Source organism: Brevundimonas sp. EU05-FHT14B11 (assembly GCF_058790835.1).
Genome location: NZ_JBYTCY010000001.1, coordinates 603,282 through 658,131 on the forward strand (window position 1 = coordinate 603,282; position 54,850 = coordinate 658,131).

Consider the following 54,850-nt stretch of genomic DNA (forward strand, 5'->3'; position numbering starts at 1 on the left):
GCGGCGAGGACGCGCGGGGTCATGAGGCGATCTCCGGATCGTGAATACCCGGCCGGGAAGGGAGTTCCGCGGCCTCAGACTGGTACGATCTCGCGCGGTGGCCGGATGCGGCGGAAGCGGGCCTCGATGAAGGAGAACAGTCCGAAGCCGATGAAGCCCAGCGCGGCCGCGGCCAGCAAAGCCGCGCCGCCCGGCTGACGACCCAGGGCGTCCAGCGCGGCGTCGAAGCTTGTCACGTCCGAGGCCCGCGACCGAACCCCGGCGAGGAAGATCAAGGCCGCCAGCGGCAGCCACGCGATCCCGCGCGCCATGTAGCCGGCGCGCGCCAGCGGAACGACCCGGCGGCAAAGCTCGACCGAACAGGACAGGTAGGCGGCGAAGTCGTCACGCCACGCTCTGACGATGTTGGCGATCCCCACCCCGGCGATGCACAGACCGATTCCCGCCAGAAGCAGATTGCCGAACGGCAGCGATAGCATTCGCGCCGCCTCGCGATGGCCCGCGGCGATCTCGGCCGCGCCCGGATCGGCGGGGGTGTGGAACAGAAGGCTGAACGCGCTGCAGGCCAGCAGGGCGTAGCCGACGCCGCTGAACCCCTGGCTCATGCGGGTGCTCAGGCCCTGCTGGTCATGTCCCTCATTGTCCGCGTCCCAGATCGCCTGCAGCATCCGCCAGACCACAATGGCCAGCAGGCCGAGGCCCAGCAGCAGGACCCAGGCCCGGCCGAGCGGCTGCTGGGCCAGCCAGCCGATGGCGCCGCGGGTTCCGGCCGCGCCATCGACCAGCCCGGGGATGGCCAGCAGGGTCAGCGCTCCACCGGACAGATAGACGAACCCGCGCGCGCCGTAGCCTATGCGGGCGATCAGCTCGAGGCCGTTCAGCACGACCGCGCGCTTCCGTCGGCGGGCAGGGGTCAATCGGCGCAGGCCGGAGCGAAGCGTGGAGGAGAGGCGAGACACCCCTGCCCAACTCATCGCGAAAGATATGGCTCCGCTGGAGCCGCGGCGCCCTTGTCCGGAACGGGGGCGGCGCATATCTGCGGGCCCCAGGGAGAGGGACCCCCATGCCGCCCGCAATCACAATCCAGGGTCTGACCAAGACCTATAAGTCCGGGCTGCAAGCCCTCAAGCCCGTCGATCTGACGATCGCCAAGGGCGAGATCTTCGCCCTTCTGGGGCCGAACGGGGCGGGCAAGACCACCCTGATCTCCATCGTCTGCGGCATCGTCACGCCGAGCAGCGGCACGGTGACGGCCGACGGCCACGATACCCAGAAGGCCTACCGCAAGGCGCGCACCGTCATCGGCCTGGTGCCTCAGGAGCTGACCACGGACGCGTTCGAGACCGTATGGGCGACGGTGACCTTCAGCCGCGGCCTGTTCGGCAAGGCGCCGAACCCGGCCTACGTCGAGCAGATCCTTCGCGACCTCAGCCTGTGGGACAAGAAGGACTCCAAGATCATGACCCTGTCCGGCGGCATGAAGCGCCGGGTCATGATCGCCAAGGCCCTGAGCCACGAGCCCGACATCCTGTTCCTCGACGAGCCCACGGCGGGCGTCGACGTCGAACTGCGCAAGGACATGTGGGAGATGGTCCGCAAGCTGCGCGAGCGCGGCGTGACCATCATCCTGACCACCCACTACATCGAGGAGGCCGAGGAGATGGCCGACCGGGTGGGCGTGATCCTGAAGGGCGAACTGATCCTGGTCGAGGACAAGACGACCCTGATGAAGAAGCTGGGCCGCAAGACCCTGACCCTTCAGCTGCAGGAGCCGCTGGAGGTCCTGCCCGCCGAGCTGTCCGAATGGGTCCTGGAGCTCAAGTCGGACGGGACCGAGCTGGAGTACGTCTTCGACTCCAACGCCGAACGCACCGGCGTGCCGTCCCTGCTGCGGCGGCTCAGCGACATCGGCGTCGGGTTCAAGGACCTGAGCACGCGCCAGAGCTCGCTTGAGGATATTTTCGTGGGCCTGGTCCACCAGTCGAAGTCTGAGGCGGCGTGATGGCGTTCAACGGTTACGGCGTCTGGGCGATCTACCGCTTCGAGATGGCGCGCGCCCTGCGCACCATCTGGCAGTCCATCGTGACGCCGGTCATCACCACGGCCCTGTATTTCGTCGTCTTCGGCTCCGCGATCGGATCGCGGATGACCGAGATCGACGGCGTGCCCTACGGCGCCTTCATCGTGCCCGGGCTGATCATGCTGAGCCTGTTCACTCAGTCGATCTTCAACGCCTCGTTCGGCATCTACTTCCCGAAATTCACGGGCACGATCTACGAGCTGCTCTCGGCGCCCGTCAGCCCTCTGGAGATCGTCCTAGCCTATGTCGGGGCGGCGGCGACCAAGTCGGCGGTGCTGGGGTTGATCATCCTGGCCACTGCGGCCCTCTTCGTGCCCCTGCAGATCCTGCACCCGGTCGAGATGCTGCTGTTCCTGATCCTGATCTCGACGACCTTCAGTCTGTTCGGCTTCATCATCGGCATCTGGGCGCAGAGCTTCGAGCAGCTGCAGTTCATCCCCATGCTGGTGGTGACGCCGCTGACCTTCCTCGGCGGGTCCTTCTACTCGATCCACATGCTGCCCGAGCCGTGGCGGACGATCACCCACTTCAACCCGGTGGTCTACCTGATCTCGGGCTTCCGCTGGACCTTCTACGGGTCGGGGGACGTGGGGATCGGCGTCAGCCTGACGGCGACCCTGGCCTTCCTCTTCGGCTGCCTGGCCGTCATCGGCTGGATGTTCCGCACCGGCTACCGGCTGAAGAACTAGAGCGTCACGAAAGCGGCCAGATCGGCGGCCACCTTCGTCGCCAGTCCGCGTTTGAGAAACGCGCCGTACACGGCGCGGGAGCCTGCATGTCCAATCAGAACGACCCCAAGCTGAACGGTTCGCCCGTCAACGGCCAGGCCCAGCCGGAGCCTTTCCGCCGCCCGGTGACCTGGGGTCGCCCGCCCGCGACGGTGTTCCGCGCCGGGCCGCTGCCGCGCGGCTCGACCCTGCCGCCCCTGCCCGAACCGCCGAAGCCCCGGCCCGCGCCGCCACCGTCGTCCGGCATCCTCAGCGGCTCCATGATCCCGCGCGCCGCCCCGGCCGCGCCGAGGCCCGAGCCCGAACGCGCGGCGCCGGCGCCCGCCGCACCCGCCGTAGCCGCGCCGGATCTCGCCGTGCGGCCTCTGCCTGAACCGGAACCCACCCCCATCCCCGCCGCATCGCCGGTCGCCGCTCCGGTCCCGACGCCCGCCCCCGAAGTCGTGACCCTGGACGACATGGTGGTCGCGGCCCCGCGCCGCGCCGCGCCCGCCGGGACCGTCGCCGCGCGTGGCGGGTCTTCCGGGCGTCTGCCGCTCTACGTCGGCGGCGGCGTGGCCGCCCTCGCGGCCGTGGCCGTCGGCGCCTGGGCCCTGACGCGGTCGCCGGCCGAGACGCCCGCGCCGGCGCCTGTGGCCCCCGCCGCCGTTCCGCCGTCCGTTTCGCCCGAGGCCACGCCTCCGGTGGAGGCGGTCATCGCCCAGCCTGAGCCGGTCGCCGCGGCTCCCGCTCCGGCCGTGGTCGCGCCGCCCGCCGCGCCCGCATCCGCCCGTACGGACCCGGCTCCCGCGCCCGCGCCTGCCGCTGCGACGCCGCGCCCGGCCCGCCCGACGGCGACCCCGGTGCAGTCGACGCCCGCTCCGGCCGCGGTTCCGCCGCCGGTGATCGTGACCCAGCCCCTGCCGGAGCCCGCGCCCGCCACGCCGGCGCCGACCGCGGCCGAGCGCACGACGGCCGACCCCGACGCGCCGATCACGACGCGGCCGCAACGGCTGGATTGACCCGAGAAACCCGGCCTAGCGCAGGGTGATGTAGCCCCGCTCGACCATCCGGCGCAGGCCTTCATAGACCTCGGCCAGCTCTTCATAGGCCATGCGCGCGGCGGTCAGCCGGGCGACCTGGTCGACCGTGGAGGGCGCGCCGGATTCGGATTGGCGCAGGCCCTCCGACACCCATTTGCCGCGCGCCGTGGCGGTCAGCACCGCCAGCCGCTGGAAGGCGGCCGCGTCCAGGCCCGGGACCATCTGGCCGATGACCTCGCGGTTGGCGACGAAGGCCGAATAGTCGATCTGTTCCAGCAGGCCGCGCAGCCGGCGCTGTTCCTGGGGGTCGATGTCCTGCGGCTCGAAATGGTCCCGCTGGCGACGGTAGCTGCCGGTCTGCATGGTCGACATCGCGCCTCTCCCAACAACACACGAGGGACCTGAACCCTGCGCCGCGCCGATTAACGGGGCGTTGCGATGCGAAAAGCCCCTCGCTTGCAATTGCAGGCGCGCCGTAATACTTAAGTGAATGCTTCAGTATCAACAGCCGCTCGATCTCGCCTTCCAGGCCCTGTCGGACCCGACCCGGCGGCGCATGGTCGAACGCCTGTCGGCGGGGCCGGTCTCGGTCAGCGACTTGGCCGAGCCCCTGCCGATGTCGATGTCGGCGGTGATGCAGCATCTGAAGGTTCTGGAGGCGGCGGGGCTGGTCCGGTCGGAGAAGGTGGGCCGCGTGCGCACCTGCCGGGTCGAGCCCGAGGCCCTGAGCGCCGCCGAACGCTGGCTCAATGACCGGCGCCGGTCCGTCGAACGCAGTCTCGACCGGCTGGGCGCCTTCCTGGACGAAACCAAACCAGAGACGGAGACCTGACCATGACGACCCCGGACACGCCGGTCCTCGCCCACGGGACCTTCACGATCAAGCGCCGCTATGACGCCTCGCCCGAACGGGTGTTTCGCGCCTATGCCGATCCGGCCGCCTTCCGCCGATGGTTCGTCGACGGCGAGGGCTGGACCATCCATGACTGGTCCCACGACTTCCGCGTCGGCGGCAGCGCCGGCGGCAGGTTCCGGTTCGGCGACGAGACCAACGACACCTGGTTCAACGACACCGACTACCTCGACATCGTCGAGAACAGCCGGATCATCACCAGCTATGTGATGGGCCGGATGGTGGACGGGGAGAAGGAGCGCGCCTCCGCCTCCCTGGCCACGATCGAACTGGTCGCCGACGGCTCCGGCACGCGCCTGATCTATACCGAGCAGGGCGCCTTCTTCGGTCCGGACGGGGCGGATCACATCCCGCTGCGCGAGCACGGCTGCGGCGAGATGCTGGATGCGCTCGGCCGCGAGTTGAAGGCGCAGGCGTGATGGCCGGCAAGGTTCGCGTCAGCAGCTTCGCGATCTCCGCCGACGGGTTCGGCGCGGGGCCGGACCAGAGCCTGGAGGCGCCTCTGGGCGTCGGCGGCGAGCGGCTGCACGACTGGTTCTTTCCGACCCGGACCTTCCAGGCGATGTACGGCGACGGCAAGGGCGCGGACGGGATCGACAACGGGTTCGCCGAGCGCGGCATGGCCGGCCTCGGGGCCTGGATCCTGGGCCGCAACATGTTCGCGCACTCGCGCGGCCCCTGGGTGGATGACGGCTGGGAGGGCTGGTGGGGCGAGGAGCCGCCCTATCACTGTCCGGTCTATGTCCTGACCCACCACCCGCGCGCGCCGCTCGAGATGAAGGGCGGCACGGTCTTCCATTTCGAGACCGGCGGGATCGAGGCGGCGCTGGAAAAGGCGCGCGCCGCGGCCGGCGACCGGGACATCCGCATCGGCGGCGGAACCGAGACCGTCCGCCAGTACCTGCGGGCCGGGCTGATCGACGTGCTGCACCTCGCCGTCTCGCCGGTGCTGCTGGGCCGGGGCGAGGCGTTCTGGGACGGGCTGGATCTGCCCGCGCTCGGTTACGAGATCGGCAGATCGACCGCGGGCGAGCGGGCGACCCATCTGGAGATCGTGCGCATCGGCCGGCGAGGCGAGGCATGACCGACGACCGCCTCGTCTTCGGCGCCTTCACGATCGAGCGCCGTTATGACGCCCGCCCCGAGCGGGTCTTCCGCGCCTTCACCGACCGCGAAATCAAGCAGCGCTGGATGGGCTGCGAGCACGTCGCCTCGCCGGTGATCGAACAGCTGGACTTCCGCGTCGGCGGCAAGGAGGTCAGCCGGGGCGGCGGCGAGGACGGCGAGCATCTGTTCGAGGGGACCTATCTCGACATCGTCGAGGGCCGCCGCTTCATCTTCGCCTTCGTCATGACGGTAGGCGGCCGCAAGCTGTCGGCCTCCCTCGCCTCGGTCGAGATCCTGGCCGACGGGGACGGGGCGCGGCTGATCTTCAACGAGCAGGGCGTCTATTTCGGCCAGGACGGCTGGGCCGAGCGCGAGGAAGGCACGGCCGTCGGAATGCAACAGGTGGCCGACTGGCTGGCCGCGAACGAGGAGACTGTCTGATGGCCCTGATCCTGTGGTCCCACCCCTATGCCGGATACGGGCAGAAGACCGCGGTCGCCCTGTACGAACTGGGCCTGCCGTTCGAGCTGAAGCTGGTGGACGGTTCGCCGGAGGCCATGGAAGGGTTCATGGCCGTGTCGCCCTTCGCCAAGATGCCCGCGCTGGTGGACACGGCGGCGGGCCGCACGGTGATCGAGTCCAGCATCGTCATCGAATACCTGGACCGGCTGGCGGGCGGCGGGCGGCTGATCCCTGCCGATCCTGACCTGGCCCTTGAGGCGCGCTTCATCGACCGCATCCTGGACACCTATGTCGGGGGCAACATGAACAGGATCGTCTTCAACCGGCTGGGCCGCGCCGGCACGCCGAACGAGACGGCGATGGCGCTGGATGCGAAGGAGCTGGAAAGCGCCTGGGACACGCTGGAGGCGCGGCTGGGCGACGGCCGGACCTGGGGCGCGGGCGAGACCTTCACCCTGGCCGACTGCGGAGCTGCACCGCTGATGACATACGCCCGGCGGCTGGTTCCGTTCGGCGACCGGCCCCGGCTGCGGGCCTGGCACGCGCGGCTGATGGCGCGGCCCAGTTTCGTGCGCGCACTGGAAGACGCCGCGCCGTTCGGAAATCTGATGCCCGCCCCTCTGCCTGAGGACTAGGCCAAGGCGCTCAAGGCCTCGGCTGCAGCACCATCAGGGTCGACAGGCCGTGCGCCAGCAGGCGGCCGGCTTCATCCTTCACCGTCGCCTCGGCGGTGATGATCTGGCGTCCGGCGTTGACCACCCGGCCCTCGCAGCGGACCCGGCCGGCGTCGGCGGTGATCGGCCGGGTGAAATTGGCCTGGGTCGACAGGGTCGAATAACTGACCCCCGCCGGCAGCAGCGAATGGGCCGCGCAGCCCGTGGCGCTGTCGATCAGCGTCAGGGCCCAGCCGCCGTGGACCGTGCCCTGCGGGTTGAGGATGTGCGGCCCGGTCCGCCCTTCAAACGCGGCGAAGCCCTCGCCGACCTCGACCAGGTCGAAGTCCAGGGTGGTGCTGATGGTGGCGGGCGGCAGCTTTCCGTCCAGCACGGCCTGCAGGACCTCGCGGCCGGGCAGGCGTCCGACGGCTTCGGCGGTGGTCTTCGGCGTATCGGTCATGGCGTCACAGTTAGGGGGTCGGCGATCCGACGCAAGCACGCGGCGGATCGCCGCGCGGGGGTGGCCGTTCCACCGTCCCGCACGTAGCTGTGGGGAAACCACCGGAGGAAACCCCGATGCCGCTTCTGATGTGCCCCAACGACAACGCCGCGATGCAGACGCTGGAACGCGGCGGCGTCCAGTTCGACATGTGCCCGAATTGCCGGGGCGTCTGGCTGGACCGCGGCGAGCTGGAAAAGCTGATGGAGTCCGCGACCGCTGAAGGCCGCGCCTCGGCCCCGCAGGCCGCGCCGGCGCCCCAGCCCCAGGCTCCCTATCCGCCGCAACAGGCGCAGCAGCCGTGGGGCGGCCAGCCGCAGGGCTATCGCGACGACCATCGCCGGGACGACCGCTACCGCCACGACGACGACTACAAATACAAAAAGAAGAAGCGCGACAGCATCTTCGACATTTTCGACTGACGCCTAGGCGGCCAGGCCGGCCGCCTTCATCAGGGTCTTCAGCGGGGCCAGAACCTCGGGCTGCGCGGCCAGCGCGGCCCGGGCCTCGGGTGCGCGGAACAGCTTGATCGCCTCGGCCTTGGCCCGATCAGCCGCGGGGCCCAGCGGCGCCGTCTCGCCCGCCGCCAGCCGCAGCAGCACCACCAGCTTTTGCGGCGCGGGGGCCGGCGAGCGGGACAGCATGGCCACGATCCGCGCCTCCGCCTCGACGGCGCCCCCCACCTTGCCGATCGCCTCGGTGATGTCGGCCTCGTCCTTGTCCGACAGGCCGCAGGCGCGCACCGCCCGCTGCAGGACGGCCAGAACGCCCAGCTTCTGCGCCGCCGTCTGCCCGCCCGCCTGCCGCATCTCGGTTTCAAAGCGCAGCGAGCCGACGCAGGCCGACAGCCAGCGCGCGGCGGACCGCTTGTTGGCCACGCCGGTGACGTTCTCGCACAGCCGGGTCAGGGCCTCGGCCTCGCACAGGACCGTGCGGCAGGTCTTGACGTAGGCGGCGACGAAATCGGCGGTGACCAGGGCCTTGGACCGCTCGTTGAAGGCGTTCTGGACCTCTTCCAGCGTCAGCAGCCGCCCGGCGGTGGCGGTCAGACAGGTCGCCAGCGCCCGCAGGATGTCGATCTCGCCGGCGGCGTCGTTGGGCCGCAGGCGGCGCGGGCTCATCAGCTCGCGCAGCACCATCCGGGCCAGGGCGGCCGACAGCAGGGGGAATTCGGCGATCTCGATGCGCGCCCCCAGCCGGGCGGCGGGGCCTTCCACGGCGGGGACGTGCAAGGCCATGCGCGGATCGTGCCGAACCAGAATTCCCACCTCGCGCGGGGCCACCATGCGAACCACGGCCGCCATGGCCGCGCCCTGGTCCAATGACGGGCCCAGAATGTCGGCCAGGCCGGCGCGCGAGCCCAGCATCTCGCACAGGATCTGTTCGATCGGGACCAGCACCATGGCGCGAGCCTGGCCGTCGCCCGGCGCGCGGTCGGCCAGGTCCATCAGCCGGTCCAGACGCGTCCGGCCGTCCTTCAGCCCCGCCAGGGCCGCGGCGACGACGCCGCCCATGATGAAGGCGCGCTCGGCTTGACCTTCCAGTCGGTGGGCCAGGTCCGCGAGCGAATGATGCTCGAGGCTGGGGAACCGGTTCTTGCGGCCCGCCATGACCAGCCGCTCGATCGTCGCGTCCGACAGCTTCTGATAGTGTCGCACCAGGTCGTGCACCGGCTTTCCGTCCGCCTGCGCTTCGGGCACGGCGACCTTCTGGATGGCGTGCTGAAGCTCCACGCCCGAGGCGTCCAGCCGTTCCGCCAGATCGGGCCGGTGCAGAAGCTCGAAGGCGGTCACGCCCTGCCGCTGCAGCCAGTCCTCCAGAACGCGGCCGATCTGTTCGCGGGCCATGGGCGCGTAGAGGTCGTAGGGCGTGCTGCAGCGCGGGCCCGTGGCGTCCTCCACCGTGACCCGCTTGGCCTTCATCTCCGGGACGCCGCGGGTCAGCACCGTCACGCTGTTGAATTCCATGGTGTCGGGGTCGAGGGTTTCCTTGGTCACCCGCACCGCCGCCGCATAGCCGTCGCGCAGCAGATCCTCGGCCGTGTCGATCGCATGGGCGCGATGCTCGGTCGCGATCTGGAGGGTCCAGGACGACGGCGCGGTCTTGCGGATATAGACTTCGTAGTGGATCGGGCCGGCCATGGAACGCTCTGACAGTTCCCCCTGATCATGGGACGGAGACTTTAAGGGCGGGTTTCGTTGCGGAATTGGCCGACGCGGCCCATCTTTTGCGCCGTAAAGTAACCGCGATGACGTAGAACGGTTACGCTTGCCGTGCGTTCATTGCGCGGACGATGAGCCTGCAAGGAGAAGCCGACTTGGCCAATATCACCCTGGTGGACGACGACGAGAACATCGTGGCGTCGGTTTCGCTGGCGCTGGAAAGCCATGGCCACAAGATCACGGCCTACCATGACGGCGCCGCCGGACTGGAAGCCCTGGAGGCGTCGCCGCCGGATCTGGCCATCCTCGATGTGAAGATGCCCCGCATGGACGGCATGGAAGTGCTGCGCCGCCTGCGCCAGACCTCCCAGATCCCGGTCATCATGCTGACGTCGAAGGACGAGGAGATCGACGAGATCCTCGGCTTCAACCTCGGCGCCGACGACTACATCCACAAGCCCTTCAGCCAGCGCCTGCTGATCGAACGGGTGAAGGCCCTGTTGCGCCGCACCGGCGCCGACGGCGGCGAGCCCGAGCCCAGCGCCGAGAACTCGAACAAGGCCATCAAGCGCGGCAAGCTGACGATGGACCCGGCGCGCCACGAAAGCACCTGGGACGGCCGTCCGGTGAAGCTGACGGTCACCGAATTCCTGCTGCTGCAGGCCCTAGCCCAGCGTCCCGGCTTCGTGAAGAGCCGCGACAACCTGATGGACGCCGCCTACGATGATCAGGTCTATGTCGATGACCGCACCATCGACAGCCACGTGAAGCGCATGCGCAAGAAGTTCAGGGTCGTCGATCCCGAGTTCGACGCGATCGAGACCCTGTATGGCGTCGGATACCGTTACCGCGAAAGCTGATCCGGCGCGGGCCGGAGACGGCCGGCCCCGCCGACCCAAGCGGTTCGGCGGGTCGCGTCTCGGCGGCCTGATTCTCGCGCTCAACCTGCTCAGCCTGCTGATCCTGTTCGTCGGGGCCCTGCTCCTGAACGAATGGCAGCGGGGCCTGATCGAGTCCCGGCAGGAGACGCTGGCGGCCCAGGCCGAACTGCTGGTGCGCGTGCTCGGCGAGCCCCAGATCGGCGTCACCCGCGGCGAACCGATCCCGGCGCTGGACCCGATCGAGGCCAGCCGCTGGCTGCGCGACAACTTCATTCCCGCCGGCCAGCGCGCGCGCCTGTTCGATGTGGACGGCATCCTGGTGGCTGACAGCTACTGGGTGACCGAGGCTATTCCGGGCGAACCCCTGCCTGACGCCCGGCCCGCGGGTTCGCCGGTGGCCGCGCCCGATGATGCGGCGGTGGCGGGTGACAGCCAGAAGGCCGAACGCGCCCGCCTCGCCCTCGCCGCCGAGGTCGAAGGGGCGCTGGAAGGTCAGCCCCAGGCCGAGGTGCGCACCTCGGAGAGCGGCGACCGCGTGGTGTCGGTCTCCATTCCCGTCCGTCACGTCCAGATGGTGCTCGGCGTCCTGACGCTGGAGGCCGGCGATGTCGACGAGACCATCGGCGCCCAGCGCCGCGCCCTGATGCCCTTCGCCCTGGTGGCCCTGTTCGTGAACCTGCTGGGGTCGCTGCTGCTGCATCTGTTCGTCGCCCGGCCGGTGATGCGGCTGTCCGCCGCCGCCGACGAGGTCCGTCTGCAGCGGGCGCGAGCCATCTCCCTGCCCGACCTGGAAAGCCGCAAGGACGAGATCGGCGATCTGGCGCGGTCGCTGGAGTCCATGACCGAGACCCTGTCCGCCCGGATGGACGCCATCGAGGCCTTCGCCGCCGACGTCAGTCACGAGATCAAGAATCCCCTGACCTCGATCCGTTCGGCGCTGGAGACCCTGCCGCTGGTCAAGACCGAGGCCCAGCGCGAGAAGCTGACCGCCTTGCTGCAACAGGACGTGCGCCGCCTCGACCGGCTGATCACCGACATCTCCAACGCCTCGCGCCTGGACGCCGAGCTGAACCGCGACCGGCCCCGGACCATCGATCTGACCGCCCTGCTGGTCGATATCGTCGGTGTCTATGAGGCGGGGCGCAAACCCGGAGAGGCGCGTGTGACCTTCACCCCGCCGGCCGGTGACCACGCCCTGATCGTCGGCCGCGATGGGCCGCTGGGGCAGGTGTTCCGCAACCTGATCGACAACGCCCGTTCGTTCAGCCCGCCGGACGGCGAGGTGCGCCTGACCCTGCTGCGCGACGAGATCGACGAACGCGCGGTCCATGTCCGGATCGACGACGACGGCCCCGGCATTCCGGTCGAGAACCTCGAGACCGTGTTCGAGCGCTTCTACACCTCGCGTCCGCGCGGCACGGCCTTCGGGGCCAACTCGGGCCTCGGCCTGTCGATCGTGCGCCAGATCGTCGAGGCTCACGGCGGGACGGTGCGGGCGGGGAACCGGCCCGGCGACGGCGGCCCCGCCGGAGCCCGCTTCGAGGTGGCCCTGCCCGCCGCCCCCGGAGCCCGCCGCCCATGACCCAGCCCGTTCACGCCACCGTCGTCGCGCAATGGGCCCCGGGCCGGGGCTGGCGCGCCGCCGCCCTGTTCGGGCCGCCGGGCGCGGGCAAGAGCGATCTGGCCCTGAGGTTGATCGGCGCCGGTTGGCGGCTGGCGGCCGACGACTACGCCCATTTGTTCGCCGCCTCGGGCAGCCTCTATGCCCGTGCGCCGCGCACCATCGCGGGCAAGATCGAGGTGCGGGGCGTCGGCGTGGTGCCCGCCTGCGCCCTGGATCTGGCCCGGGTCGTGCTGGCCGTGGAACTGGGTCCGGAGCCCGTTGAACGCCTGCCGGAACCGGCGATCCGGCGCGTGGAGGGGGTCGATCTGCCCCTGCTGCGGCTGGATCCGAGGGAGGCCTCGGCGGGTGAAAAGGTCGCGGCGGCCATCGCCCGGCTTTAACCCGACGCGGAGTTGGGCTATTCCGCGCGGCTTGCGGTCAGCTCAGGGAGCGATCGGAACGCGGGGGCGCAAGTCTTGGTGAAGCCTTCATGATCGGGCTGGTGATCGTCACCCACGGGGGTCTGGCCTCCGAATTCCTTTCGGCCATGGAGCACGTCGTGGGCCCCCAGCGCGGGGTCGCGGCCATCTGCATCGGCCCGGAGGACGATATGGAGCGGCGTCGGCGCGACATCGTCGACGCCGCGCGCGCCGTCGATGACGGCGACGGCGTGATCCTGCTGACAGACATGTTCGGCGGCACGCCCTCCAACCTCGCCATCTCGGTGATGGAGGAGACCCACGCCGAGGTCATCGCCGGCCTGAACCTGCCCATGCTGATCAAGCTGGCCAGCGTGCGCGGGCGCGAGCCGCTGGAAGCCTGCGTCGCCCACGCCCAGGACGCCGGCCGCAAATACATCTCCGTGGCCAGCTGGGTGCTGCAGGGCGAGAAATGACCGATCCCGTCGCCGCGACCGTCGGCATCTGCAATCAGCGCGGCCTGCACGCCCGCGCCTCGGCCAAGTTCGTGAAACTGGCCTCGACCTTCGACAGCGAGATCCGCGTCACCCGCGACGGCGTGACGGTGAACGCCCTGTCGATCATGGGCCTGCTGATGCTCGGCGCCGGCAACGGCTGCGACGTCCACATCGAGGCCGAGGGCCAGGACGCCGCAGAGGCCGTCGAGGCCCTCTCCGACCTGGTCAACCGCAAGTTCGACGAGGACCAGTAGCCGCGTCAGGCCTTTGACCGGTCCGGCAGCACCGCGCCGACGTGGTCGATGCCCAGCTGTTCGGCGATCTCCATCTGCCGCGCCCGTTCCGCATAGCGATCCCGCTGCTCGGCCGTGCGCGTGGCATGGCAGCGTTCGCAGCAGACCCCTTCGACGTACAGCGGCGAGGCGCGTCCGGCCTCGCTTACCGGCATGCGGCAGCCGCGGCACAGGGTGTGGCTGCCGTCGGACAGGCCGTGGCCGACGGCGACTCGCTCGTCGAAGACGAAGCACTCGCCCCGCCACAGGCTTTCCGGCTCGGACGCCGTTTCTAGGTAACGCAGGATGCCGCCTTCCAGGTGGAAGACCTCCGGCACGCCCTCGGCCTTCAGGAAGGCCGTCGCCTTCTCGCAGCGAATGCCGCCGGTGCAGTACATGGCCACCTTGGGCGGGGTGGGGCGATCCAGCAGGGCGCGGCCCTCGGTGCGGAACCAGGCCGGAAAATCGCGGAAGCTGCGGGTGTTGGGCTGCACCGCGCCCGCGAAGGCGCCGATGGCGGTCTCGTAGTCGTTGCGGGTGTCGATGACGATGGTATCGGGATCCGCGATCAGGGCGTTCCACTCGGCGGGAGAGACATAGGTCCCGGCCTCCGTCGCCGGATCCAGATCGGGCTCGCCCATGGTGACGATCTCGGCCTTGATCCGCACCTTCATGCGCCGGAAGGGCGCGGTGGCGGCGTCGGCGAATTTCACATCCAGCCCGCTGAAGCCGGGCAGGCCCCGGATGCCGTCCAGCACCCGGTCGATGGCGTCGGCGGGACCGGCGATGGTCCCGTTCAGTCCCTCGTGCGCCACCAGCAGGATGCCCCGCACATCCGGCGCGCACAGCTGTTCGAGCCGCGCCCGCACGGCCTCGCGATCCCCGATCCGTGCGAAACGGTACAGGGCGGCGACGCGAAAGGGAGCGACGGGGGGCGGGGAGGACGTCATGGATTGATCTGGACCTTCGGGTCCTTCTCCTGCTGTTCCATCCTGCGAAGCGCGCTAGCGCGAAGCAGGATGGTGGAGCCGAGGGGAGTCGAACCCCTGACCTCGTCATTGCGAACGACGCGCTCTACCAACTGAGCTACGGCCCCCCAAACCCCACTGAATAGTCGGGTGCAGGCGAGCGGGCGACATACGAGCGGGGGACCGGTGGTGTCAACCGGTCGCAGGTTGCAGTCGGGGCGCGAGTGCGGAAAAGTTGGCGGGAAGGGGCGGCTAAGGTTAGAAGCGGCGCTCAACCCTCTGCAGGAGCACTTCAGGGTATGGCGGCGATTATCGGCTTCTTGTTCTTCCTCATCACGGCGGTGCTGCGCCTGTTCGTGATCGCCCTGATCGTCAACGCCGTCCTGAGCTGGCTGGTGGCGTTCGACGTCATCAACTACCGCAACCGCTTCGTCGCCTCGCTGGCCGCCACGCTGGACCGGATCGTCAGCCCGGTGCTGGAGCCCCTGCGGCGCATCATTCCGCCTCTGGGCGGCATCGACGTCACCCCGATCGTGGCCATCATCGTGATCCAGGGGATCATGATCTACCTGCTGCCCGCGTCGCAGGCCGCCCTGTTGAGCTTCGCCCCCTTCTGACGACAGGGACGGTGCGAACAGGCCACGCCTCCCGGGTCATCGCGCCTCTCGCATCATCCCGCGCTTGCGCCGTCCGGCCACCGTCCTAAGGTGCCCGCCGATGGGGCCGCAGGGCCTGAAAGCCAACCGGATTCCATGACCACGATCAAATCAGTCGCCATCATCGGCGCGGGCCAGATGGGTGCGGGTATCGCCCAGACGGTGGCTGCGGGCGGCTATGACGTGAAACTCTACGACGCCGCCGGCGATCGCGTGCCCCAGGCCATGGGCGCCATCGCGGCCAGCCTGGCGCGCCAGGTGGCCCGCGGGCTGAGCACCCAGGCCGACGCCGACGCCGCCCTGTCGCGCATCACCGCCGCCGCCTCTCTGGCCGACGCCGGCAAGGCCGACCTGGTGATCGAGGCCGCCGTCGAGGACGAAGCGGTCAAGAAGGCCATCCTCGCCGACCTGGCGCCGCACCTGGCCGATCACACCCTGCTGGCGTCCAACACCTCGTCCATCTCGATCACCCGGCTGGCCTCGACCACGGACCGGCCCGAGCGGTTCATCGGCCTGCACTTCATGAAGCCGGCTCCGGTGATGAAGCTGGTGGAGATCATCCGCGGCATCGCCACCTCGGCCGAGACCTATGAGGTCGCCGTCGCCTTCGCCGAGTCGCTGGGCAAGACGACCACCAATTCCGAGGACTTCCCCGCCTTCATCGTCAACCGCATCCTGGTGCCGATGATCAACGAGGCGATCTACACCCTGTACGAAGGGGTCGGGAACGTCGCCTCGATCGACAAGGCGCTGAAGCTGGGCGCCAACCATCCGATGGGTCCGCTGGAGCTGGCCGACTTCATGGGGCTGGACGTCGTTCTGGCCATCATGAACGTGCTGTACGACGGTCTGGCCGACAGCAAATACCGGCCCTGTCCGCTGCTGGTGAAATACGTCGAGGCCGGCTGGCTGGGCCGCAAATCGGGCCGCGGCTTCTACGACTATTCCGGCGACACGCCGGCGCCGACGCGATGATCCCCCGTCTCGAGCGGCCCGAGGACTTCCCGGGCCAGCAGCGCGTCGCCTGGCGGCGCGAGCCGCAGCGGACGGTGCTCGCCGTCGTGCTGGCCGTGCTGTGGCCGCCGCTGTGGGTGACGCTGGCGATCTGGCCGCCCCGCAACTGGGTTCCCGGGCTGGAGATGGACTGGCGCCTTCAGGCGATCACCCTGGGCCTGCTCGCGGTTCCGGCCATCCTGTGGCTGCTGGCGCGCGAGACCCGGCGCTCGGGCCGTCCCGCGACCCGGCTGGGCGTGGTCTGGCGCTTCATGTTCTACGGCGGCCTGCTGGCGGTCATCCTGGCGGCGCTGTTCGCCTTCGGTCAGGTGATCCAGCAGTGGCTGAACGCCGCCAACCTCGGCGAGGGGGTCGGCGGCAGCGAGACCACCCTGCTGATCTACGGCGTCGGCGGCCTGCCGTTCGCGGTCGTCATCGGCGTGGCCTACGCCCTGTGGGCGGGCCTGTGCGTGGCCTTCGTCGCCTTCTCGCCCCAGCCCGAGGTGCGCGACCGGCTCGGCGTCATGGGCCGCGACGGACAGGCCTGAAGCCTTACCGCGAATTGGTTTGACGCCGGACGCCGGCGCGGCAATCTGCCCCCCTGACCTCGGGGGGAGATCACCACATGGCCGCAACCGACGCCCTGACGGGCGAGACGACGGCACCTGCCGCCCGGCTGGCCCCCGTCGCGCCCGCGGATCGCATCTTCACCCTGGACATGCTGCGGGGCTTCGCGATCCTCGGCATCCTGGCGGTCAACGCCGTGGCCTTCGCCTGGCCGATGGAACTGCAGACGGGCGCCGACGTCGCGCCGCCCTGGCCGCACGACCAGGCCAATATTCTCGGCCACTGGGTCACCGAGGTCTTCTTCCACAACAAGGCGCGATCACTGTTCTCCATGCTGTTCGGGGTGTCGATCTTCCTGATCGGCGGCGAACGGCGGGACGAGGCGCGAGGCGCCCTCCTGTGGCGGCGCCTGCTGTGGCTGGCCGTGTTCGGCCTGATCCACGGCGCGGCCTTCTGGTACGGCGATATCCTGCTGCACTACGCCTACACGGGCGTTCTGGTGATGCTGGCGCGGTCGTGGTCGGCCAAGCGGCTGATCTGGACCGGAGCCCTGCTGAACCTGCTGTTCGGCCTGCTGTCGGCGGCCGCCTTCGCCGCCCAGGCCTTCATGCCCGAGGGCGCCGCGGCCGCCGGCGGCGGACCCTTCGCGGTGACGCCCGAAAGTCTGGCGGCGACCATCCAGGCCTATCAATCGGGCTGGCCCGCCGCGCTGATCGAAAACCTGAAGGCCGAGGCGATCCTGCAGGCCATGAGCATCACCCTGATCCCGATCACGGGGGCGCTGATGCTGCTGGGCATGGGGCTGTTCAAGGCCGGCTTCCTCAGCGGCCGGTCGCCGACCTGGGTCTATGTTCTCCTGCTGCTGATCGGCGGCGCCAACCTCGCCGCGCTGGGCTGGTACGAGTGGTTCAAGGCCGCGGCGCCGCACGGCGCGCCGGATCCGACCGGCGGCATGGCCGATATCGCGGCCAGCTTCGCGCCCCTGATCACCCTGGCCTACGTCAGCCTGCTGATCCTGATGACGCGGTTCGGTCTGAGGGTCGTCACGGGGGTGCTGGCGCCGGTGGGGCGGATGGCGTTCACCAACTATCTGACCCAGACCCTGATCATGACGACCCTGTTCTACATGCCGTGGGGGCCGCACTGGTTCGGCGATCCGGCCTGGGGGCCGGGACAGCTGTGGCTCGCGGTCGGAGGCGTCTGGATCGCCCAGTTGATCTGGTCCCCGATCTGGCTGTCGGTGTTCAGCATGGGGCCGCTGGAGTGGCTGTGGCGCTGTCTGATCTACGGACGGCTGGTGCCGATCAGAAGGGGCGAGGGCTGAGGGGCGGGGGGCGAGACAGGACGTTGGGCGGTTGACGGCTCGGCGGTTCACGGTGTTCAGGCAGGAAATCATTCCGACCCTCGACCCTCGACCCTTGACCCTCTAGACCGCCAGCATGACCGAAGACGCCGCTCCCACCCGCCCCGAAGCCCGCGCCCCCCGGGGGTTCGCCGACCGCCGTGGCCGTGACCTGGTGGCCGAGCGCCGCCTCGTTCAGCGCGTGTCCGAGGTCTATGAGCGCTGGGGCTTCGAGCCGCTGGACACCGGGGCGTTCGAATACGCCGACGCCCTGGGCAAATTCCTGCCCGACGCCGACCGTCCGAACGAAGGCGTCTTCGCCCTGCAGGACGACGACGACCAGTGGATGGCCTTGCGCTACGACCTGACGGCGCCGCTGGCCCGGTTCGCGGCGCAGTCGTGGGAGACCCTGCCCAAGCCGTTCCGCCGCTACGCCTTCGGGCCGGTGTGGCGCAACGAGAAGCCGGGGCCGGGCCGTTTCCGCGAGTTCGTGCAGTGCGACGCCGACACGGTGGGCTCCGACCGTCCCGAGGCGGACGCCGAGATCATCGCCATGGCCTGCGAGGGCCTGCAGGCCGCCGGCCTGGCGCCGGGGCAGGCGGTGATCCGCGTCTCGAACCGCAAGCTGTTCGACGGCCTGTTCGAGGCCGGCGGCGTGGTCGATCCGATCCAGAAGCTGACCGCTCTGCGCGCCATCGACAAGTTCGACCGGCTGGGCTGGGAAGGCGTCTCGGCCCTGCTGGGCGAAGGCCGTCTGGACGAGTCCGGCGACTACACCAAGGGCGCTCAACTGCCGCTGGGCGTGGCCGCGACCATCGAGGCCTTCCTCGCTTCGGCGGGCGACGCGGCGTTGAGCCGGGCGGAGACCCTGGAGGCCGTGGCCCGCGCCGGCGGGCTGGGCGCCGTCGGCGAGGCGGCGCTGGAAGAGCTGGCGGCCATCGACCGGGCGCTGAACGCCATGAAGGTGGGGCAGGACGCGGTCCGCTTCGATCCGACCATCGTGCGCGGGCTGGAATACTACACCGGCGCCGTGTTCGAGGCCGAGCTGCTGCTGGAGACCACCGACGAGAAGGGCCGCGCCGTGCGCTTCGGCTCCATCGGCGGCGGCGGGCGCTACGACGACCTGGTCGCCCGCTTCACCGGCGAGCGCCTGCCCGCGACCGGCTTCTCCTTCGGCGTCTCGCGGCTGGCCTCGGCCCTTCGCGCGGCCGGGCGCGGCGACGAGGACGCGGTGCGCGGCCCGGTGGTCGTGATCGTCTTCTCGGAGGCCGACATGCAGCACTATCTCGATGCGGTGTCCGAGCTGCGCAACGCCGGGATCGCCGCCGAACTCTACCTCGGCCGGGCGGGCATGAAGGCGCAGATGAAGTACGCCGACCGGCGCGGCGCGCCCGCCGCCGTCATTCTGGGCGGCGACGAGATCGCGGCCGGTCAGGTGACGATCAAGGACCTCGACGCGGGCCGCGCGGCCGCCGCCGGCGTCACGGACAACGAGGCCTGGAAGGCCGAGCGTCCGGGACAGCAGGTCGTGCCTCGCGCCCAGCTTGTGGCGACGATCCGGGGTATCGTCGATTCCTGACGCACAGCTCCGTGAGTTATCGTTGATAACAAAGGAAAAGCCCCTGTCCGTGTCAGGGTCTTGATTGACTTGAAGCGGGAATTGTCGTCTTTCTGACGTACTCGGGAAGCGCAGCGTTTCGACGCAGCAGCGGCCCGGAGGCGTTTCGGGGAGGAAACGTCCGCTCCATGAGAGCGAAAGAAAGCCCGCCGCGATGTATCCCCCGCGGCGGGCTTTTTTGCGCCCGGAGCTACCGCGCGGCGGCTCGCTGCTGGAGCCTGCGCGAAGCGCCCGGCCGCGTCGGGTCGGGAGGTCCCAAGGGCCGATGGTCCGCGGCCCAACAAAGAAAGGCGGAGCCTTTCGACCGTGGCCCAACAAAAAAGACCGGAGCGTGAGCCCCGGCCTTCTTCGTTCAGTGCGGCGATCCGCTTACCAGATACGGACGCGGTCTTCCGGCGCGAGGTAGTATTTCGTGCCCGGCTGGACGCCGAAGGCTTCATACCAGGCGTCGACGTTGCGCACCGGGCCGATGACCCGGAATTCGGCCGGGCTGTGCGAGTCGGTGTCGATCTGCTGCTTCAGCGCCGCTTCGCGATACTTGGACTGCCACACCTGGGCCCAGCCGTAGAAGAAGCGCTGGTCGCCGGTCGTGCCGTCCAGGACCGGAGCCGGCTGGCCGTTCAGCGACAGGTGATAGGCTTCCAGGCCCACCGCCACGCCGGCGGCGTCGCCGATGTTCTCGCCCATCGTCAGGCCCGGACGGACATGGAACCCGGGGATCGGCTCGAACTGGCCGTACTGGGCGCCGAGGCGGGCGGTCAGGGCTTCGAAATTGGCCTTGTCCTGAGGGGTCCACCAGTTGCGCAGCACGCCGTCGCCATCGGACTTGGAGCCCTGGTCGTCGAAGCCGTGGCCGATCTCGTGGCCGATGACGCCGCCGATGCCGCCGTAGTTGACGGCCGGGTCCGCGTCCGGATCGAAGAAGGGCGGCTGCAGGATGGCGGCCGGGAAGACGATCTCGTTATTGGCCGAGTTGTAGTAGGCGTTCACGGTCTGCGGGGTCATGCCCCACTCGTCCTTGTCGACCGGCTGGTTCAGGCGGTTCAGCTGGTAGTTCCACTGGAACAGGCCGGCGCGCTCGCCGTTGCCGAACAGGTCGTCCGGACGGATCTCCAGGGCCGAATAGTCACGCCACTTGTTCGGATAGCCGATCTTGACGGTGAACTTGTTCAGCTTCTCCTCGGCGGCCGCGCGGGTCTCGGCGCTCATCCAGGTGTAGTTGCGGATGCGGTTGCCCAGCGCGGTGCGCAGGTTGGCGACCAGCTGCTCCATCTTCGCCTTGGACTCGGCCGGGAAGTAGTCGGCCACGTACTGGCGGCCGACGGCCTCGCCGAGCATGCCTTCGGCGAAGCTGATGCCGCGCTTGTCGCGGGGGCGCTGCATGGGCTGGCCCTGCAGATCGCGCGACCGGAACTCCCATTGGGCGTCCGCGAAGCGGCGCGACAGGCGGCCGGCGGCGTCGTCGGTCGTGTGGAAGGCCTGCCAGGCCTGGATCGTCGCGATCGGGGTCTCGGCGTAGAGCGCCGCGATCTTCGGCATGGCCGTGTCCTGGCGGACGATCAGGCGCGGCACTTCACCCACGCCGACGGCGGTGTAGTAGGCCTGCCACGGGAAGCCCGGAGCTTCCGAAGCCAGCTGCGAGATGGTGTACTCGTTGTAGGTTTCGTCGCGGTTGCGGTTCTGCTCCGGCGTCCAGTGCGCCTCGGCGATCTTGGTCTCGAAGGCGACGATGTCGGCCGCGGCCTGTTCCGGATTGGCCCAGCCGATCATGCCCAGCATGCGGGCGACATAGGCCTGGTACAGGACCTTCTTGTCGGCCCAGCGCTGCTCCAGATAATAGTCGCGGTTCGGCAGGCCCAGGCCCGACTGGCCGGTCGAGACGACGTAGCGGGTCGGCGCCTTCTGGTCGATCGTGATGCCGGTGCCGAAGATCGAGCCGCCGATGCGGCCCTGGGTCTGGCCCATGTAGACCGCGGCCTTGTCATGGGTGTCGGCGGCGCGGATGGCGGCGAGGTAGGGGGCCAGCGGCTGGGCGTCCAGCGCTTCGATCCGGGCCTCGTCCATGTAGGAGCGATAGGCGTCGGCGATCTTCTGCTCGTCGGAGCCGGCGGTCAGATCGGTGCGGGCCACCAGGCCTTCGATCATCACCTTGACGCGGTTGTCCGACAGTTCGCGCAGCAGGTTGAACGAGCCGTAGGAGGTGCGGTCCGACGGAATCTGCAGGCGGTCCAGCGCGGCTCCGTTGGCGTAGCGCATGAAGTTGTCGCCCGGGTTGACCGAGGTGTCGCGGCCGTTCAGGTCGAAGCCCCAGGTCCCGTATTTGGGGGCCTCGACGCCTTGCCAACCGGCGACGGCGGCGCCCTGTGCAGGGGCCTGGAACAGTTCGACGACCGTGCAGGATTCGTCGACGCAGGCGTGTTCGTCAGCATCGGTCCAGCTCTGCGCCTGGGCGGCGGCGGGCAGGAGCAGGGCGCCGAGGGCGGCGCCGATAAGCAGCTTCTTCATAGGAGTTTCCCCGACTTCTCTTCACCAACTTGGAAGGGTCGGCGCGGACCCTACGCCCGCCTCGGAGACTGTCGCCTGAATTTTTTGTCATGAAACGACGGAAAGCCAGACACGGCGGCGTTTCAGCCTGTAGGCTGAACCGTACGGAGGGCGAATGACTCACGGCGGCGCCGGCGGCGAATATAAGGACCTTGTGGTCTTCCTGGCGGCGGCCGGGGTGGTGGTTCCCCTGTTCAACCGGCTGAAGATCAGCCCGGTTCTCGGCTTTCTTGCGGCAGGCGTCCTGCTGGGGCCCGACGGTCTGGCCCGATTCGCCGACACCGTACCCTGGCTGGCGTGGCTGACCATCTCCGACGCCAACCAGTTGCGCGCCCTGTCCGAACTGGGCGTGGCCTTCCTGCTGTTCATGATCGGGCTGGAGCTGTCGTGGGAGCGGCTCAAGGCGATGCGACGGCTCGTCTTCGGCCTGGGGCTGACCCAGGTCCTGTTCTGCACGGTCGGACTGGCCGCCCTGTTCATGGCGATGGGCCAGACCCTGGTGTCGTCCGCCGTGCTGGGCCTGGGGCTGGCGCTGTCCTCGACCGCCGTGGTCATGCCGGTCATGGCTGAGCGCGGCCGCCTGGGCGGCGCGGCGGGGCGCACCATCTTCTCGGTCCTTCTGGCCCAGGACCTGGCCGTGGCGCCGATCCTGATCACCGTCACCGTGCTGGCGGCGTTGGCGCAGGGCGGAGTCACCGCCGGCGGCGACTTCGATCCGACCGTGCTGGGCACGGCGCTGTTCACCCTGATCCCGGCCGCTATCGGTCTGGCCCTGCTGGTGGTGCTGGGCCGTCTGGTGCTGCGTCCGCTGTTCCGGTCGGTGGCCAAGGCCCGGGCCAAGGGGCAGGGGCAGGAGATGTTCGTCGCCGCCTGCCTGCTGGTCGTGGTCGGCGCCGGGCTGGGGGCCCAGGCCGCGGGCCTGTCGATGAGCCTCGGCGCGCTGGTGGCGGGCCTGCTGCTGGCCGAGACGGAGTTCCGGCGGGCGGTCGAGGTGTCGATCGAACCGTTCAAGGGTCTGCTGCTGGGCGTCTTCTTCGTCGGCGTCGGCATCGGGCTGGACGTGGACGCGGTGGCGGCCGATCCGGTGGCCGTGTTCGGGCTGGCGATCGGGCTGACCCTGTTCAAGGCCCTGATGATCTACGGCGCGGCGCGGCTGTGGGGCGTGAAGAACAAGACCGCCATCGAGACCGCGCTGGTGCTGGGACCGGCGGGAGAGTTCGCCTTCGTCATCCTGGGCGCAGGTTTGGTGGAAGGAATCGCGTCGCCAGACTTCACACGTACAGTCATGCTTGCAGCCACCATAAGTATTTTTACTGTACCGTTGATGGCGATGTTCGCCGATCGACTGACGCGACAGGACGCCGCAGTTTTGCCTGATCTTCCGGCCGAGGCGCTGGAGCCTCCGTCGGTCGAGGGCCAGGTGCTGATCGTCGGCTTCGGCCGGGTGGGACGCCTCGTCGGGGAAATGCTGACCGAGCACGGACAGAGTTTCGTGGCCGTCGACGCCAACGCCTCCACCGTCGCCAAGGGGCGCGGCGAGGGCTCGAACGTTTTCTACGGCGACGCCGGCCAGGCCGACCTGCTGGCGCGTTGCGGCATCGAAAAGGCGCGCGCCATGGTGGTCACCATGGACGCCCCCGCCAAGGTCGACGAGGTGGTCGTCGCGGCCCGCTCGTTGAGGCCAGACCTGATCCTGATCGCCCGGGCGCGGGATTCCCGACACGCCGAACGCCTGTACCGGCTGGGCGTCACCGACGCCGTTCCGGAGACCACGGAGGCCAGTCTTCAACTGGCGGAAAACACCCTGGTCGACCTCGGCGTGCCGATGGGTCTGGTGCTCGCTTCGATCCACGAACGACGCGACCGTTTCCGCAAATTGTTCCAGGACGCCATGCCCGACGGGGAGGCTGCGCGGAGGCCCCGGGCGCTGAGGTCGACGCTCAAAAGATAGGCCGCGACGGACTTGGCAAGCTGCGCCGTTAACCCAGCAACTAACGCTGCTGTTAATCTGTACACCCCAATTTGGTCATCGTTGCGTGATGAGTGCCGCTGTTCGCCGGGCCTTCAGGTCGGGCCTGAGGTGCTTTCCGGAGCGCCCGAAACCCTGCCGTCATGGCGCTGTTTTCCTGCCGGTGGTCCTCCCCGCCGCTTAGTCGAGTAGCCGTTTTACATGCGAGACATCGCCCTTAGCTCCGCCCAGACCGCCTCGGATTCCGAGGCTGACGCCCCCCGCCTGAACCGTCGTCAGGCCGCCAAGGTGCGGACCCGTCAGAAGGTCCTGGACGCCGCGCGCACCCTCTTCGCGGAACGCGGCTACGAGCCCGCCACCATCCGCGACATCGCCAAGGGCGCGGGCATGTCGACCGGCGCGGTCTTCGCCAACTTCCAGGACAAGGCCGAACTGTTCGAGGCCGTCCTGGCCGAGGACCTGGCCCGTCTGGCGGAATCGCTGAAGGCCGCCGTCGCCGCCGAAAGCTCGGTGCGCGGACGCCTGGTGGCCGCCATGACCGCCGCCTATCACGAATCCCTGGAGCATCTGCCGCTGGTGCAGGCCGTCGTCGCCCGCTCGTGGTTCCAGCCGGTCGCCGCCGAAATGCGCAGCCGCGCCGCCGCCCGTCCGGTCTCCGTCATCGTCTCGGACGCCCTGCAGGCCGGCGTGCGTGAAGGCGAGCTGCGCCAGGATGCGGACATCCGCCTGCTGGGCGAGCTGATCTACGGCGCCTTCATCGCCAACTACCGCCACGCCGCCTACGACGGCTGGGGCATCGAACAGCTGACGACCCAGATCTCCAAGCAGATCGACATCGTCCTCGCCGGCGCGCTGGCCCGGCAATAATCGGGGACCGTCGGCCCTTCGGGACCTCCCGACCCGACGCGGCCTGGCGCTTCGCGCATGCTGAACAGATCAAAGGCCGCGGCATCCGCTGCGGCCTTTGTCTTGCGCTCAAGCAACGAGCGACCGCGTCGCGAGCGTTAGCGCCCTTCGAAGAGCGTCAGCTCTTCCAGCGCAAGGTCGCGGGCTTCACCGGGTTGGCGAACGACCGGCCCTCGGCGCGGGACTTGATCCATTCGCGCTTCAGCTGCTGGTACCATTTGGCCTGCTTGTCGGCGTCGTCGATCCAGATCAGGGCCGGATCGTAGCGCAGGCCCTCGTTCTGCAGGTTCACCATGCCGCCGTCCTGCTTGAGGAAGGCGACCACGCCCATGCGCAGGAAGGGCTTGGCCAGGTCGAAGATCCAGTGGTCCGACCAGAAGATCTGGGTGATCCGGGTCTTGGTGTCGGTGATGGGCGTCAGGCAGGTCAGGGCCAGCACCTGCTTCTCTCCGACCTGGATGTGCTCCCAGCGGTAGCCGGGCAGGCGGAAGGTGATCTCGGTCGCCGGGGCGCCGCCCAGGATCTTGTAGGCCCGGCTGTTCGACGACGGCGCGTGCCGCACCATGGCGAAGCCCTGCTCGCGCGGTTCGAAGGCCTTGGCCTTTTCGTGCATCGAATGCTCGGACCGCCACCACCACTGCTGATGGACGTAGGGGCCGTGGGCGGGGTCCATCAGGCCGACGACGGCGTGGTCGATATGGCTGTCGAAATCCATCCACTCGACCAGTTTGGCCCCGCCGCCGACCACGCCGGGGAACTGGGGCGGCTCATGGTCGGGCTCGCCCGCGCCGCGCGGGTCCGAACTCATCCAGACGAAGACCATCCCCTGGCTTTCGCGCACCGGATAGGAACGCACCTTGATGCGGTCGGCCTCAAAGGGCTGGGACTCAACCAGCGAGGGGATGGCGGCGCAGACGCCGTCCGTGCGGAAACGCCAGCCGTGATAGGGGCATTCGACCGTCTCGCCTTCGCCCGGCTTGTTCACCACCCGCCCGGCCGACAGGGGCGCGGCGCGGTGGGGGCAGATGTCGCGCATGGCGAAGATCTGCCCGGCCTTCGTCCGCCCGATCAGGACCGGTTCATTGAGCAGTTCGTAGCGCTTCAGCGACTCGGGTTTCACGTCGCGCGCCAGGGCGACGAAATACCAGGCGTCCAGAACGAAGCCCTTGCCGAAGGCGGTCGGCGGGGCCTTGGCTTCGGGGGCGTTGGAGGAAACCGGAGCGGAATCTGCGGGCGTCATGACGCCACTTTAGCGTCGGCGGCGCGGGAAGTCTTGACCGCCTGCATCCAATCGCGCCCCCTGCGGCGACTACGGAACAGATGCGGGCGAATGGCCCGCACACGGGGAACCGCCATGAAGACCATGACCGCCGCCGCCGCCGCCCTCGCCGCCTGCCTGTCGCTGGGGCTGGCCGCGCCCGCCCTGGCGCAGGCGCACGGCTCGCACGCCGCCCACGGGCAAGCTACTCAGCAAGGGGCCGCGGACCACGGCCACCGCCACGCCGACTTCCAGTCGGGCCGGTTCCATGTCCGCATCGACGGACCGGAGCATCCGGTCGGCGACATCATCCTGATCCCCGGCCTGACGTCGTCGCCCGAGGTCTGGGACGGCCTGACCGATCAGCTCAAGGGCCGCTACCGCATTCATCGCGTCCACGTGCAGGGCTTCGCCGGCGCGCCGGCCGAGGACAACGCCACCGGCCCGGTCGCCGCCCCGGTCGCCGAGGATCTGGCCCGCTACATCGCCGAACAGGGGCTGAACAAGCCGGTCGTCATCGGGCACTCGATGGGCGGCACGATCGCCATGATGCTGGCCGCGCGCCATCCCGACAGCGTCGGCAAGCTGATGGTCGTGGACATGGTGCCCTTCATGGGCGCGATGTTCGGCGCCCCGGGCGCGACGGCCGAGAGCGTCACCCCGATCGCCAACCAGATCTACGCCAGCATGTCGACCGGCACGCGCGAGGCCTACAACACCCAGGCCACGGCTTCGATCAACTCGATGATCAAGACTGAGTCCCTGCGCGCCGGTCCGATCCGCGACATGGAGACCAGCGACCAGCAGGTCGCCGCCTCGTCCTTCCGCGAGCTGATCGTCACCGACCTGCGGCCCGAACTGTCGCGCATCACCGCCCCGACCGAGGTGCTGTACGTCCTCTTCACCGGGCAGACGCCCGAGTTCACCGACATGGTCTACCGCATGTCGTACCAGGGCCTGCCGGGCGCCGAGCTGAAGCGGATCGACGATAGCGCCCACTTCATCATGCTGGACCAGCCCGCCGTCTTCGCCGCCGAGGTGAACGCGTTTTTAGAATAGGGCCCTCAAAGGTCATCCTTTCGGCGGAAACGCCCTTCACGGTCCTGTGAAGACTAGGGGCGACCCGAAAAGTGGTTCCGGTTTTCGGACAAGTCGCCCCACTTTGTATCTTGAAAGGTTGTCGGCTTTCCAAGCCGCCAACCTCTCGGGGGCGTTTCCGTGCACCGTCCGATGGGCTAAGGCCGTCGGGCGGGTTGGGTGAGGTTTTAAATGGCCGGTGGCTTCAGCTTCGGACGTGGCGCCAACGGGGGCGGCGACAAGCCGGCCCGGACGCCGTTGCAGCGCGTGCTCTACTGGGGCGCGGTGCTGGGCGTGTGGGGCGTCATCTTCCTGGTCGTCTTCTTCGCGGTGTTCGCCCGCGACCTGCCCGACACCTCGACCCTGTACAATGTCGATCGCCAGCCCTCGATCACCTATCTGGACCGCAACGGCGCTCTGATCGCGGTGCGCGGCACCCAGCAGGCCCCGCCCGCTGACCTGGACGCCCTGCCCGACTATGTCCCGGCGGCCTTCATCGCCATCGAGGACCGGCGCTTCTACCACCACCCCGGCTTCGACCCGATCGGCATGAGCCGGGCCATCGTGTCCAACATGCGCGCCGGGCGCGTGGTGCAGGGCGGCTCGACCCTGACCCAGCAGCTGGCCAAGAACCTGTTCCTGTCCCCGGACCAGAACATGAAGCGCAAGGTCCAGGAGCTGATGCTGGCGGTCTGGCTGGAGATGAAATTCTCCAAGAAGGAGATCCTGGCCCTCTATCTGAACCGCGTCTATTTCGGCGCCGGCGCCTATGGCATCGAGGCGGCGTCGCAACGCTATTTCGACAAGAGCGCCAGGCAGTTGACCGTCGGCGAGGCGGCGCTGCTGGCCGGCCTGCTGAAGGCTCCGTCGCGCTATTCGCCGGTGTCCGAGAGCGAGCGGGCCGCCACCCGCGCCACCGTCGTGCTCAATGAGATGGTCGACGCCGGCGTGATCACGCCCGAACAGCGCGCCCAGGCGGTGACCGAGCCGGTGCGCGTGTCGCGCACCCTGGCCACCCAGCACGCCCAGTACTTCATCGACTGGCTGGACAAGCAGATCCGCGAACTGGTCGGCGAGCCGACCGAGGACATGATCGTCGAGACGACGCTGGACCTGACCCTTCAGACCCAGGCCGAGCGCTCGGTGCGCCGCATCCTGGACCGCGACAAGTCCAAGGGCGTGGAGCAGGCGGCCCTGGTCGCGCTGGACGGTGAAGGCCGGGTGCGCGCCATGATCGGCGGCAGCTCCTACGCCGACAGCCAGTTCAACCGCGCCACCGACGCCCGGCGCCAGGCCGGCTCGGCGTGGAAGCCCTTCGTCTATCTGACAGCGCTGGAGAGCGGTTACACGCCCGAGACCCGGGTCAACGACGCCCCGATCCACATCGGCAACTGGTCGCCGCGCAACTACTCCGGGACCTTCGCCGGCGAGATGACCCTGGCCAACGCCGTGGCCCAGTCGACCAACACCATCGCCGCCGGCGTCGCCGACCAGATCGGTCGGGACAATGTCGCCCGCACGGCCCGCCGTCTGGGCGTCTCCAGCCGCATCGGTCTGGAGCCCGCCATGGCGCTGGGCGCGGTGGAGGTTTCGCCGCTCGAGATGGCCCAGGCCTATGACGCCTTCTCCAACGGCGGCAAGCGCGTGCAGGCCTATGGCATCAGCCGCATCCGGACCCCGCAGGGCCGGGTCATCTATCAGCGCGCCAGCCGCGCCGAAGGACCCGCCCAGGCGATCACCAACCCCTACCTCTATTATCTGAACTCGATGCTGCGGGGCGTGATGACCTCGGGCACCGGGCGGTCGGCGGCGATCGGCGGCCGCGACCTGGCCGGCAAGACCGGTACGACCTCGGACTACAAGGACGCCTGGTTCGTCGGCTACACCGGCGGCTTCGTCACCGCGGTCTGGGTCGGCAAGGACGACAACACCCCGATGCGTGGGGTGACCGGCGGCTCGTCGCCCGCCGCCATCTGGCGCAGCTTCATGGAGGCGGCCCTGCCGCGCCTGAACGCCCCCGCCATCCCCAACGGTCCGGCCATGCCCGAGGGCTGGCAGCCGCCCAGCCCGGTCGAAAGCCTGATCGGCCAGATCGGCGACCTGTTCGGCGACAATCCGCCTGGCGACAGCAATGTCGATCCGCTGGACGAGCGGCTGCTCGAGCCGCAGCCGGCCCCGCGTCCCACCGCGCCCAATCGCCCGGAGCAGCAGCCGGTCATCCGCCCGACCCAGCCGCAGCCCCAGCGCGAGGAGCCACGCCCCGAACCGGCGCCCCAGCCCGAGAAGAAGGCCGACCCGCTGTTCTTCTGAGGGTCCCAGACGCCGCCTGAGTGCTTGACCTGCCGGAAACGCCAGCCTTAGGGTTGCGTTTCGACGGGAGGATCATCTCATGCGTGCAGTTCTGCGTGTTTCTGTCCTGGCTCTCGGTCTCGTATCGATGTCGGCGTTCGCTCCGGCGCCGATGGCGTCCCAGCTCCAGGTCAGCCGGTCATCGGCCGTCAGCGCCGATCCGATCTGTGACGAGTATTTCCGGTGCGTCGCCCAATGCCCGATCGAGGACGTGACGGCATGGGAAATCTGCAATAACGGCTGCTACGACCTGTACCCCTGCATTCTGGGGCAATAAGGCCGCCGCTAGCGCCCCACCGCGTGTAGCGCGGGGCCGTGGTCCCGCAGCCATTTGCGGAACGGGCGGTGGTCGCCGACCAGCCGCTGCACCACCGACCAGTAGGCCGGGCTGTGGTCCGCGTGGACCAGGTGCGCGACCTCGTGCGCGGCCAGGTAGTCGGCCACGGCGGGCGGGGCCATGATCACGCGCCAGCTGTAGCGGATCGAGCGGTTGTGCGGGCTGCAGGAGCCCCAGCGCGACTTGGTGTCGGCGATGGACACCTTCACCGGGCGCTGGCCGAGGGCGCGCAGGTGATGCTCGGTGCGCTCGACCAGCACCTGCCGCGCCAGCCGCTTGAACAGGTTCTCGATGCGCCGGGCGAACGCCTCGCCCTCGCCGCCGGACTGGATCACCGCGCCGTCCGGGCCGTCGATCAGCCGCGCCGCGCCGGCGCCGCCGACGGCGACCAGACGGGTCGGAACCCCGAACAGGGGAACGACCGCGCCGGGCTCCAGCGGCGCGCCGTCGGGCCGTTCGGCCAGCCGCTCGCGCATCCACGCCGATTTGGTGCGGGCGAAGGTCACGACCTCGGCCAGCTTGCGCTCGGACGGGGCGACCAGCACCGCCTCGCCGGCGCGGCCGTCGATGCGGATCGACAGCCGGCGCGCGCGCGGATTCACCGAGAGTCTGGCGGGGACCCCGACCGCCTCAGGCGGCAGCCGCTGGCCGTTGCGGTATTGCACTGAGGGCCTCGTTGGCCGCGATGAAGTCGCGGACGCGGGGATAGATCTCGTCGCGGAAACGACGACCGTTGAAGACGCCGTAGTGGCCGACCTCGGGCTGGACGTACAGCACGCGGCGCTCGTCCGTCAGGCTGGTGCACAGTCCGTGCGCGGCCTGGGTCTGGCCGACGCCGGAGATGTCGTCCTTCTCGCCCTCGACCGTCATCAGGCCGATGTCGGTGATCTTGGTCAGGTCGACCTTGCGCCCGCGGTGCTCCAGCAGGCCGCGCGGCAGCAGGTGCTGCTGGAAGACGATGTCGATGGTCTGCAGGTAGAACTCTTCCGACAGGTCCAGCACCGACAGGTACTCGTCGTAGAATTCCTCGTGCTTCTGCGCGCCGTCGCCGTCGCCGGAGACCAAGTCCTGGAAGTAGCGCCAGTGGGCGTCGGTGTGCTTTTCCTCGTTCATCGACATGAAGCTGTAGAGCTGCACGAAGCCCGGATAGACCCGCCGTCCGAAGCCTGGGTAGGGCCAGGGCACGGTGTGGATCATGTTGGACTTGAACCAGGTGAAGGGCTTTTCCTCGGCCAGCTGGTTGGTGACCGTCGGTGACAGGCGGGCGTCGATGGGCGAGCCCATGAAGGTCATGGAGGCGGGACGGTTGGGATCCTCGTCCTCGGCCATCAGGGCGCAGGCGGCCAGGACCGGCGGACCCGGCTGGCAGACGCCGACGACGTGGGCGCGCGGGCCGATCTGGGCCAGCATGGTGCGGACGTGGTCGATGTAGTCGAAGAAGTCGAAGCGGCCTTCCAGCATCGGCACCTGACGCGCGTTCGACCAGTCGGTGACGTAGACGTCGTGGTCCTGCAGGAAGCCCTCGACCGTGCCGCGCAGAAGGGTGGCGTAGTGGCCCGACAGCGGGGCCACGATCATCACCGCCGGGGCGACAGCGGGCTTGCCCGCGCGCTTAAGGTCGCCGATGTGGCGCGCGAAGCGGACCAGGCGGCACCAAGGCGAGGACCAGACCACCTGTTCAGTCACGCGCACCGGGCGGTTGTCGATGGTGACGACGTCCAGACCCCACGACGGCTTGCCGTAGCGGCGCGTGATGCTTTCGAACAGCTCGGCCGAGGCGAACGCCGTACGCCCGATGGCGGTGTCAGCGGCCGGATTGAACGGCGATGTCCAGAAGTCCCGGGCCATCTGGGCCCCGATCCGGTAGGGAGCGGCCGAGGCGTAGGCCAGCTCATGAAGCGTGTACAGCATGCGTGTCCTGAGACGGCCCCCGCCGTGAGTGCGGCAAGGCAACATAGAACGCTTCGCACTGCAAAAAGATTATCGGCGATCACCGAAATCGTGAACGGGGTAGACGCGGACCGTATCGCCGGGCCCGGGCCGCTGGAAAAAAGCGTCCGAAGCGTCCGAAGCGTCCGAAGCGTCCGAAGCGTCCGAAGCGTCCGAAGCGTCCGAAGCGTCCGGGCGTGAAGCGCGGCGGCTGGCGGGTCGGCGGCGGGCGGGCAGGTGACCATGACGCCACCTTACGCCCCGCCTACGTCAGCATTGGACGTAGACCGTCTTCAGCCGCGCGCCATGTTCCGTTCGATCACCTGGGCGCCGCGCTCCGGCCCGATGTCGTGGGCCAGCGGCCCGCGGAACTGTCCATCCGGCCCCATCAGATAGATCGTGAGCGAGTGGTTCATGGTGTAGCCCTCGCCCTCGCCGACCTTGCTGTACATGGCGCGGTAGGCGTCGGCGGCGGCGCGGACCTGCTGCGGCGTGCCGGTCAGGCCGACGACGCCTTCGGGGAAGCCGTCCGCGGACAGGTAGTCCTTCAGGGCCTGGGGCGTGTCGCGCTCCGGATCGACCGAGATGAAGACGATCTGCAGGTTCTTCGCCTTGTCGCCCAGCCGGGCCTTGGTGGCCTCCAGCATGGTCAGGGTCGTGGGGCAGTAGTCGGGGCAGTAGGTGAAGCCGAAGAAGACCAGGGTCCATTTGCCGTTCAGGATGGTCTGATCGACCGGCTGTCCATCCTGGTTGACCAGCTGGAACGGACCGCCGACCTGGGCCTGGCCGGTCGAGCCGACTTCAAGCGACTGAGGCGTGGGCGCCTGACGACCGACGACGACCATGGTGACGACCGCGAGCGCCGCGGCGATGGCGACGCAGGCGCCGGCGAAGACGAGGATGGAGCGGCGCGGCATCGCGACCCTTTCGAAAAGGCCCCGAACGAGCCGAACGCGTCTATAGAAGAGCCGTGAGCGCTACAGAAGATCATCCAACGCCGCAGTTCGCCGACGCGCCCGAGGGCGGCGGGCGTTTCGCCAACTGGCGCAATCTGCCGAGACGCAGCCGGGGCCTGTCGCTGCGGACCCTGGTCATCCTGCGCTGGATGGCCATCACGGGGCAGAGCGCGACCATCTTCGCCGCCACCGCCTGGTTCCATTTCGACCTGCCGCTGTGGGGCTGTCTCGCCGCCATCGCGGCCAGCGTGGCGATGAACCTGAACGCCACCGCCCGGCTGAAGCGCAGCGACGGCTCGACGCCGGACGGCGCCCTGACCGCGGCGCACCTCGGTTTCGACATCCTGCAGATCTCGACCCTGCTGGGGCTGACCGGCGGGCTGCAGAACCCCTTCTGCCTGCTGCTGGTCGCGCCGGTGACGGTGGCGGCGGCCTCCCTGCCGGGCCGGCAGGCGGTGCTGATGGGGCTGCTGGTGCTGCTGGCCACCGTCTGCCTGTTCTTCTTCTCCCTGCCGCTGCCGTGGCAGGCGGGGACCGAACTGAACCTGCCGTCGCTGTACAAGATCGGCATCGGCATGGCCCTGACCACGGGGGTGGTGTTCACCTCCGCCTACGCCTGGCGGGTGGCGGCGGACGCCGAGAAGCTGGAATTGGCCCTGGCCACGACCCAGGACGTGCTGCAGCGGGAACAGCGCATGGCCGCGCTGGGCGGTCTGGCCGCGGCCGCCGCGCATGAGCTAGGCACGCCGCTGGCGACCATCCAGGTGGTGGCCAAGGAGCTGTTGCGGGCCTCGCCCAGCGACGGCCCGGCGGCCGAGGACGCCGCCCTGATCCTGCAGCAGGCCGAGCGCTGCCGCGACATCCTGAAACGCCTGTCGCAGCAGCCGGAGGAGGGCGGCATCGCCTTCGCCGAGGTCGGGCTGAAGGCCTTGCTGGAAGAGGTGGTCGAGCCGCACCGGGGGTTCGACCTGGCCTTCGAGGTTTCGGTGCGCACCGCCTCGGGCGAGAAGCCGCCGCGCGTGCGCCGCCTGCCCGAGGTCATCCACGGCCTGTCGACCCTGGTGGAGAACGCCGCCGACTTCGCCGCCGACAAGGTGCGGGTGCGGGCCCTGGTCGACGCGGGTTTCATCGAGATCGAGGTGGTCGATGACGGCCCCGGCTTCCCGGCCGACATCCTGCCCCGTCTGGGCGAGCCCTATGTGACCAGCCGACCGCAGGGCAAGGCGCGCCGCGCCTTGGCCGCCCAGATCGCGGCCTCGGTCGCCGCCGCCGCGCCGGGCCGCAAGTCCAAGAAGGCCACGCCCGCGCCTGAAGAGATCGCCCCCAGCCAGGGCGGGATGGGTCTGGGCTTCTTCATCGCCCGCACCCTGCTGGAACGGACGGGCGGAAAGGTCAGCGTCGGCGCCGGCGACGGCGGCAAGGGCCAGCCCAAGGGCGCCCGTGTGACGGTGCGCTGGCCGCGCCCGGCGCTGGAGGTGGCCTCGTGAGCCGTGGTGTCGCACCCCCCGTCTGAACCTTGACCGCAGGCCAGCCGTTACCGACTTCAGCGGCAGGAGAAATATAGAGATGTCCGAGACCGAAGCCCGTATCGCCGCACTGGAGGACAAGACCCTCCTTCTGCTGGACGACGACAACGCCCTGCGCACCCGGATGGGCCGCGCGCTGGAAAGCCGCGGCTTTGTGGTGACCACGGCCGGATCGGTGGCCGAGGCGACCGACGCCCTGCGCGCCTCGCTCCCCGCCTTCGCCGTGCTGGACATGCGGCTGGAGGACGGCAACGGCCTGAAGGTGGTGGAGATGATCCGCGACCGCCGTGAGGACGCCCGCATCGTCATGCTGACCGGCTACGGCGCCATCGCCACGGCGGTGGCGGCGGTGAAGGCCGGCGCGGTCGACTATCTGCAGAAGCCCGCCGACGCCGACGACGTGGTCAAGGCCCTGCTGATGACCGGCGAGGCGCCCGAGCCGCCGGACAATCCGATGAGCGCCGACCGGGTCCGCTGGGAGCATATCCAGCGCGTCTACGAGCTGTGCGATCACAACGTCTCGGAGACGGCGCGCCGTCTGGGAATGCACCGCCGCACCCTGCAACGCATCCTGGCCAAGCGCGCGCCGCGCTGACACGCGCCGACCTTCGGGCGCGACCTAACGCCCAGGCCGCGTCGGGTCGGGAGGTCCGCGCAGCGGCCGACGGTCCGCGGCCCAAAGTGGGGTGTCCATTCGCGAAACGCGAACGGACAGGCGTGATCGTTCGCGAAGTCGGGGCGTCCTCTCCTGCAAACGGCGTGGCGGCCCGTGAACGCGGTCGGCACGGTCGGGTCATCGGAGGCCCGGTGGTCGGGTCTCTTCCTGAGGACCCTGACATGATCCGCATCGCCACCCTGGCCGCCGCCGCGCTTCTGGCCCTGACCGCCGTCCCCGCCCAGGCTGAGGACGCCACCGTCACCCTGACCTTCGAGACCGGCGCCCGCACCGGCAAGGTCATGGTCGCCCTGTTCAACTCCGAAGCCTCGTATCAGTCCGGCCAGCCGGTCGCCGCCCAGGCGGTCGACGCCAGCGGCGCGGTGGTGGCCGTCTTCGGCGACCTGCCCGCCGGCGACTACGCGGTGAAGGCGTTCCATGACGTCAACGGCGACGGCCAGATGAACACCAATCCGTTCGGCATCCCCAGCGAGCCCTACGCCTTCTCCAACAACGCTCCGGCCAACATGGGTCCGGCCAGCTGGAGCCGCGCGCGCTTCACCGTCTCGGGCGACACCGCCCAGACGATCAGCATCCGCTGAGCCTTTTCTCTCGGGGGCTAACGCGCCTTGCGCTGCTTGAGCCCCCGAACCCCCTGACTCCAAATTTCGAAGAGACAGTCATGCTCGCCTCCCGCCGCCACTTCCTGATGGGCGCCGCCGCCCTGTCCGCCGCCGTCGTCACGCCGGAGACGGTCCGCGCCATGGCCGCCATGCAGGCGTCAGCCGACTGGGCCCTGGCCACCGCCGACCTCGAGGTCGATATCGCGCCCCGGGCGATGCGGCTAGCGAGGGGCCGGGCTCCGGCCGGGCTGGAGGGCGCCCTGTTCCGCAACGGGCCGGCCAAGTTCCGGCGGCCGGGCGGGTCGGCGACCCACTGGTTTGACGGCGACGGCCTGATGCGCGCCTTCCGCGTCCGCGATGGACAGGCCACGCTGGAGGCCCGCTTCGCCGACACGCCCAAGCGGCGCTGGGAGAGCGAGATCAGCGCCGTGGTCACGCCCGGCTTCGGCACCCCCGGAGACGATCGCGCCCGCGTCGGCTCGCCCGACGACGCCAACGCCGCCAACACGGCGATCATGATGGCGGGCGACGAGGTCTGGGCCCTGTGGGAGGCCGGTTCGCCCCTGGCCATGAACGCCTCGGACCTGTCGACCAAGGGGTTCGTCACCCTGCGCGACGACCTGAAGGGCATGCCCTTCCAGGCCCATCCCCGCTACGACCCCGACGGCACGGTCTGGAACATCGGCCTGTGGGGCGACCGGATGGTCGTCTGGCGGCTGAACGCCGACCGCAGCCTGCACACCGCCGAGATCGTCGCGCTGCCGCGCGCCTGCTACATGCACGACTTCACCGCCACGGCCCGCCACCTGGTGATCGTGATGCAGCCCTGGGTCTTCGACCACGACGCCATGCCCTTCGCGGCGCGGTTCGCGTGGAAGCCGGAGCTGGGCACCCAGGTCATGGTCATCGACAAGGCCGACCTGACCCGCCGCCGGATCTTCGAACTGCCGGCTTTCAGCTATTTCCATCTGGGCGACGCCTGGGAGGACGCCTCGGGGACGATCCGCTTCGACGTGGCGGCGGGCAAGGACATGACCTTCGCGATGGAAGGCGCGCGGGTCCTGGTCGAGGGGCGGGGGACCGTGCCGGGTGAACCGTCCCAGCTGTCGCTCGTGACCCTGCATATCGACGGGCGGGCGGAGATGACGTCCTCGGGCGTCACCGCCGAGTTTCCGCGCAGCGATCCGCGCCGGGCCGGCCTGGCCCGGCGCTACACCGCCCACGTCGCGGGCGAGCGGGGCGGGCGGCCCCTGCCGACGGGGCTGGCGGTGCATGACTGGGAGACCGGGCGCTCGGACGGCTTCGACTTCGGCGACGGCGTGATCATGGAAGAGGCGGTCTGGGTCCCCAAGCCCGGCCGTTCGGGCGAGATCGACGCCTGGCTGGTCGCGCCGGCGATCAACCTGCGGCGGGGCGTGACCGAGCTGCACGCCTTCGACGCCGCCCGAGTGTCGGACGGGCCGACGGCCAGCTGGCGGGCGGACATCGCCCTGCCGGCGGGCTTCCATGGGCTGTGGAACGGCTAGAGAGGGCGCCTAGTACCAGCCGGCCTCGCGCAGGGCCTTGGCGTAGCGCCGGCTGACCGGGGCCTCGACGCCGCCGTCCAGGGTCAGGGTGGCGCGGCCCTCGCCCCGGCTGACGGCGCGCACGGCGTTGCGCGCGACCCACCAGCTGCGATGCGTCTGGGCGCCTTCCAGCCCCTTCAGCTCGGTCAGGGCGTCGGACAGCCGCATCAGGATCAGGTCCGAGCCGCGGTCGGTGTGGATGCGCAGATAGTGGTCCTCGGACTCCACCGCCCGGATCGCCGCGCCGCGCAGCTTGGGCGGCAGGCGGTCGAGGAAGCGGGCCGGGGCGCCGCCGACGGGCGCGGCGTGGGTCTGCACCGGGGCGCGTTGCAGGAAGATGTTCAGCACGCTCATCACGCCGGTCACGACCGTCACCGGAATGAAGAAGTAGACCAGCCGTCCGACCGCCGGGTGCCGACCGTGTTCGAACAGGAAGACCGTGTAGCCCCATACGACGAACGTCAGCGGCACGGACATGGCGGCGGTCAGGACCAGGGCGCCGAGCCAGGGCTTGCGGTCGAAGTCGATCCAGCGCTCGATGATCTGCGAGCAGACGTGCCCCCAGACGGCCCCGCCGATCATGAGCGGCACCCAGTAGATCAACCGGTGCAGAAAGGGCGCGCCGGTCATGCCGAAGGCGCCGGTGAAGGCCAGCACGACCCCGGCGATCGACGAGACGGCCAGACCCTTCACCAGGTTGCGATCCAGCGTCAGCGACAGACGAAATGGCGCGTCCGTCACTCGGGCCTCGGCGTGCAGACGGCGCGGAAGCCGGCGGCGGCGAAGCGCACCATGTAGTCGGCGGCGCTCTCCAGATCGCCGGAGCGGCACAGGCCGCCGGACAGGCGGTCCAAGCGGCCCGTCTCGCCCAGCGTCAGGGTCAGGGCGCCTGACAGGTTGTGATAGGCCCAGTACAGGTCGACGTCGCGCGCTTCGGGCAGCACCTGCTTGATCAGCTCGATCAACCGGCGGATGGCCGGGTCGAAATAGCGGGCCATGGTCTCGCCGCCGAAGGTCGGGTTGGCGTTGGTCTGGGCCACCAGGGCCGAATAGTGTTTCCAGCCGGGCCCGCCCTTCAGCGACCACTGGAACGGCGGACGCAGGAAGGCCTCCAGCAGCCCCTCCAGCGTCATCGTCTCGCCGACCTCGCGGGCGTAGCGATTGATGGCGTCGACCCGTTCGTTGTTCCAGACCTCGGCCCGGCGCAGGAAGACGGCGTCGAACAGGCCGCGCTTGGCCCCGAAATAGTAGTGGACCAGCGCCGTATCGACTCCGGCCTCGCGCGCCACCTCGCGGATGGTGACGCCGTAGAAGCCGTGCTTGGAGAACAGGTCCTCGGCCGCGTCGAGAATAGATTCCCGGGTGTCGCTGCCGCCGGCGGCCCGCGTTTTCGGCGGCCGGCCCCGCCGCGCGGGGCGGACCTCGGAATCGGGAGCGGGCGCATCAAGCTTGGTCATAGCCCACGCTAGGCCGTGGGACCCCGCCAGTGCAACGGCGCCACAGGTTTCCGCCACGGTTCCGTCGCGGAAGCGCCACGGTTTGACAGGGAAGGGAAAACGGTTACCTTCCCGGAAAATCATTGAACGCTGAATAAATGCGTCTGCACCGGAAACATCAGGGATTGGGGCTGCAAATGAACAGACTCGTGAAAACCGCCTTGCTCGCGGGGGCCGCCTGGAGCGCGCTCTCGACCATGGCCATGGCGCAGGACGTCCCCCAGGACGGGGCGTCGACGCTGGACGAAGTCGTCGTCTCGGCGCGTCGCCGCGATGAAGCGCTGAAGGATGTGCCGATCTCGGTCTCGGCCATCGGCGCCGAACGCCTGGAACAGACTGGCGCCGCCGACATCACGGCCCTGCAGCAGCAGACGCCGAACGCCACCGTTCAGGTCGCCCGCGGCTCGAACTCGACGCTGATCTCCTTCATCCGCGGCATCGGCCAGCAGGATCCGCTCTGGGGCTTCGAGCCCGGCGTCGGCCTGTACGTCGACGACGTCTATGTCGCCCGTCCTCAGGGCGCGGTGCTGGACATCTATGATGTGCAGCGCATCGAGGTCCTGCGCGGCCCGCAGGGCTCGCTGTACGGCCGCAACACCGTCGGCGGCGCGGTCAAATACGTCACCTCGCGCCTGTCCGCCGATCCGGAACTGACGCTGCGCGGGTCCTACGGCAGCTATAATCAGACCGACCTTCTGGCCATGGGCAGCCTGCCGCTGGCCGACAATTTCCGCGTCGGCGGGGCCATCGCCAGCTATCAGCGCGACGGCTACGGCACGAATCTGAACACCGGCGCCGAGCACTACAACAAGGACGTGCTGGCCGGCCGGCTGAGCGCCGAATGGGAACCGCGCGAGGACGTCCAGATCCGTCTGGCCTACGACCGCACCGAGGACGACTCGAACCCCCGCCACGGCCACCGCGAAGTGGCCGGCGCGACTCCGAACTCGGGCGTTCCCGGCAGCGTCTACGACACCTACGCAGGCATCGGCGACAACAACTCGGTGATGAACCAAGGCCTGTCCGCCACGATCCAGATCGACGTCAACGACCACTGGACGTTCAAGTCGATCAGCGCCTGGCGCGAAGGCGACACGGACACCGTCATCGACTTCGACAACACCCCCGCGCCGACGCTGGACATCCCCGCCTACTATTCGGACGACCAGATCACCCAGGAGTTCCAGTTCCTGTTCAACTACGACCGCATCCAGGGCGTGATGGGCTTCTTCTACCTGGACGGCCATGCGGAGGGCGCGTTCGACACCATCGTCGGCAACCCCCTGCTGCCGGTGGCGAGCCAGTTCGTGATCGGGACCTCCGGCTATGTCGACACGACCAGCTACGCCTTCTTCGCGGACGTGAACCTGGACCTGACCGACCGGCTGCACCTGTCGCTGGGCGGCCGCTATACGCTGGACGAGAAGACCGGCCGCGTGTTCCGGGCCAACTACGCAGGCGCGACCCGCAGCCCGCTGCTGGGCGGCACGGCCCGCGCGCCGACCCTGCTGCGCACCGACTATCGGCGCACCAAGGACTTCGACCAGTTCACCCCGAAGGTGGCCCTGTCGTATGACCTGACGGACGACCTGACGACCTACGCCTCGTTCTCGCGGGGCTTCAAGTCGGGCGGCTTCGACATGCGCGGCGACGCGATCCTGACGCCGGACACGGTCAACGGCTACAATCCCGAAACGGTCGACTCCTACGAGATCGGCCTGAAGGGTTCGCTCAGCCGGCTCTCGTTCGCCTCGTCGATCTTCTACAACGAGTACAACGACCAGCAGGTGACGACCCAGGTTCCGGCGGTGGGCGGCATCGCCTCGTTCGTCGACAACGTCGGCTCGTCCACCTTCTACGGGGCCGAACTGGAAGGCCGCCTGCGGATCCTCGACAACCTGACCGCCAACTTCGCGATCGGCTATCTGCACTCCGACTTCGAAGAGTTCCTCCGCTACAACCTGACGACCGCGAAATACGAGGACATCTCCAGCCAGGTCGTGCTGCAGAACGCGCCGGAATGGACCGGCTACCTCGGCTTCACCTGGATCGGCGACGTGGCGGGCGGCGAGCTGGCGGTGACGCCGTCGATCTCCTACCGCGGCGACTACAGCCAGTTCGAGTTCCCGAACCCGGTCCTCGACCAGCAGGCCTACAGCCTGGTCGATCTGTCGGTGGTCTGGACCGATCCGAGCGACCGCTTCACGGTCGGCCTGTACGGCAAGAACCTGACCGACGAGGAATACCGCGTCGGCGCCTACAACTTCGCGGGCGCGACGTTCGACAACTCGCTGATCGGCTACTACGGCCCGCCGCAGACGGTGACCGCCACGGTTCAGTTCAAGTTCTGACCCTCTGAAGCCTGATCGGTTCCGATCAAGGGCGGCGGTTCTGACGAGCCGCCGCCCTTTTCTTCTGGCGCCCGCCGACGGCGCCGCTACGGTTCGTTCAAAGAAAAATACAAGTCGAGGGAAACGCCATGACCGCCACCGACGCCCCGGTCCCGGAACCGACGGCCGCCCAGCCGCCGGCCAAGGGGGGCTACCGCTACTATGTGCTGGCGGTCCTGATCCTGGTCTACATGCTGAACTTCCTGGATCGGCAGATCATCGGCATCCTGGCCGCGCCGCTGAAGGCGCATTTCGCCATGTCGGACACCCAGTTCGGACTGCTGGGCGGCATCGCCTTCGCCTCGGTCTATTCGACCCTCGCCATTCCCCTGGCCTGGCTGGCCGACCGGTTCAGCCGCGTCTGGATCATGACCGGCGCCCTGGCGGTCTGGTCGGGCTTCACCGCCCTGTGCGGCGTCGCCGGCTCCTTCACCCAGCTGTTCCTGTTCCGCATGGGCGTGGGCGTGGGCGAGGCGGGCGGCGTGGCCCCGGCCTATTCCCTGATCGCCGACTACTTCCCGCCGCACCAGCGGGCCCGCGCCCTGGCGGCCTTCGCCTTCGGCATTCCGCTGGGCACCGCGGCCGGCACCCTGATCGGGGGCCTGGTGGCCGTGGCCTACGGCTGGCAGACCGCCTTCATCGCCGTGGGCCTGCTGGGCCTGATCGTGGCGCCCGTGCTGCTGTTGACCGTGCGCAATCCGAAACGCGGCGCGACCGACGCGGCCAAGATCGTGGATCCGCTGGCTGACGCCACGCCCGCCGCGCCGGGCTCGGCCCGCGCCGGGATGCGCGCCGCCCAGATCATGCTGGTCCTGGGCGCAGCCGCCCTCGTCGCGGCCGCCATCTCGCACTTCACCGGCGGGACCTCGACCCTGCTGTTCGCCTTCGGCGGCCTGCTGGCCATCGCCATCGGCGCCTCGCTGTTTGTCGCCCGCTCGACAGCCTCGGTCCTGATCCCCAAGCGCAGCTTCTGGCTGCTGGCGCTGGGGGCGGCGTCGTCCTCGGTCTGCGGCTACGGCGTCGCCGGCTGGCTGCCGCTGTTCATGATGCGCAGCTTCGGCCTGACCCTGGGCCAGACCAGCTGGTACTATTCCGGCGTCGCCCTGATCGGCGGCCTGCTGGGCATCTGGGGCGGCGGCATGATCGCGGACAAGCTGGCGAAGCGCGGCAAGGGCGCCTATCCGCTGGTCCCGGCCATCGCCTTCCTGATCTCGGCGCCCTGCTTCGTGCTGGCGATGAACTCGCCGTGGCTGATCGGCCAGTTCATTCCGGGGGGCGGCACCCAGGTGCAACAGCTGACCCTGGCCTTCTTCATCTTCCTGATCCCCACCGGCCTGAACCTGGCCTGGCTGGGTCCGATCACGGCGGCGGTCCAGCATCTGGCCCCGGCCCCGATGCGTTCGACGGCCTCGGCCCTGTTCCTGCTGATCAACAACCTGCTCGGCCTGGCCGTCGGCTTCTTCTACTTCGGCTGGATGAGCGACCTGCTGCGTCCGCAGTTCGGCGACGAGAGCCTGCGCTGGGCGATCTACACCGGCATGGGCTTCTACATCCTGGCCGCCTTCCTGCTGATCGGCGCGTCGCGGACACTCAAGAAGGACTGGGTGGACTAGAGCGAAATCGGTTGAGTTGGACGCAGTCCAACTCGGCTCAGATTTCGCACCAGTTTGATGCTGGACCATTTTTTGGATTCAGGTCGAAGCGACCTGAAGCAAAAATGGTCTAGGGAAAACGCCCCGCCGCGCCGGCTGACGCGGCGTGACGGTTGCACCTGCGAACGTGGGGGTCCTATAAGCGCCCCACGTTTTCCAGGCAGCGGTCCTCCCCATGAACATTCACGAGTATCAGGCCAAACAGGTCCTGAAGGGCTTCGGCGCACCGGTCGCGGCCGGCGTCGCCATCACCAGCGCCGACGAGGCCGAGGCCGCGGCGCGGCAGCTGCCGGGTCCGCTCTATGTCGTGAAGAGCCAGATCCACGCCGGCGGGCGCGGCAAGGGCAAGTTCAAGGAACTGGGTCCCGACGCCAAGGGCGGCGTCCGCCTGGCCCGCTCGATCGAAGAGGTCGTGGCCAACGCCAAGGAAATGCTGGGCAACACCCTGGTGACTGCCCAGACCGGCGACGCGGGCAAGCAGGTCAACCGCCTGTACATCGAGGACGGCGCCGACATCGATCGCGAGCTGTACCTGTCGATCCTGGTCGATCGCGACCATGGCCGCATCGCTTTCGTCGTCTCGACCGAGGGCGGCATGGACATCGAGGCGGTCGCCCACGACACGCCCGAGAAGATCGTCACCCTGGTCATCGATCCGAACACCGGCGTCACCGACGCCGACGTGGCCAAGATCAACACCGCCTACGGCCTGACGGGCGCGGCGGCCGAGGACGGCAAGTCGCTGTTCCCGATCCTGTACAAGGCCTTCGTCGAGACCGACATGGCCATGCTGGAAGTCAATCCGCTGATCGTCATGACCGACGGCCACCTGCGGGTGCTGGACGCCAAGGTCAGCTTCGACGGCAACGCCCTGTTCCGCCACGAGGACATCAAGGCGCTGCGCGACGAGACCGAGGAAGACGCCAAGGAGATCGAGGCGTCCAAGTACGACCTGGCCTACGTCGCCCTGGACGGCGACATCGGCTGCATGGTCAACGGCGCCGGCCTGGCCATGGCGACGATGGACATCATCAAGCTGTACGGCAAGGAGCCGGCCAACTTCCTGGACGTCGGCGGCGGCGCCTCGAAGGAGAAGGTCACCGCGGCCTTCAAGATCATCACGGCCGACCCCAACGTGAAGGGCATCCTGGTCAACATCTTCGGCGGCATCATGCGCTGCGACGTCATCGCCGAGGGCGTGGTCGCGGCGGTGAAGGAAGTGGGCCTGAAGGTGCCGCTGGTCGTTCGCCTGGAAGGCACCAACGTGAAGGAAGGCAAGGCCATCCTGAACGAGTCGGGCCTGGCCATCACCGCGGCCGACGACCTGGACGACGCCGCCCAGAAGATCGTCGCGGCGGTCGGTTGAGTTCATTCGCTTACCGTCCCTGAGCATCGGGGGCCGGTTGGAGAGAGGCCTTGGCCAAGTTCGAAGTGGTCGCGATGGCGCTGGCGCCGGAGCGGCACATCAGCACCTTTGTCGCCCACTACCGCCGCAGAGGCGCGGATCGCATCCGCGTCTTCTTCGACGGGGAAACGGCGCTGGCGGGGGACTTTGAAGGCGCCGAGGTCATCGCTTGCGACGAGGGCTTCTGGCGCGATCTGGGCGTTTCACGTCCCGAAAGCGTCGAGGACCGGCAGAGGGCCGTCTACGATCTCGCCTACCGCCAGACGGCGTCCGACTGGCTTCTGGTGGTCGATATCGACGAGTTCATCCTGGGCGAGGGGTCGATCGGCGACCTGCTGGCGTCGACGGCTTCGGATCGGGAATCCGTCATCTTCCGCACCGTCGAGGCGGTCTACAGCGACCAGCACGATCTGTCCCAGGAGTATGGGGCGGCCTTCTTCAGACGATCCTATGGACGCCCCTTCAGCTCGGTCCTGCCCTATCTGCTCTATCCGGGCTGCGGCGGCTTCTTCACCCAGGGTCTGCTCGGCCACGACATGGGCAAGCATGCGGTCCGGGCCGGCCTTCCCGGCGTCGAGATCTGCATCCACGAATCCAAGCGCGGCGGCGCGCCCCTGTCGGCCGCCGTGGCCAAGACGCTGCTTCTGGCCCATTACGACGCCATCAGCCTGGAGCAATGGCGCGGCAAGTGGGACCGGCGGCTGGCGGTCCAGGACACCTGGGAGATGGGCCGCAAGCGACGCCTGCAATCAGCGCTCTATGACCGGGCGCGCCGCCTGGGCGCCGAGGCCGAGCTGTTCCGGCGAATCTACGTGGTCAGCGGCTTCCAGACCTTCGTCCTTCGCTGCCTCAACCTGATCATTCCAAACAACCAAACGATTTGACCGTCCAGAGAGAGCCTTCAGATGTCCATCCTCGTCAACAAAGACACCAAGGTCCTCGTCCAGGGCCTGACCGGCAAGACCGGCACCTTCCACACCGAGCAGGCGCTTCGCTACTACGGGACCAAGATGGTCGGCGGCATCCACCCCAAGAAGGGCGGCGAGCTGTGGCACGGGTCGGAAGGCGAGACCCTGCCGATCTTCGCCACGGTCGCTGAAGCCAAGGACGCCACCGGCGCCGACGCCTCGGTCATCTACGTGCCGCCGGCGGGCGCCGCGGACGCCATCATCGAGGCCATCGACGCCGAGATCCCCTTCATCACCTGCATCACCGAGGGCATCCCGGTGCTGGACATGGTGCGCGTGAAGGCCCGCCTGGAGAAGTCGAAGTCGCGCCTGCTGGGCCCGAACTGCCCGGGCGTCCTGACCCCGGAAGAGTGCAAGATCGGCATCATGCCGGGCTCGATCTTCAAGAAGGGCAACGTCGGCATCGTGTCGCGTTCGGGCACCCTGACCTATGAGGCGGTGTTCCAGACCACGAACGAAGGCCTGGGCCAGACTACGGCGGTCGGCATCGGCGGCGACCCGGTCAAGGGCACCGAGTTCATCGACGTGCTGGAGCTGTTCCTGGCCGACCCCGAGACGACCTCGATCATCATGATCGGCGAGATCGGCGGCGGCGCGGAAGAAGAAGCCGCCCAGTTCCTGATCGACGAGGCCAAGAAGGGCCGCAAGAAGCCGATGGCCGGCTTCATCGCGGGCCGCACCGCGCCCAAGGGCCGCACCATGGGTCACGCCGGCGCCATCGTCTCGGGCGGCAAGGGCGACGCGGAATCCAAGATCGCCGCCATGGAGGCCGCGGGCATCCGCGTGTCGCCGTCGCCGGCGCGCCTGGGCACGACCCTGGTGGAAGTCCTGAAAGGCTGATCCTTCCGGCGAGCATCCGGCTTGGGCCGGATGCTCGCACCGGTTGACTCGATCTCGCGCAATAGGCGAACGTCCGACGCCCTCATCCGGAGGGCGAGTTCGGAGGTTCCCATGACGATTCGTCTCAAGCTCCTGTCGGCCGTCGCCGCGTCGGTCGCCGTCTTCGTCGGCGCCGCAGCCGGCCCCGCGGTCGCCCTGTCCGAGCCGCTGTACAGCTATCTGTACTACAGCGACGCCACCCTCACCGAGCAGGTCGGCTCGTGGCAGGGGGTCTGCTACAACGGCTGGGCCGGGGTGACGCAATATCCCGACGGCCAGGTGACCCAGTACGAGGTGCGCGTGCGCATCGGGACCTGCACCGACAACGGCGCCATCTACGAATAACGAACTGACGTCAGGCCACGTCGGCGCGGTTCGATGACCGGGTCGGCGTGGCGGACGCCGGCCGATGTCTCACTCATGGGGCATGACGCGGGCGAATTTCACCCGATTTCAGCGAAATTCGACCCTAGCGCCGCTATTCGGTCATGACCCATAAGGAAACAGCGCCTATATGAGCGCCGTCGCCTCCGCGCAGACGTGCGCGCGCGCTTCAAGGGACTGACGAGAACGATGGCGGACGATGCCGGTCGGCTGAACCAGGTCTTTGCCGAGACCAGCTTCCTGTATGGCTCCAATGCCTCGTTTATCGAGGACCTTCACGAGAAGTGGGCCGACAATCCCGCCTCCGTGTCCGCTGAGTGGCGCGCCTTCTTCGACCAGCTGCGCGACAACGCCGAGCAGGTGAAGGCCGCCGGCGCCGCGGGCGGCTGGGGCCGTCCGATCACCAGCGAACCGACCGAAGCCGAGGCCGTGTTCGACGGTCGCTGGCCGGCGCCCAAGCCCGATCCGAAGAAGCCCGGCGCGCCTGTCGCCGCCGCAGCTCCGGCCGCCGCCGCGCCTGCCGCCTCGGCGGACGAGATCCGCGCCGCCGCCCACGATTCGATCCGCGCCCTGATGCTGATCCGCAGCTACCGCGTGCGCGGCCACCTGCAGGCGACGCTGGATCCGCTGGGCATCGAGCAGCCGGTGAACAACCCCGAGCTGACTCCCGAATTCTACGGCTTCACCGCCGCCGACATGGACCGTCCGATCTTCCTGGACGGCGTCCTGGGCCTGCAGACCGGCAGCATCCGCGAGGTGCTGGCCATCCTGCGCCGCACCTACTGCGGCAACATCGGCATCCAGTTCATGCACATCGCCGAGCCGGAGGAGAAGTCCTGGCTCCAGCAGCGCTTCGAGGGGCCGGACAAGTTCGAGCAGAACGCCTTCTCCAAGGAAGGCAAGCTGGCGATCCTGAACAAGCTGATCGAGGCCGAGGGCTTCGAGCGCTTCCTGCACAAGCGGTTCCCCGGCACCAAGCGCTTCGGCCTGGACGGCGGCGAGGCCATGGTCCCGGCGCTGGAGCAGGTCATCAAGCGCGGCGGGTCGCTGGGCGTCGACGAGATCGTGCTGGGCATGGCCCACCGCGGCCGCCTGAACACGCTCGCCGCGGTGATGGGCAAGCCCTATCGCGCCATCTTCCACGAGTTCCAGGGCGGCTCGACCGTGCCTTCGGACATCGAGGGTTCGGGCGACGTCAAATATCACATGGGCGCCAGCTCGGACCGCGAGTTCGACGGCAACACCGTCCACCTGTCGCTGACCGCCAACCCCTCGCACCTGGAGATCGTCAACCCGGTCGTCCTGGGCAAGGCGCGCGCCAAGCAGGCCTTCGACATCCGCGAGGCCAACGTCGGCAAGCCCGAGGAAGAGTGGGCGCTGGACCGTTCCAAGGTCGTGCCGCTGCTGATCCACGGCGACGCCGCCTTCGCCGGCCAGGGCGTGGTGGCGGAATGTTTCGCCCTGATGGGGCTGAAGGGCTACCGCACCGGCGGCACCCTGCATTTCGTGATCAACAACCAGATCGGCTTCACCACCAGCCCGCGCAACTCGCGCTCGTCGCCCTATCCGTCGGATGTGGCGCTGATGGTCCAGGCTCCGATCTTCCACGTGAACGGGGACGATCCGGAAGCGGTCGTCTTCGCCTCCAAGGTGGCCACCGAATACCGCCAGAAATTCCACAAGGACGCGGTGGTGGACATGTTCTGCTACCGCCGCTTCGGCCACAACGAAGGCGACGACCCCACCTTCACCCAGCCGCTGATGTATTCGAAGATCCGCGCCCTGCCCTCGACGCGCGAGATCTACGCCGCGCGCCTGGTCAAGGAAGGCGTGGTCACCCAGGCCGAGATCGACACCGAGGTCGCGCGCTTCGAGGCCTTCCTCGACGCCGAGTTCGACGCCGGCAAGGCCTTCGAGGCCAAGAAGGCCGACTGGCTGGACGGTCAGTGGACCGGCATCGGCCTGGCCGAAGGCGATGAGCGCCGCGGCGAGACCGCTGTCCCGCTGGCCAAGCTGTCCGACATCGGGCACCGTCTGACGACCATCCCGAACGCCGTCGACATCCACAAGACGCTGAAGCGCGTCATCGACGGCCGCCGCGAGATGATCACGTCCGGCCAAAACATCGACTGGGCCACGGCCGAGAGCCTGGCCTTCGGGTCGCTGCTGGAAGAGGGCTTCCCGGTCCGCCTGTCAGGCCAGGATTCGGTGCGCGGCACCTTCTCGCAGCGCCATTCGGGCATCGTCGATCAGACGACCGAGAAGCGCTACGTCCCGCTGAACAACCTGTCGGACAAGCAGTCCCATTTCGAGGTCATCGACTCGGCCCTGTCGGAAGAGGCGGTGCTGGGCTTCGAATACGGCTACGCCCTGTCCGACCCGAACACGCTGGTCATGTGGGAAGCCCAGTTCGGCGACTTCGTGAACGGCGCCCAGGTGGTGATCGACCAGTTCATCTCGTCGGGCGAACGCAAATGGCTGCGCATGTGCGGCCTGACCATGCTGCTGCCGCACGGCTACGAAGGGCAGGGCCCCGAGCACTCGTCGGCCCGTCTGGAGCGCTTCCTGCAGGCCTGCGCCGAAGACAACATGCAGGTCGCCAACTGCACGACCCCGGCCAACTATTTCCACATCCTGCGTCGTCAGATGCACCGGCCGTTCCGCAAGCCGCTGATCATGATGACGCCCAAGTCGCTGCTGCGTCACAAGAAGGCGGTCTCGACCCTGGCGGACATGGCGGAGGGCAGCTCCTTCCACCGTGTGCTGCACGACGACGCCCAGACGCGTCCGGAGGTGGCCGGCGTCAAGATCAAGGCCGACAAGGACATCCGCCGCGTCGTCCTGTGCTCGGGCAAGGTCTATTACGACCTGCTGGACCGCCGCGAGCGCGACGGGATCGACGACGTCTATCTGCTGCGTCTGGAGCAGTTCTATCCGTGGCCGATGAAGTCGATGATGACCGAACTGGCCCGCTTCCCGAACGCCGAACTGGTCTGGTGTCAGGAAGAGCCGAAGAACATGGGCGGCTGGACTTTCGTCGATCCGTGGATCGAACTGACGCTCGAAAAACTGGACGTGAAGGCCAAGCGGGCCCGCTACGTCGGTCGTCCGGCCTCGGCCTCGACCGCCGCGGGCCTCATGAGCCGGCACCTGAAAGAACTCGACGCCTTCCTGACCGACGCCTTCGCCTGATAGCGTAGCCGCACTTCTGATCTGAACGAGACCTGGACCCGACCATGGCCGACATCCTCACCCCCGCCCTCGGCGAATCCGTCACCGAAGCCACCATCGGCAAGTGGACGAAGAAGGCCGGTGATCCGGTGAAGAAGGACGAGGTCCTGGTCGAGCTGGAGACCGACAAGGTCTCGCTGGAAGTCGTTTCGCCCGCCGACGGCGTGCTGGCCGAGATCAAGTTCGCCGAAGGCGACACGGTCACCCCGAACGCCGTGCTGGGCGTGGTGTCGGAAGGCGCGAGCGCCCCCGCCCCTGCCGTCGCCGCCGCTCCGGCCGCCGAAGCGCCCAAGACCGAAGCCGCCCCGGCCGCAGAGACGCCCGCCGCCGCTCCGGCTCCGGCTCCGGCGCCCGCCGCCTCGGGCGGCGTCGTGCCGATCTCCACCCCGACCATGGGTGAAAGCGTCGCCGAAGGCTCGATGGGAACCTGGCTGAAGAAGTCCGGCGACACGGTCGCCAAGGACGAACTGCTGGTCGAGATCGAGACCGACAAGGTCGCCGTCGAGGTGTCGGCCCCGGCCGCCGGCGTGCTGACCATCCTCGCCGACTCGGGCGCCACCGTCACGCCGGGCCAGCAGATCGGCTCGATCGCCGCCTCGGGCGATGTCCCCGCCGCCGCTCCGGCCGCCGCGGCTCCGGCCAACAGCGGCTCGGCCCAGTTCGCTTCCGCGTCCTCGGGCGACGCCCCGCACCTGTCGCCCGCCGTCCAGCGCGTGGTGACCGAGAACAACCTCGATCCGAAGGCCATCGAGGCCACCGGCCCGAAGGGCAACATCACCAAGGGCGACGCCCTGGCCGCCATCGGGGCCGCCGCTCCGCAGGCCGCTCCGGCGCCGTCGGCCCCGGTTCCCGCCGCCGCCCCGCGCGCCGACCAGCCGCGCGAGGAGCGGGTGAAGATGACGCGCCTGCGTCAGACCATCGCCCGCCGCCTGAAGGAATCGCAGAACACCGCCGCCCAGCTGACCACCTTCAACGAGGTGGACATGACGAACATCATGGCGCTGCGGGCCCAGTACAAGGACGTGTTCGAGAAGCGCCACGGCGTGAAGCTGGGCTTCATGTCCTTCTTCACCAAGGCCGTCGTCGCGGCCCTGAAGGAGATCCCGTCGGTCAACGCCGAGATCGACGGCACGGACATCATCTACAAGAACCACTACGACATCGGCGTGGCCGTCGGCACCGACAAGGGCCTGGTCGTGCCGGTGCTGCGCGACGCCGACGCCCTGTCGCTGGCCGGCATCGAGAAGGGCATCGGCGATCTGGGCAAGGCGGCCCGCGACGGCCACCTGACCCTGGACCAGCTGCAGGGCGGCACCTTCACCATCACCAACGGCGGCACCTACGGCTCGCTGATGTCGACGCCGATCCTGAACGCGCCGCAGTCGGGCATCCTGGGCATGCACAACATCGTGCAGCGCCCGATGGCCATCAACGGCGAGGTGAAGATCCGCCCGATGATGTACGTGGCCCTCAGCTACGATCACCGCATCGTCGACGGCAAGGAAGCCGTGACCTTCCTGGTCCGCGTGAAGGATCTGCTGGAAGACCCGGCGCGCGCGCTGCTGGATCTCTGACAACGTGACCTGGGCGGTCCGGGACATTCTCGAGGTCGCCCGTTTCTCCACCCTTCCGGAGGCGGAACTGGCGGTCACCATGCTCCGGCGGCACGGGATAGAGGCCTGGCTGCCTGACCGTGACATGGCGACCATGAACCCGGACATGCTGATCGGCCTGGGCGGCGTCCGGGTGGCGACGGAATCCGCTCGGATCGTCGAAGCGCGGCAGGTGATCGCCCGAATGCGCGCCGGCGAATTCGCGGACGAGGCGGAAACGACCGGCGAATGGATGCTGGACCATACGCCTGGCAAGGTCGGGGAACTGGACGAGCATGAAGTCCAGGGTGTGATGCGCCACGCCAAGAAGGCGGGGGTCGTCGTGGTCGTCCTGTTCTTCGTGGTCTTTCCGCTGGCCGGCTGCATCCTCACGATGATGGGCGGAGACCCGGGGGGCTACTGACGCTCCACGCGAAGGACATATGCGATGGCCAAGGCCTACTGGATCAACACCTTCCGCTCGATCAGCGACCCCGCGCGGCTTGAGGCCTACATCAAGCTGGCGGGGCCGGCGATGCGGCAGGGCGGCGGGCGGTTCCTGGCGCGCGGAACCCCGGCCGCGGCGTTTGAATCAGGCGTGGTCGAGCGCACCACGCTGATCGAGTTCGAAAGCGTCGAACAGGCGATCGCGACCCATGATAGCCCGGCCTATCAGGAGGCGCTGCGCGTTCTGGGGGACGCGGCGATCCGCGACCTGCGGATCATCGAGGCGATCCCGGAGGACTGAACCGGCTCACCCCCGGCGGGCGATCAGGTCTCCCGCGAGCCTCGCGTCCCCAGCACCGCGTCCGTATCGGCCCCCAGCGCCGGCGGCGGCAGGTCGTAGCGGACGGGCGTCCTGGACATGCGGATCGGCGAGGCGACGGTGCGGACCGGACCGGCCAGATCGGCGCGGGTCTGCTCGACCGCTAGCCCGCGATGCCTGGCCTGGGGCTCGTCGAAGACCTGATCGATGGTGTTGACCGGGCCGCAGGGCACGCCCGCCGCTTCCAGCATGGCCATCAGGGCCTTCATGCTGTGCGGCGCGGTCAGGGCGGCAAGCTCGGCGGTCAGGTCCGTGCGGTGCTCGATGCGGGCGGCATTGGTCGCGAAGCGCGCCTGCGTCCCCATGCCCTCGACGCCCAGCGCCAGGCATAGGGCGCGGAACTGGCCGTCATTGCCGACCGCGATGACCACCATGCCGTCCGCGCAGGGGAAGGGCTGGTAGGGGGCCAGGTTGGGGTGGGCGTTGCCCATCCGCGTCGGCGCCCTGCCGGAGACGAAGTAGTTGGCCGCCTGATTGGCCAGCATGGCCGCCTGGACGTCGAACAGGGCGATGTCGACGTGCTGGCCCTCGCCGCTGGCCCGGGCGTGCATCAGGGCGGCCAGGATGGCGTTGGAGGCGTACAGGCCCGTGAACAGGTCCACGACCGCCACCCCGACCTTCATCGGCTCGGCGCCGGGCGCGCCGTCCGGCTGGCCGGTGATCGACATCAGCCCGCCCATGGCCTGGATCATATAGTCGTAGCCGGCCCGGTGGGCGTCCGGCCCGTCCTGACCGAAGCCGGTGATGGAGCAGTAGACCAGCTTCGGATTGACCGCCGACAGGCCGGCGTAGTCGAGGCCGTATTTGCGCAGGCCGCCGGTCTTGAAATTCTCGACCACCACGTCGCTGGTCCTGGCCAGGTCGCGCACGGCGGCGGCGCCCTCGGGGCTGGCGATGTCCAGCTCGACCGACTTCTTGCCCCGGTTGGCGCACAGGAAATAGGCGGCGTCGCCCCTGGATCCGTCGGTTCTGGTGGTGAAGGGCGGACCCCACTGGCGGGTGTCGTCGCCGACGCCGGGCCGCTCGATCTTGATCACCTCGGCCCCGAGGTCCGCCAGGGTCTGTGTCGCCCATGGACCGGCCAGCACGCGGCTGAGATCGAGAACGCGAACGCCGGAGAGGGGGCCTTGGGTCATGGCCCCTGCTTAGCCGTTGGCCGGCGAGCCTACAAACCCACGTCCCAGACGCCGGCATCGCGCATGCGGCACTCGCGGGCCTCTTCGGCGCGGCCGCCCATGTCGCGGGCCATGCATTTGATCTCGTCCGAGACGGTCGTCTTGTGAACCCCGGGCACCATCGCGTGCACGAAGGCGGTCGCCGACAGCCGCGCCAGCTTGAAGCCGAAGCTCGCCGAGTGCGCCATATGCTCAAAATAGCCCTCGCCCACCTCTCTCGGGTGATCGGCGAACAGTTGTTTCAGCGTTCGGGTCATGTCCCTGCATAGCCTGCGACGGGCGCTCCCTCTACCCGTCGCCGCCATTCTGGCCTAAACCGCAGCCCAGAACAGGGGGCTGATCGTCACGGATCCTCACGATCACCTGAACCCCGCACCGCTACTGGGAAGATTAGAATGGCCGACGGCGTCAGCGCTCATCAAAAGACCTTCCGCTGGGACGATCCGCTGGATCTGGACGGGCGGCTGACCGACGACGAGCGGATGATCCAGGAGGCGGCCCGGGCCTACGCCCGCGAGAAGCTGCTGCCGCGCGTGGTCGCCGCCTTCCGGGACGAGACCTTCGACCGCTCGATCATGACCGAGATGGGCGAGATGGGCTTCCTGGGGGCCACCCTGCCGGAACAGTACGGCGGCGCGGGCGCCAGCCATGTGGCCTACGGCCTGATCGCGCGCGAGATCGAGGCGGTCGATTCGGGCTACCGCTCGGCCATGTCGGTGCAGTCGTCGCTGGCCATGTACCCAATCTACGCCTTCGGCTCGGAAGAGCAGAAACTTCGTTTCCTCCCGAGGATGGCGGCCGGCGAGCTGATCGGCTGCTTCGGCCTGACCGAGGCCGACGGCGGGTCGGACCCGGCCTCGATGAAGACCAAGGCGGTCAAGGTCGACGGCGGCTACCGCCTGAACGGCGCGAAATACTGGATCACCAACAGCCCTATCAGCGACCTGGCCATTGTCTGGGCCAAGCTGGACGACGTCATCCGCGGCTTCATCGTCGAGCGCGGCTTCGACGGCTTCACCACCGACAAGATCGGCGACAAGCTGTCCCTGCGCGCCTCGGTCACCGGCGACATCGGCCTGAACGACGTCTTCGTGCCGGAAGAGAACCTGCTGCCGGGCGTGAAGGGCCTGCGCGGCCCGTTCTCCTGCCTGAACAAGGCCCGCTACGGCATCTCCTGGGGCGCGATGGGCGCGGCCGAGGCCTGCTTCCACCTGACCCGCGGCTATGTCGCCGAGCGCATGCTGTTCGGCCGCCCGCTGGCCGCCCGCCAGCTGGTGCAGAAGAAGTTGGCCGACATGCAGACCGAGATCTTCCTCGGCTTCGAGGGCGCGCTGGCCCTGGGCCGCCGCCTGGACGCCGGCGACTGGGTCCCGGAAGCCATCTCGATGATGAAGCGCAACAACTGCGGCAAGGCCCTGGCCATCGCCCGCGAGGCCCGCGACATGCACGGCGGCGCCGGGATCACGGGCGAGATGCACGTCATGCGCCACGCCATGAACCTGGAGACGGTCAACACCTACGAGGGCGCCCACGACGTCCACGCGCTGATCCTGGGCCGGGCCATCACGGGCGAGAGCGCTTTCTAGGGCGCTATCGCTCGCGACGCGCTCGCTCGCTGCTTGGGCGCGAGGGCGACCTTTGGTCGGGCCTACAGCGCCTCGCAGCCCGTGGTGCGCTGGCTCCAGGTCAGGTTGACGATGGTCCACGCGTCGT

General features: G+C 68.9%; 55 protein-coding genes and 1 tRNA gene (2 of these 56 only partly in view). 39 read left to right on the forward strand and 17 right to left on the reverse strand.

Going from position 1 to position 54,850, the window contains the following annotated elements; genetic code table 11:
• Both AC3WRV_RS03115 and AC3WRV_RS03120 read right to left on the reverse strand, forming a co-directional pair.
• Nucleotides 1-23, reverse strand: the beginning of a protein-coding gene (locus AC3WRV_RS03115; protein ID WP_492312105.1) for a lipocalin family protein. Its footprint begins 523 nt before the window's first position; the window shows 23 of its 546 coding nt (coding positions 1-23); its start codon is at nt 21-23; its stop codon lies beyond the left edge, outside the window.
• Between the two features lie 51 nt (nt 24-74).
• Nucleotides 75-884, reverse strand: a complete 810-nt coding sequence (locus tag AC3WRV_RS03120; protein WP_492312106.1) for a DUF1206 domain-containing protein — start codon at nt 882-884, stop codon at nt 75-77.
• 179 nt (nt 885-1,063) lie between these two features.
• On the opposite strand from AC3WRV_RS03120, the gene AC3WRV_RS03125 reads away from it, so the two are divergent.
• From AC3WRV_RS03125 to AC3WRV_RS03135, 3 genes are all read left to right on the forward strand, one after another.
• Nucleotides 1,064-2,002, forward strand: coding sequence for an ABC transporter ATP-binding protein (locus AC3WRV_RS03125; protein ID WP_291840014.1), 939 nt, complete (start codon nt 1,064-1,066; stop codon nt 2,000-2,002).
• Complete coding sequence (locus AC3WRV_RS03130; RefSeq protein WP_492312107.1) at nt 2,002-2,769, forward strand: ABC transporter permease; 768 nt, start codon at nt 2,002-2,004, stop codon at nt 2,767-2,769. Before AC3WRV_RS03125 ends, AC3WRV_RS03130 begins: the two co-directional genes overlap by 1 nt.
• Before the next feature lie 86 nt (nt 2,770-2,855).
• Nucleotides 2,856-3,809, forward strand: a complete 954-nt coding sequence (locus tag AC3WRV_RS03135) for a hypothetical protein (RefSeq protein WP_492312108.1) — start codon at nt 2,856-2,858, stop codon at nt 3,807-3,809.
• Nucleotides 3,810-3,824: 15 nt separating this feature from the next.
• Here AC3WRV_RS03135 and AC3WRV_RS03140 read toward each other — a convergent pair whose 3' ends face one another.
• Entirely contained in the window at nt 3,825-4,202 is a 378-nt protein-coding gene (locus AC3WRV_RS03140) for a hypothetical protein (protein WP_492312109.1), read from the reverse strand.
• A gap of 118 nt (nt 4,203-4,320) precedes the next feature.
• Here AC3WRV_RS03140 and AC3WRV_RS03145 point away from each other — a divergent pair, with 118 nt between their 5' ends.
• The 5 genes from AC3WRV_RS03145 to AC3WRV_RS03165 are packed head-to-tail and all read left to right on the forward strand — an operon-like array spanning nt 4,321 to nt 6,947.
• Nucleotides 4,321-4,662 carry an ArsR/SmtB family transcription factor gene (locus tag AC3WRV_RS03145; RefSeq protein ID WP_492312110.1) on the forward strand — a complete coding sequence of 114 codons (342 nt, stop codon included), beginning with the start codon at nt 4,321-4,323 and terminating at the stop codon, nt 4,660-4,662.
• A 2-nt stretch (nt 4,663-4,664) separates the two neighbouring features.
• Nucleotides 4,665-5,162, forward strand: a complete 498-nt coding sequence (locus AC3WRV_RS03150; RefSeq protein ID WP_492312111.1) for an SRPBCC family protein — start codon at nt 4,665-4,667, stop codon at nt 5,160-5,162.
• Nucleotides 5,162-5,827, forward strand: a complete 666-nt coding sequence (locus AC3WRV_RS03155) for a dihydrofolate reductase family protein (protein ID WP_492312112.1) — start codon at nt 5,162-5,164, stop codon at nt 5,825-5,827. Before AC3WRV_RS03150 ends, AC3WRV_RS03155 begins: the two co-directional genes overlap by 1 nt.
• Nucleotides 5,824-6,291: an SRPBCC domain-containing protein gene (locus tag AC3WRV_RS03160; protein WP_492312113.1), complete on the forward strand. Its 468-nt coding sequence runs from the start codon at nt 5,824-5,826 to the stop codon at nt 6,289-6,291. Before AC3WRV_RS03155 ends, AC3WRV_RS03160 begins: the two co-directional genes overlap by 4 nt.
• On the forward strand, nt 6,291-6,947 hold the full coding sequence (locus tag AC3WRV_RS03165) for a glutathione S-transferase family protein (RefSeq protein WP_492312114.1): 657 nt from the start codon (nt 6,291-6,293) through the stop codon (nt 6,945-6,947). Before AC3WRV_RS03160 ends, AC3WRV_RS03165 begins: the two co-directional genes overlap by 1 nt.
• A gap of 10 nt (nt 6,948-6,957) precedes the next feature.
• Here the strand turns inward: AC3WRV_RS03165 and AC3WRV_RS03170 are convergent, their stop codons facing one another.
• Nucleotides 6,958-7,428: a PaaI family thioesterase gene (locus AC3WRV_RS03170; RefSeq protein ID WP_291839054.1), complete on the reverse strand. Its 471-nt coding sequence runs from the start codon at nt 7,426-7,428 to the stop codon at nt 6,958-6,960.
• Nucleotides 7,429-7,544: 116 nt separating this feature from the next.
• On the opposite strand from AC3WRV_RS03170, the gene AC3WRV_RS03175 reads away from it, so the two are divergent.
• Nucleotides 7,545-7,889, forward strand: coding sequence for a TFIIB-type zinc ribbon-containing protein (locus AC3WRV_RS03175; protein WP_492312115.1), 345 nt, complete (start codon nt 7,545-7,547; stop codon nt 7,887-7,889).
• A gap of 3 nt (nt 7,890-7,892) precedes the next feature.
• On the opposite strand, the gene AC3WRV_RS03180 is transcribed toward AC3WRV_RS03175, so the two are convergent.
• The gene (locus AC3WRV_RS03180; RefSeq protein ID WP_291839060.1) at nt 7,893-9,608 is read right to left on the reverse strand and encodes a hypothetical protein; all 1,716 of its coding nucleotides are present in this window, start codon (nt 9,606-9,608) and stop codon (nt 7,893-7,895) included.
• Nucleotides 9,609-9,784: 176 nt separating this feature from the next.
• On the opposite strand from AC3WRV_RS03180, the gene chvI reads away from it, so the two are divergent.
• The 5 genes from chvI (at nt 9,785) to AC3WRV_RS03205 (ending at nt 13,283) form a co-directional block, all read left to right on the forward strand.
• Nucleotides 9,785-10,489, forward strand: a complete 705-nt coding sequence (gene chvI, locus AC3WRV_RS03185) for a two-component response regulator ChvI (RefSeq protein WP_291839067.1) — start codon at nt 9,785-9,787, stop codon at nt 10,487-10,489.
• Nucleotides 10,458-12,092: a two-component sensor histidine kinase ChvG gene (chvG, locus tag AC3WRV_RS03190; RefSeq protein ID WP_492312116.1), complete on the forward strand. Its 1,635-nt coding sequence runs from the start codon at nt 10,458-10,460 to the stop codon at nt 12,090-12,092. The genes chvI and chvG overlap by 32 nt, the downstream gene beginning before the upstream one ends.
• Entirely contained in the window at nt 12,089-12,514 is a 426-nt protein-coding gene (locus AC3WRV_RS03195) for an HPr kinase/phosphorylase (protein ID WP_291837380.1), read from the forward strand. The genes chvG and AC3WRV_RS03195 overlap by 4 nt, the downstream gene beginning before the upstream one ends.
• Nucleotides 12,515-12,603: 89 nt before the next feature.
• On the forward strand, nt 12,604-13,008 hold the full coding sequence (locus tag AC3WRV_RS03200; protein ID WP_291837378.1) for a PTS sugar transporter subunit IIA: 405 nt from the start codon (nt 12,604-12,606) through the stop codon (nt 13,006-13,008).
• Complete coding sequence (locus AC3WRV_RS03205; RefSeq protein WP_492312117.1) at nt 13,005-13,283, forward strand: HPr family phosphocarrier protein; 279 nt, start codon at nt 13,005-13,007, stop codon at nt 13,281-13,283. The genes AC3WRV_RS03200 and AC3WRV_RS03205 overlap by 4 nt, the downstream gene beginning before the upstream one ends.
• 5 nt (nt 13,284-13,288) lie before the next feature.
• On the opposite strand, the gene trhO is transcribed toward AC3WRV_RS03205, so the two are convergent.
• Both trhO and AC3WRV_RS03215 read right to left on the reverse strand, forming a co-directional pair.
• Nucleotides 13,289-14,251, reverse strand: a complete 963-nt coding sequence (trhO, locus tag AC3WRV_RS03210) for an oxygen-dependent tRNA uridine(34) hydroxylase TrhO (RefSeq protein WP_492312118.1) — start codon at nt 14,249-14,251, stop codon at nt 13,289-13,291.
• A gap of 70 nt (nt 14,252-14,321) precedes the next feature.
• Nucleotides 14,322-14,397: transfer RNA gene (locus AC3WRV_RS03215), tRNA-Ala, on the reverse strand.
• A gap of 171 nt (nt 14,398-14,568) precedes the next feature.
• On the opposite strand from AC3WRV_RS03215, the gene AC3WRV_RS03220 reads away from it, so the two are divergent.
• The 5 genes from AC3WRV_RS03220 to hisS all read left to right on the forward strand — a co-directional run bounded on the left by AC3WRV_RS03220 (nt 14,569) and on the right by hisS (nt 19,406).
• Nucleotides 14,569-14,886: a YggT family protein gene (locus tag AC3WRV_RS03220; RefSeq protein WP_492312119.1), complete on the forward strand. Its 318-nt coding sequence runs from the start codon at nt 14,569-14,571 to the stop codon at nt 14,884-14,886.
• Between the two features lie 135 nt (nt 14,887-15,021).
• Entirely contained in the window at nt 15,022-15,900 is an 879-nt protein-coding gene (locus AC3WRV_RS03225) for a 3-hydroxybutyryl-CoA dehydrogenase (RefSeq protein WP_492312120.1), read from the forward strand.
• A complete protein-coding gene (locus tag AC3WRV_RS03230) occupies nt 15,897-16,466 on the forward strand; it encodes a phthalate transporter (protein ID WP_291837367.1) in 570 nt (189 codons plus the stop codon). Before AC3WRV_RS03225 ends, AC3WRV_RS03230 begins: the two co-directional genes overlap by 4 nt.
• A 77-nt stretch (nt 16,467-16,543) precedes the next feature.
• Entirely contained in the window at nt 16,544-17,809 is a 1,266-nt protein-coding gene (locus tag AC3WRV_RS03235; protein WP_492312121.1) for a DUF418 domain-containing protein, read from the forward strand.
• A gap of 115 nt (nt 17,810-17,924) precedes the next feature.
• Nucleotides 17,925-19,406 (forward strand): histidine--tRNA ligase, encoded by a 1,482-nt coding sequence (hisS, locus tag AC3WRV_RS03240; RefSeq protein ID WP_492312122.1) that lies wholly within the window; start codon nt 17,925-17,927, stop codon nt 19,404-19,406.
• 408 nt (nt 19,407-19,814) lie between these two features.
• Here the strand turns inward: hisS and AC3WRV_RS03245 are convergent, their stop codons facing one another.
• The gene (locus tag AC3WRV_RS03245) at nt 19,815-21,950 is read right to left on the reverse strand and encodes a M13 family metallopeptidase (protein WP_492312123.1); all 2,136 of its coding nucleotides are present in this window, start codon (nt 21,948-21,950) and stop codon (nt 19,815-19,817) included.
• Between the two features lie 154 nt (nt 21,951-22,104).
• Between AC3WRV_RS03245 and AC3WRV_RS03250 the strand changes: the two genes are divergently transcribed.
• Both AC3WRV_RS03250 and AC3WRV_RS03255 read left to right on the forward strand, forming a co-directional pair.
• Nucleotides 22,105-23,940 carry a cation:proton antiporter domain-containing protein gene (locus AC3WRV_RS03250; RefSeq protein WP_492312124.1) on the forward strand — a complete coding sequence of 612 codons (1,836 nt, stop codon included), beginning with the start codon at nt 22,105-22,107 and terminating at the stop codon, nt 23,938-23,940.
• Nucleotides 23,941-24,159: 219 nt separating this feature from the next.
• Complete coding sequence (locus tag AC3WRV_RS03255) at nt 24,160-24,825, forward strand: TetR family transcriptional regulator (RefSeq protein WP_291839663.1); 666 nt, start codon at nt 24,160-24,162, stop codon at nt 24,823-24,825.
• A gap of 157 nt (nt 24,826-24,982) precedes the next feature.
• Here AC3WRV_RS03255 and AC3WRV_RS03260 read toward each other — a convergent pair whose 3' ends face one another.
• Entirely contained in the window at nt 24,983-26,104 is a 1,122-nt protein-coding gene (locus AC3WRV_RS03260; RefSeq protein WP_492312125.1) for a Rieske 2Fe-2S domain-containing protein, read from the reverse strand.
• A gap of 114 nt (nt 26,105-26,218) precedes the next feature.
• Between AC3WRV_RS03260 and AC3WRV_RS03265 the strand changes: the two genes are divergently transcribed.
• The 3 genes from AC3WRV_RS03265 (at nt 26,219) to AC3WRV_RS03275 (ending at nt 29,825) form a co-directional block, all read left to right on the forward strand.
• Entirely contained in the window at nt 26,219-27,181 is a 963-nt protein-coding gene (locus AC3WRV_RS03265) for an alpha/beta fold hydrolase (protein ID WP_492312126.1), read from the forward strand.
• A 210-nt stretch (nt 27,182-27,391) separates the two neighbouring features.
• Nucleotides 27,392-29,509, forward strand: coding sequence for a PBP1A family penicillin-binding protein (locus AC3WRV_RS03270; protein ID WP_492312127.1), 2,118 nt, complete (start codon nt 27,392-27,394; stop codon nt 29,507-29,509).
• A gap of 79 nt (nt 29,510-29,588) precedes the next feature.
• The gene (locus AC3WRV_RS03275; protein WP_291838884.1) at nt 29,589-29,825 is read left to right on the forward strand and encodes a hypothetical protein; all 237 of its coding nucleotides are present in this window, start codon (nt 29,589-29,591) and stop codon (nt 29,823-29,825) included.
• 8 nt (nt 29,826-29,833) lie between these two features.
• On the opposite strand, the gene AC3WRV_RS03280 is transcribed toward AC3WRV_RS03275, so the two are convergent.
• The 3 genes from AC3WRV_RS03280 to AC3WRV_RS03290 form a co-directional block, all read right to left on the reverse strand.
• On the reverse strand, nt 29,834-30,550 hold the full coding sequence (locus AC3WRV_RS03280; protein ID WP_492312128.1) for a M48 family metallopeptidase: 717 nt from the start codon (nt 30,548-30,550) through the stop codon (nt 29,834-29,836).
• On the reverse strand, nt 30,516-31,796 hold the full coding sequence (locus AC3WRV_RS03285) for a polyhydroxyalkanoate depolymerase (RefSeq protein ID WP_492312129.1): 1,281 nt from the start codon (nt 31,794-31,796) through the stop codon (nt 30,516-30,518). The genes AC3WRV_RS03280 and AC3WRV_RS03285 overlap by 35 nt, the downstream gene beginning before the upstream one ends.
• 311 nt (nt 31,797-32,107) lie before the next feature.
• Nucleotides 32,108-32,731, reverse strand: a complete 624-nt coding sequence (locus AC3WRV_RS03290) for an SCO family protein (RefSeq protein ID WP_492312130.1) — start codon at nt 32,729-32,731, stop codon at nt 32,108-32,110.
• Between the two features lie 53 nt (nt 32,732-32,784).
• On the opposite strand from AC3WRV_RS03290, the gene AC3WRV_RS03295 reads away from it, so the two are divergent.
• From AC3WRV_RS03295 to AC3WRV_RS03310, 4 genes are all read left to right on the forward strand, one after another.
• Nucleotides 32,785-34,257 carry an ActS/PrrB/RegB family redox-sensitive histidine kinase gene (locus AC3WRV_RS03295; protein WP_492312131.1) on the forward strand — a complete coding sequence of 491 codons (1,473 nt, stop codon included), beginning with the start codon at nt 32,785-32,787 and terminating at the stop codon, nt 34,255-34,257.
• Between the two features lie 79 nt (nt 34,258-34,336).
• Nucleotides 34,337-34,891, forward strand: coding sequence for an ActR/PrrA/RegA family redox response regulator transcription factor (locus AC3WRV_RS03300; RefSeq protein WP_492312132.1), 555 nt, complete (start codon nt 34,337-34,339; stop codon nt 34,889-34,891).
• A 242-nt stretch (nt 34,892-35,133) separates the two neighbouring features.
• Nucleotides 35,134-35,553: a DUF2141 domain-containing protein gene (locus AC3WRV_RS03305; RefSeq protein WP_492312133.1), complete on the forward strand. Its 420-nt coding sequence runs from the start codon at nt 35,134-35,136 to the stop codon at nt 35,551-35,553.
• A gap of 80 nt (nt 35,554-35,633) precedes the next feature.
• The gene (locus AC3WRV_RS03310; protein WP_492312134.1) at nt 35,634-37,100 is read left to right on the forward strand and encodes a carotenoid oxygenase family protein; all 1,467 of its coding nucleotides are present in this window, start codon (nt 35,634-35,636) and stop codon (nt 37,098-37,100) included.
• 9 nt (nt 37,101-37,109) lie between these two features.
• Here the strand turns inward: AC3WRV_RS03310 and AC3WRV_RS03315 are convergent, their stop codons facing one another.
• A complete protein-coding gene (locus AC3WRV_RS03315) occupies nt 37,110-37,880 on the reverse strand; it encodes a LytTR family DNA-binding domain-containing protein (protein WP_291836979.1) in 771 nt (256 codons plus the stop codon).
• Nucleotides 37,877-38,596: a TetR/AcrR family transcriptional regulator gene (locus AC3WRV_RS03320; protein ID WP_291836981.1), complete on the reverse strand. Its 720-nt coding sequence runs from the start codon at nt 38,594-38,596 to the stop codon at nt 37,877-37,879. Before AC3WRV_RS03320 ends, AC3WRV_RS03315 begins: the two co-directional genes overlap by 4 nt.
• A 176-nt stretch (nt 38,597-38,772) precedes the next feature.
• On the opposite strand from AC3WRV_RS03320, the gene AC3WRV_RS03325 reads away from it, so the two are divergent.
• The 10 genes from AC3WRV_RS03325 to AC3WRV_RS03370 all read left to right on the forward strand — a co-directional run bounded on the left by AC3WRV_RS03325 (nt 38,773) and on the right by AC3WRV_RS03370 (nt 51,884).
• A complete protein-coding gene (locus tag AC3WRV_RS03325; protein ID WP_291836982.1) occupies nt 38,773-40,986 on the forward strand; it encodes a TonB-dependent receptor in 2,214 nt (737 codons plus the stop codon).
• 128 nt (nt 40,987-41,114) lie between these two features.
• The gene (locus tag AC3WRV_RS03330; protein ID WP_291836984.1) at nt 41,115-42,638 is read left to right on the forward strand and encodes a spinster family MFS transporter; all 1,524 of its coding nucleotides are present in this window, start codon (nt 41,115-41,117) and stop codon (nt 42,636-42,638) included.
• Between the two features lie 214 nt (nt 42,639-42,852).
• The gene (gene sucC / locus AC3WRV_RS03335; RefSeq protein ID WP_291836986.1) at nt 42,853-44,043 is read left to right on the forward strand and encodes an ADP-forming succinate--CoA ligase subunit beta; all 1,191 of its coding nucleotides are present in this window, start codon (nt 42,853-42,855) and stop codon (nt 44,041-44,043) included.
• A 50-nt stretch (nt 44,044-44,093) separates the two neighbouring features.
• A complete protein-coding gene (locus AC3WRV_RS03340; protein WP_492312135.1) occupies nt 44,094-44,966 on the forward strand; it encodes a glycosyltransferase family protein in 873 nt (290 codons plus the stop codon).
• Between the two features lie 21 nt (nt 44,967-44,987).
• Nucleotides 44,988-45,890: a succinate--CoA ligase subunit alpha gene (gene sucD, locus AC3WRV_RS03345; RefSeq protein WP_492312136.1), complete on the forward strand. Its 903-nt coding sequence runs from the start codon at nt 44,988-44,990 to the stop codon at nt 45,888-45,890.
• A 111-nt stretch (nt 45,891-46,001) separates the two neighbouring features.
• Entirely contained in the window at nt 46,002-46,274 is a 273-nt protein-coding gene (locus tag AC3WRV_RS03350) for a hypothetical protein (RefSeq protein WP_492312137.1), read from the forward strand.
• Between the two features lie 228 nt (nt 46,275-46,502).
• Nucleotides 46,503-49,505 carry a 2-oxoglutarate dehydrogenase E1 component gene (locus AC3WRV_RS03355; RefSeq protein WP_492312138.1) on the forward strand — a complete coding sequence of 1,001 codons (3,003 nt, stop codon included), beginning with the start codon at nt 46,503-46,505 and terminating at the stop codon, nt 49,503-49,505.
• 44 nt (nt 49,506-49,549) lie between these two features.
• Entirely contained in the window at nt 49,550-51,118 is a 1,569-nt protein-coding gene (gene odhB, locus AC3WRV_RS03360; protein WP_492312139.1) for a 2-oxoglutarate dehydrogenase complex dihydrolipoyllysine-residue succinyltransferase, read from the forward strand.
• Nucleotides 51,119-51,122: 4 nt separating this feature from the next.
• Complete coding sequence (locus AC3WRV_RS03365; protein ID WP_492312140.1) at nt 51,123-51,560, forward strand: hypothetical protein; 438 nt, start codon at nt 51,123-51,125, stop codon at nt 51,558-51,560.
• Between the two features lie 24 nt (nt 51,561-51,584).
• Nucleotides 51,585-51,884: a DUF1330 domain-containing protein gene (locus AC3WRV_RS03370; RefSeq protein WP_492312141.1), complete on the forward strand. Its 300-nt coding sequence runs from the start codon at nt 51,585-51,587 to the stop codon at nt 51,882-51,884.
• Between the two features lie 23 nt (nt 51,885-51,907).
• Here AC3WRV_RS03370 and AC3WRV_RS03375 read toward each other — a convergent pair whose 3' ends face one another.
• Nucleotides 51,908-53,098, reverse strand: coding sequence for a CaiB/BaiF CoA transferase family protein (locus AC3WRV_RS03375; RefSeq protein ID WP_492312142.1), 1,191 nt, complete (start codon nt 53,096-53,098; stop codon nt 51,908-51,910).
• A gap of 29 nt (nt 53,099-53,127) precedes the next feature.
• Entirely contained in the window at nt 53,128-53,394 is a 267-nt protein-coding gene (locus AC3WRV_RS03380) for a DUF6356 family protein (RefSeq protein ID WP_492312143.1), read from the reverse strand.
• Nucleotides 53,395-53,532: 138 nt separating this feature from the next.
• Here AC3WRV_RS03380 and AC3WRV_RS03385 point away from each other — a divergent pair, with 138 nt between their 5' ends.
• Complete coding sequence (locus AC3WRV_RS03385) at nt 53,533-54,723, forward strand: acyl-CoA dehydrogenase (RefSeq protein WP_291834585.1); 1,191 nt, start codon at nt 53,533-53,535, stop codon at nt 54,721-54,723.
• Nucleotides 54,724-54,785: 62 nt separating this feature from the next.
• On the opposite strand, the gene AC3WRV_RS03390 is transcribed toward AC3WRV_RS03385, so the two are convergent.
• A protein-coding gene (locus AC3WRV_RS03390; RefSeq protein ID WP_492312144.1) for a nuclear transport factor 2 family protein crosses the window boundary here: on the reverse strand, nt 54,786-54,850 show its 3' portion. Its footprint extends 400 nt past the window's final position; only the last 65 of its 465 coding nucleotides appear in the window; the start codon falls outside the window, past its right edge; the stop codon is at nt 54,786-54,788.

Coding starts and splice junctions, on each gene's coding strand:
- AC3WRV_RS03125 (WP_291840014.1), top strand. CDS start 1,064: ATGCCGCCCGCAATCACAATCCAGGGTCTGACCAAGACCTATAAGTCC.
- AC3WRV_RS03130 (WP_492312107.1), top strand. CDS start 2,002: ATGGCGTTCAACGGTTACGGCGTCTGGGCGATCTACCGCTTCGAGATG.
- AC3WRV_RS03135 (WP_492312108.1), top strand. CDS start 2,856: ATGTCCAATCAGAACGACCCCAAGCTGAACGGTTCGCCCGTCAACGGC.
- AC3WRV_RS03140 (WP_492312109.1), bottom strand. CDS start 4,202: ATGTCGACCATGCAGACCGGCAGCTACCGTCGCCAGCGGGACCATTTC.
- AC3WRV_RS03145 (WP_492312110.1), top strand. CDS start 4,321: ATGCTTCAGTATCAACAGCCGCTCGATCTCGCCTTCCAGGCCCTGTCG.
- AC3WRV_RS03150 (WP_492312111.1), top strand. CDS start 4,665: ATGACGACCCCGGACACGCCGGTCCTCGCCCACGGGACCTTCACGATC.
- AC3WRV_RS03155 (WP_492312112.1), top strand. CDS start 5,162: ATGGCCGGCAAGGTTCGCGTCAGCAGCTTCGCGATCTCCGCCGACGGG.
- AC3WRV_RS03160 (WP_492312113.1), top strand. CDS start 5,824: ATGACCGACGACCGCCTCGTCTTCGGCGCCTTCACGATCGAGCGCCGT.
- AC3WRV_RS03165 (WP_492312114.1), top strand. CDS start 6,291: ATGGCCCTGATCCTGTGGTCCCACCCCTATGCCGGATACGGGCAGAAG.
- AC3WRV_RS03170 (WP_291839054.1), bottom strand. CDS start 7,428: ATGACCGATACGCCGAAGACCACCGCCGAAGCCGTCGGACGCCTGCCC.
- AC3WRV_RS03175 (WP_492312115.1), top strand. CDS start 7,545: ATGCCGCTTCTGATGTGCCCCAACGACAACGCCGCGATGCAGACGCTG.
- AC3WRV_RS03180 (WP_291839060.1), bottom strand. CDS start 9,608: ATGGCCGGCCCGATCCACTACGAAGTCTATATCCGCAAGACCGCGCCG.
- chvG (WP_492312116.1), top strand. CDS start 10,458: ATGGCGTCGGATACCGTTACCGCGAAAGCTGATCCGGCGCGGGCCGGA.
- AC3WRV_RS03195 (WP_291837380.1), top strand. CDS start 12,089: ATGACCCAGCCCGTTCACGCCACCGTCGTCGCGCAATGGGCCCCGGGC.
- AC3WRV_RS03200 (WP_291837378.1), top strand. CDS start 12,604: ATGATCGGGCTGGTGATCGTCACCCACGGGGGTCTGGCCTCCGAATTC.
- AC3WRV_RS03205 (WP_492312117.1), top strand. CDS start 13,005: ATGACCGATCCCGTCGCCGCGACCGTCGGCATCTGCAATCAGCGCGGC.
- trhO (WP_492312118.1), bottom strand. CDS start 14,251: ATGACGTCCTCCCCGCCCCCCGTCGCTCCCTTTCGCGTCGCCGCCCTG.
- AC3WRV_RS03220 (WP_492312119.1), top strand. CDS start 14,569: ATGGCGGCGATTATCGGCTTCTTGTTCTTCCTCATCACGGCGGTGCTG.
- AC3WRV_RS03225 (WP_492312120.1), top strand. CDS start 15,022: ATGACCACGATCAAATCAGTCGCCATCATCGGCGCGGGCCAGATGGGT.
- AC3WRV_RS03230 (WP_291837367.1), top strand. CDS start 15,897: ATGATCCCCCGTCTCGAGCGGCCCGAGGACTTCCCGGGCCAGCAGCGC.
- AC3WRV_RS03235 (WP_492312121.1), top strand. CDS start 16,544: ATGGCCGCAACCGACGCCCTGACGGGCGAGACGACGGCACCTGCCGCC.
- hisS (WP_492312122.1), top strand. CDS start 17,925: ATGACCGAAGACGCCGCTCCCACCCGCCCCGAAGCCCGCGCCCCCCGG.
- AC3WRV_RS03245 (WP_492312123.1), bottom strand. CDS start 21,950: ATGAAGAAGCTGCTTATCGGCGCCGCCCTCGGCGCCCTGCTCCTGCCC.
- AC3WRV_RS03250 (WP_492312124.1), top strand. CDS start 22,105: ATGACTCACGGCGGCGCCGGCGGCGAATATAAGGACCTTGTGGTCTTC.
- AC3WRV_RS03255 (WP_291839663.1), top strand. CDS start 24,160: ATGCGAGACATCGCCCTTAGCTCCGCCCAGACCGCCTCGGATTCCGAG.
- AC3WRV_RS03260 (WP_492312125.1), bottom strand. CDS start 26,104: ATGACGCCCGCAGATTCCGCTCCGGTTTCCTCCAACGCCCCCGAAGCC.
- AC3WRV_RS03265 (WP_492312126.1), top strand. CDS start 26,219: ATGAAGACCATGACCGCCGCCGCCGCCGCCCTCGCCGCCTGCCTGTCG.
- AC3WRV_RS03270 (WP_492312127.1), top strand. CDS start 27,392: ATGGCCGGTGGCTTCAGCTTCGGACGTGGCGCCAACGGGGGCGGCGAC.
- AC3WRV_RS03275 (WP_291838884.1), top strand. CDS start 29,589: ATGCGTGCAGTTCTGCGTGTTTCTGTCCTGGCTCTCGGTCTCGTATCG.
- AC3WRV_RS03285 (WP_492312129.1), bottom strand. CDS start 31,796: ATGCTGTACACGCTTCATGAGCTGGCCTACGCCTCGGCCGCTCCCTAC.
- AC3WRV_RS03290 (WP_492312130.1), bottom strand. CDS start 32,731: ATGCCGCGCCGCTCCATCCTCGTCTTCGCCGGCGCCTGCGTCGCCATC.
- AC3WRV_RS03300 (WP_492312132.1), top strand. CDS start 34,337: ATGTCCGAGACCGAAGCCCGTATCGCCGCACTGGAGGACAAGACCCTC.
- AC3WRV_RS03305 (WP_492312133.1), top strand. CDS start 35,134: ATGATCCGCATCGCCACCCTGGCCGCCGCCGCGCTTCTGGCCCTGACC.
- AC3WRV_RS03310 (WP_492312134.1), top strand. CDS start 35,634: ATGCTCGCCTCCCGCCGCCACTTCCTGATGGGCGCCGCCGCCCTGTCC.
- AC3WRV_RS03320 (WP_291836981.1), bottom strand. CDS start 38,596: ATGACCAAGCTTGATGCGCCCGCTCCCGATTCCGAGGTCCGCCCCGCG.
- AC3WRV_RS03325 (WP_291836982.1), top strand. CDS start 38,773: ATGAACAGACTCGTGAAAACCGCCTTGCTCGCGGGGGCCGCCTGGAGC.
- AC3WRV_RS03330 (WP_291836984.1), top strand. CDS start 41,115: ATGACCGCCACCGACGCCCCGGTCCCGGAACCGACGGCCGCCCAGCCG.
- sucC (WP_291836986.1), top strand. CDS start 42,853: ATGAACATTCACGAGTATCAGGCCAAACAGGTCCTGAAGGGCTTCGGC.
- sucD (WP_492312136.1), top strand. CDS start 44,988: ATGTCCATCCTCGTCAACAAAGACACCAAGGTCCTCGTCCAGGGCCTG.
- AC3WRV_RS03350 (WP_492312137.1), top strand. CDS start 46,002: ATGACGATTCGTCTCAAGCTCCTGTCGGCCGTCGCCGCGTCGGTCGCC.
- AC3WRV_RS03355 (WP_492312138.1), top strand. CDS start 46,503: ATGGCGGACGATGCCGGTCGGCTGAACCAGGTCTTTGCCGAGACCAGC.
- odhB (WP_492312139.1), top strand. CDS start 49,550: ATGGCCGACATCCTCACCCCCGCCCTCGGCGAATCCGTCACCGAAGCC.
- AC3WRV_RS03370 (WP_492312141.1), top strand. CDS start 51,585: ATGGCCAAGGCCTACTGGATCAACACCTTCCGCTCGATCAGCGACCCC.
- AC3WRV_RS03375 (WP_492312142.1), bottom strand. CDS start 53,098: ATGACCCAAGGCCCCCTCTCCGGCGTTCGCGTTCTCGATCTCAGCCGC.
- AC3WRV_RS03380 (WP_492312143.1), bottom strand. CDS start 53,394: ATGACCCGAACGCTGAAACAACTGTTCGCCGATCACCCGAGAGAGGTG.
- AC3WRV_RS03385 (WP_291834585.1), top strand. CDS start 53,533: ATGGCCGACGGCGTCAGCGCTCATCAAAAGACCTTCCGCTGGGACGAT.